Raw genomic sequence first — 54,787 nt, 5'->3', positions numbered from 1 at the left:
CTCGCTGTGCCGTTGACCGCGTTCGACATTCAACCGCCTACGCATGCACTGGACAACGCCGCTTTTAACCGTTGCTGTCTAAAGTACTATTTTCTTAAAAAATCCGCGCACAAGCACCCGCCTCCTAAAAAGTTAAAGCCCTCCATCTACACCGGAGGGCTTTAACCTTATGGATTCGTCGACCACAGACCTGCTTCCTTAAGAAAGACGCGCGGATTCAATTTTAACTGAGAGACCATAAGTTCGGCGAGGTCTTCCGGCTGCATCACTTTTTCAGGGTTGCCGTCTGTCAGGTTTTGGGCGAATGCCAAATCAGTGGCAACCGTGCTTGGTGTCAAGGCGGACACGCGAATGTTATATTTTCTTGCCTCTTGCATGATGGATTCCGTCAATCCCAGGACGGCAAATTTCGAAGTGCTGTAGGCACTCATGACCGGCCCGCCTTTCTGGCCGGCGGTTGAAGAGATATTGATAATATCCCCGGATTTCCTTTCCATCATCTCCGGTAAAACCGCCCTTGTCACATAATACATGCCCATTACGTTGACATCGATGATCCGCTTGAATTCTTCGGGAGTGAGCTCGAGGAACTTTCCGAATTTGGCAATTCCCGCATTGTTGATCAGAATATCGATCGAACCAAGATCGGATTTGACATGATCGACTGCCGCTGTCACAGAAGCTTGATCCGATACATCTGCAACCGCAACTGCCACGTTTACGTCGAATTCCTCAAGTTCTTTGGCCACCTTCTCCAGATGATCAAACGTTTTTCCCACAAGCCCCACATTGATTCCCTCACGGGCAAAAGCAATCGCGGTTGCCCGGCCGATTCCTCTTCCCGCTCCGGTAATCAGGGCATTTTTCCCTTTTAAATTTTGCATATGCTATATAGTCTCCTTTTTTACTTCTGTTAAAAAATCTGCTTGGGCCAGCCAGTCATCTTTCTCCTGCCGGCCACCGCCAGAATACTATTGAAAAGTTTTCTGGTCAAGTAATTCACATACAAAAAAATCCCTCCCATAGGAAGGAGGAATTCTCGTTTTTTCCTCAGGCAGCATGAAGTCTCCTGAAAAGGCAAGGAAAACTGTCCCCTGCTTCAAATTAATCCAATAATGAGAGCGATTATGACTAAGATGATGCTTAGTCCCCACATCCAGAATAGGGAATAGCGCAGGTGTTTGCCCATTTCCAATCCTGCCAATCCGAGTGCCAGCCAAACTGCCGGCGCCAATGGGCTGACAAAGGTACCAACGATGTTTCCAATAATCATTGCATACGCTGTAGATAAAGAGGATACGCCAAAACTTGCAGCAATTTGGTCAACAACAGGAAACAATGCGAAGTAATAGGCATCTGTACTTAATAATAAATCAAACGGGACACCTAAAATCCCAATAATTATATGCAAATAAGGGGTAACGGTTTCAGGCAGTACCTTTACAACATCTTTTGCAATTGCATCTAACATCCCTGTTCCATTCAATATTCCCAAGAACAATCCTGCAGCCAAAATGATGGAGGCCATAGTAAGTGCATTGGGTGCATGGGCACGCAATCTCTCCATCTGATCATTGACCTTTCTAAAGTTAAGGGGCAATGCGATGCTTACACCAATCATGAAAGCCAAACCTGCCGGGATAATCCCTGCAACAAGGACACCAATAACGGCTAATGCTAAAAGTGCGTTTACCCAAATTAATTTAGGGCGATTTAAAGACTGGTCTCTTGCAGATTGGGAAGCCTCGTGATCATCTTCTGCCGAAGCATCCAGTGCTGCTGCCATTTCCAATGCTCCATAGTTCGCAATAATTCTTCTCTTTTCTCTTATTCCTAGAAAAACCGCTAAGACAATCATCAATATTAATCCAATCATTTGTATTGGAATCAGGGGTCTCCATAATTCTGTTACATCCATCTTCAATACAGAAGCCGTTCTTCCTAATGGACCTGCCCAAGGAAGCATATTCATAATGCTTGCGCTCCCTCCAACTAGCAGAAGAAGCAAATATGGATTCATTTTCAATCGTTTATACAATGGCAAAAGTGCCGGAATTGTTATTAAAAAGGTAGAAGCACCCGATCCATCCAACTGTGCAATCGCTGCAATTAAAACGGTTCCCACACTCACTGTAACTACATTTCCGCGTGAAAAAACGACCATTTTATTAATGAGCGGGTCAAAGAGACCTACATCTTGCAAAATTCCAAAGAAAATAATCGCAAAGATAAACATTATGGCAACATTAATAACAGACCCGACACCACTTTCAAAAAAGCCGCCAATTTTCCCCATACTATACCCCGCAGCCAACGCACCGAGAATAGGTGGTATAACCATAGCAACAATTGGGGTGACTCTTCCACTGATTAGTAAAGTGACAATGACTAAAATCGTCATAAGACCAATTAAACTAAGACTCAATTGATATTCCCCTTTCCGTAACTCACTAATTTTCTTTATCTGGATACGTTTTCATTTGGTGCTATTTTTTTGTTAGTAAAAAATTATCACGGAATAAGGAAAGGGTAAATGTTCTACTCATAAAACAAATAATTATCATTTTTAGTAATTTTGTTCATAAGTTTCATAACAAATATATTGACGTTCTGGCCTCCCGACAGTTCCGTAGTTGAGCTTTGTTTTTACCTTTTTTATCGAAACTAAATATTCCAAGTAACGGCGTGCTGTCGAACGGCTTATTCCTAATAATTTGCTCAATTGTACAGCTGTTACTCCAGCAGCCATCTTATCGTTTAATAATTGATTAATTTTGTCTAAAGTAATCGAATCAATGCCTTTTGGAAGCTCCTGATCTGGACTATGTGAATCCAATAAACGGCGAAAACCCGTCAGATAGTCAATATCCGCCTGTTCCAGCTCTTTTTTAGATTGCATATAATTTCTATATTTTTTGTACCTGGATAAAGTTTGTGCGAATCGTTCATCGTCCACAGGCTTCACGATAAAATCAAAAATTCCGCCGCGCAATGTTTCTTGTATGGCGGATGTATCTTTTTCAGCACTTACGATTACGATATCAACCTCATGATATTTATGGCGGATTTGCCAAAAAAGCTCCAGACCCTCGACATCCGGAATATATAGATCCAGCAATAGCAGATCGGGCATCTTTTGGCAGTTTTCAAGATATTGCAGTGCCTCGTTCCCGCTTTTTACAACCTTTTGAACATCAAACCCTGCTACTTTTTCAACATATTGACGGTTAATTTCCGCCACTCTAAAATCATCCTCGATAATGAGTACCGAATATGTTTTCTTCATCCTTCTCTCCTCTAATCTTTTGGTATAATGATGACGAAACAGGCCCCTCCAAGTTCGCCTTCTTCCAAAACAATGTCACCGCCGGCTTCATTCAGCACGAATTTAGTGAGAGCCAAGCCTGTTCCCCGATTGAAACCCCTCTTGGTTGAAAATCCTTGCTGAAAAATCCGGGACATATTTTCTTGCGGCACACCAATGCCGGCGTCGTCAATTTCAAAAATGCAATCGTCCCCTAGATCAGTAAAAAAGATGGAAACCTTACGCTCACTTTCAACTTTAGTTTTTACCGCATCAAATGCATTTTCAATTACATTCCCCAGTGCGGTTAATATGGCATCCTGCTTTTTCTCGGAAAATTCGTATTCCAACTGACTATCTGGATGAATCGTCATCGTAATACCCAATTCATTTGCCTGATTAAATTTCCCTTGCAATAATGCATGAATTAACGGATCAGAAACCTTTTCTGTCAAAAAGTCCAATCTATCCTGTTGAATATTGCTTTCTTTATAAAATCAATTGCGTCTTTCTTTCTATTGTTCTGTATCAATCCCAGAATAATATGAAGTTTATTAAAGTATTCATGCGTCAGGGCGCGCTGCGTATTGGCATATTGCCTGATTCGCACTAACTCCGCTGTCATTTTTTCCAATTCCGTTTTTTTACGGAAAGTATAAACAACGCCGGTAAAAACATCTTCACTGTATATCGGAGTTTGATTGACAAGGGCGATATTTTTCCCAAGAACCATTTCCCTGTCATAGTAATGATCCTTTTGTTTAAATAAAGCACTTTTATATAATGAGGGGGCAATCTCTTTGATGGATGTCCCCAGATAATTGATTTCTTTCTGCTTCTTTTTGGAAAAAAGAATGTCTTTTGCCGCCACATTCATGGCTGTAATCATCCCTTGGCTGTCCACAGCGATGATTCCTTCATGTGTCGACTGTAAAATTGCTTCGTTTTGTAAATATAAATGGGAGATTTCCTCCGGCTCCATATGATGCAGCAAGCTTTTAATATAATGGGAGATCAAACTTGCTCCTAAAATACCTAAAAGCATAATAATACCAAGGGTAGTCCACAATGTCCGGCTTTGATTTTTGATCATTTCTTGGACACTGTCGTTAAGAAAGCCAACCGATACGATTCCAATAATTTTTCCATCTGAATAGATGGGCACCTTCCCGCGAATAGACAGGCCAAGTGATCCGTTTTTTTTCGATACATACGATTCCCCGTGAAGCAATGCTCTATCATTATCCCCGCCCACCATTTTTTTCCCAAGTTTTCCGGCATCGGGATGCGAGTATCTAATTCCTTCTGTATCCCCGACAACGATGAACTCAGCACCCGATTCCTTTTGTATTGGTGAAACGATTTCTTGAATCGCTGATGAAGGCTCTTCCGATTGCAGTGCTTCTTGAATTTTGGGGATATTGGCTACACTATGTGCTAAACCAATGGCTCGTTCCCCTATTTGGTCCTCTATCATATTGACAATAAATTTATGAAGAAATATCAAAAAAATAATGCAAATTCCAATGATCAACAAACTAATTAATAGGATCATTTTTATTTTCAAGCTATACTTCACCTTTGGAATTCTGCGTTCCCGATACATATGACAAATCCCCTAAAAATATTTTAAAAGTTTATTATAACACTTCCTTTAAAGCAGGATGAAGCCGGGGAAATCGGTGGTGGAAGCCGGGAATAGAATTGTGAATATTTGATCAATCCTATTTTCAGTTATCTTTGATCATTTTTTCACTGGCATCTTTGTCAATGTTTTTAAAAAGCTTTAATAAAAAAGGCAACAGCAAGAACAAGGTAATGACCCTGATAATATGTAAAGTTGCTACAATTGTAGGATTAATTTCAAGTGCTACGGCTGTAACCGTCATTTCAGCTGCACCGGCTGGTGTAGTACTGATTAAGCTGGTTGTATAGGGAAGTTTCGTAGTTAATTTAAAAATGAACGCTGTCATTAAGGTCAAACAAAATAGCAGCAAAATGATCAATAACGTGGCCGGGCCAAGTTTCCAGACCCTTCTGAGTACCTCTCTATCAAAGCGGATACCGACAAAAGCACCTATCAATGCCTGGCCAATCCCTGAAACATTCCTTGGAACCGGATCAATTTCGACAACAAATACAGTCAGCAGGAAGCCCGTTAATATGGAGAATAGCAATGTTCCCCCGGGCACTTTAAATCTGGCATCAAGATAAACTGTGATCAGGATAACCGTAATAAAAAACAATATTTGTGATGGTTGGAGAAGGATTGTCGATTGGACAGTTGCAGGATCAACCGAAACAGGCTGAATATAACCTATAATTAAGGGGATGGATATAGTAAAAAAAGTGATCCTGATTGTATGGAACGCAGCAACCAATCGATCATCTGCCCGGTATTGGCCACTAATCCCAATAATTTCAGAAGCTCCGCCCGGAATACAGCAAAAAAATGCGGTAAACCTATCGATGCTTGTTATTTTATACAACAGGATACCGAGTAAATATCCTGCAGCAATCAAAATAATAATGGTGGCAAACAAAGGTATAAACAAATAGTGCATCTGCTTTAAGGTATCCAAATTTAATAACAGGCTAATATTTGCGCCGGCAAAAGCCAGGACCAGTTTAAAAAGGTTCCTGTCAAATTGAAAGCGTGTAAGAAATATCCCAAAAACAATCCCTGTGGTTAATGACCCGATAAGCCATCCAGCAGGGATATTGAGCGTATCAAAAATGAAGCCTGCAAATATTGCCAATAATAGATAAATCCCTTTTTGTACGACCATAAAAAATCCTTTCTGTTCATCATAGAGGTACAGTTATAGACTGATGGACTGCTTTCAATCTCATTCATCCCCTGTCGGGCTTGCGCTTTGATTGTCGCAACCACAACTGCATTATTTTCCTTCTCCGTCACAGGCCCCGATATAAGTAGGTCAGAAAAGCCCGCATGAATCTATATTAAGCTTACAATATAATCTGTAATTGATTAAATAGAAAATTTGAATAGCCTGCCATTAAGAAAAATAATGGCGATAAGTGAGAGCGCTATCTTTTAGGTATTTAAGTTAAATCCTTCAAATGTTTAGTTGCTGTAATAAGAAAATCGGGTGCGCCGAAAAGCGGCCTGATTTTAACGCAAAACAGACTGACTAATCCGCTCTGAGATCGCTTCTGCAAAATCGGATGTTGATGCGTTGCCTCCAAGGTCTTTTGTTTTGACGCCGTCTTCAAACGACTGATACAGGCCCTGCTCTACGAGCCGGCCGGTTTCCTTCAGCTTTGGATCGTTATGGCGTTCTGCCAGCCAGTCCATCAGCATCACAGTGGAAAGGATCATACCAGTCGGATTGCCAATATTTAAACCGGCAATATCCGGTGCGGAACCGTGCGCTGCCTGCGCCATCGCAAGGTGATCATTTGAGTTGATGGATGGGGCCAGCCCCAGGCTCCCTGCAAGTTCACCTGCAAGGTCAGAAAGAATATCCCCATACATATTTTCCGTCACAATCACATCAAAGTCTTTGGCACGGCGTACCAGGTGGGCTGCCATTGCGTCAATATGGTAATCGTCTACTGTAACTTCAGGGTACTGCTCCGCTACTTCCCGGCAAACTTTTAAAAATAAGCCCGTACTCAAGCGGAGAACATTGGCTTTATGGACAATGGTTACTTTTTTACTGCGCTGCATGGCCATTTTAAACGCGGCATGGGCAATACGTTCCACTGCTTTTCGGGTAAAAACGCCGGATGTCAAGACTACATCTTCGGTAATCTGCCATTCTCCATGTCCGTTGTACATATTGCGGTCTGCGTAAAAACCTTCTGTATTTTCCCGGTAGATCACTAGATCTGCTTCTTCTACGACACTCTTAATTCCAGGCATAGTTTTAGCCGGACGGATATTGGCGTACAAATCAAGTTTGCGGCGAAGGGCACCGCTAGGGTTCAGCTTATTCTTATGCTCAGGAGGATAGGCGGCGGAGTCATGAGGGCCGAGAATCCATCCATGCGTATTTTTTAACGTTTCTGTGGTAATCTCCGGAAGGGGGTCATTGTGATGTTTGATTCCTTCCCACCCCATTGGAAGGTTAACCCAGTCAATGTCAACGCCCGTTTTGCGGGCAGCTGTTTTGAAAACCTCTACTGCAGCTCTTACAATTTCCGGTCCAATGCCATCTCCAGCAAGTACTCCCAGACGATAAATAGTCATTTCAATAACTTCCTCTCTTGAATAAAGTAGATGCTAAGTTCCGTAAAGCAACAGTAAACTTCTATATCTAATGTAAAGGAATTAAAGAAATAAATATAGAAAAAGGATACTGAAAGATACCAGCGGTTCACCTATCATTTGGAAAAACCACCTTTTCAAATTGGCAATGGTAAGAGTATTTGTTTATTTTGCAAAAGGGTACGGCTTTTGCAGTTAAAACAAATAAAAAACAGCCTTGAACCCGCATGGCTGCTGATTCTTTGGCTGTTTTTTCCTGTCGGAAAGTTGTAGTGTAAATTACCCGAAAAAGGGAAAGATCGTTGCAAGGAGGGATCATGAGGCTTGCCGCACAAAAAAGCTCTCTCTTGGAAAGAGAGCTCGATTGGTAAGTATAGAAGTGTTCGATTGAAGAAATTATTTGAAAGCGCTTTACATAGAAGTGAAACTAAGAAAGGAATGATAAATCTAAAGCTAAATTCAGGAAAAAGACAGTATGCACAACCGTGAATATAAGTCCAGCTTTTGTTGTTTTGTTCATAAATTTGTCACTCCTTTTTTTTAGTGTTTTTAGTATATACCCGGAAAGCAGAGTTGTAAATATTTTTTTAAAAATTTTTTCTTGGACTCTAAATAAAGAAGGGTCTCTTGCCCCAAGATGTACTTTTTCACCGGTTTTCCGGGCTTTATCGCCTTTTCTCTTATAAAACATATGTTGCAAAATGGATATCATGCAAAGCAGATCTACCTCAGCACCTCAATGCCCGCGCACGCTTTTTTTCGGCGGATGCGGGCAACGGCTCAGCTTCCCAATGCCCGCGCGAGCTTTTTTTCGGTGGACGCGGGCAACGGCTCAGCAACCCAATGCCCGCACATGCTTTTTTTCGGCGGTCGCGGGCAACGGCTCTGCAACCCAATGCCCGCGCGAGCTTTTTTTCGGCGGTCGCGGGCAACGGCTCAGTGTGCCAACGCCCGCGCAGACGCTTTTGGGCCGGCATTTCTGCCGGCCCTTACAGTTCGAATTCCCATTCGTCTTTTAAATTCAGGTATAAAATCAGAAGTGCATCCTCAAGCTCGCGCGTATTTTTTCCGGTCGTTTCCCATCCAAGCTTTGGAAAGAGAATTTCCGCCACTTGCTTCGTTAAATCATGGCGCTCCTCGAGTGGCAGCTGCAGCAGGCGGTCGCTGTACGTTCGGACCAGATTCCAGTCCTGGGCAGTCAGTGCGCGAAGCGTAAATGATTCAATGAGAATGTCGTGCTTTGACAGTCCTCTTCTTTGAATTTCCTTTTCAACGGGCGTAAGTTTTCCCGGTCGCTTCGCTTTCCTTTCGTGAACGACAATCGTTCCGGCGACCAAGTCCCCGACCCTTTTATGCTGAGGATGGAAAAAGATCATCAGCAATCCCGTTAAATAACTTGCAGGGAGGGAGTCCACAATGCGCATAAAATTCCGGATGAAGCTCGATAACAGTGTCAGGCTGTGCCCGTTATCCTGGATTACCCGAATGCCCAATGCCCTTTTTCCGATCGTTTTTCCGCCAAAGTAAAATTCCATGAAAACAAAATATCCCCAATTAAGGATGAACAGCCCGATAATCGCTATCCCGAAAATAATGGAGGTAATTTCATCATTCAACCCCGAAATTGATGCCCCGCCGGTCAACAGAATCAAAAGGACGATAATGACAAGTATATTGGCTACTGTCAAAATGAACTGGTCAAGCAAATAGGCCGCTGCCCTGCTTCCCAAACCGGCCAGTTGAAACTGGATGGAAACGAATTCCGGCGTTTTGATCCCGACCTGTTCTTTTTCCATATTTTTTCCTCCTTTCCCAAGTTGATGTTTCTATTGCCCAAGAGTGTTACTATAATAGTAGAGTATAGATGCCGATCTTTTACTAGAGGTGACAAGTCACATGAATGTAAAGCAGTTTATAAAAAAACACCGGGATGACTGGAAACAGCTGGAGCAGCTTGTTGCTGCGATGCATAAACGCAAAAAAAATGTAACAGGCGCAAACATAGATCAGTTTTACCGGCTGTATCAGAAAGCCGCCCAAAACCTTTCGTATTCCCAAACTTATTTTCCAAAGGAAGAGGTCACCTTCTATTTAAACGGCCTTGTTTCCAAATCCCATAATGTATTATACAAGGATCAAATGTCGAGCATGAACCAGGTGCGCCACTTTTTCACTGCCACATTTATCCGTTTGCTTTGGGAACAGTGGAAGTTCGTCGTTGCAGCCCTTGTGCTTTTTACAATTGGAGCTGCCGGCAGTTACATATCCGTGCTTCAGGATCCCCAAAATATGTATGCCATTCTACCGCCTGAAATGGCTTATGGGGTTGACCCTGATTCGCTTGGAAGCTCGGACGGCGGGCATTGGGATTCTTCGGTGATGTCAGCCAGTATCATGACCAACAATATCCAAGTCGCCATCCTGGCTTTTGCCGGAGGGGTCACCTTCGGATTGTTGACCGTCTATGTCCTTATTTATAACGGCATCGTTATCGGGGCCCTTGCCGCCTTGTTCTGGACCCACGGGAAAAGCTATGAATTTTGGGCTTACATCTTACCTCACGGAATGATTGAGCTTACCGCCATCTTTATCGCAGGCGGCGCCGGGCTTCTGATGGGATACAAACTTTTCGTCCCGGGACATTTTTCCAGGGGATACCAATTGAAAGTGAACGCGAAAAGGTCCGTGCAGCTTTTGCTTGGTACGGTGCCGCTGTTCGTAATTGCGGGAATCATTGAAGGGTTCATCACCCCTGCTCCCATCCCGCTTGAGGCCAAATATATTGTCGCTTTCGCAACCGTCCTTGGCTTGATCTGCTATTTTATTATTGGAAAAAGACTTTTCCTGCGCGAACTTTGAGGATCATATAAGTTCTCATTCGGATCATATTCCATCCAAAGCGGATCATACCCGCCCGGAAATTGATCATATTTCCGGGCAACCAGATCATATCCTGCTCTATTTGGATCATATCCAATGAGCGCAGGATCATTTGCTATAAATGCAAGATCATATCCTATTAACGCAGGATTATATTGCATTAAAATCGGACCATATTTCACAAAAGTCCGATCAGATCATAGACATCCAAAGCTACAACAAATTCCGATTCATCATGTCAATATAGTAGGAGACGGCGGCAACCGCCAGCTTTTCCTCATCCGCTTCGATCATGAGCAGGCCCTGATTTTCCCATTTGGCTTTTTCCCTCTTTTTAAAAAGCATCTGCTGCTGGGCGATGCTTTTGATCATGGCATGCTCCACTTGGTCCGGGTTTTCATTTATCCGTTTCTTGATGACTTCATCTTCGACGCCGATCATTAAAAATAAATGCCGCTGCCTGATCCGCATCAAATAAGTGAGTGTGTTTTCCTCATACAAAAACGTGCGTATGTCACTAAACAACAATAGCAGACTACGCTTTTTCTGCATCGTCTCCAAAAAGGAAAAGACGGCCCCATAATTCGGCTCCACCGGATCGACCTGCAAATCATAGATGGATTTCAGGATGGTCTGCATGTGTTCCATCCCTTTGGCCGGTGGAACAAAGACTTTCACATCTTTGGAAAAAGCGAGGACGGATACGTAGTCCCCTTTCCGCAATGCGGCAGCAGTGACGGTCATGGCGGCTTCAAGCGCACGCTCCAAACGGTTGCCTTTTTTCAGCTCCGCTCCCATCATTCTTCCGCAATCTATTAAAATCGTAATATATTTTCCGTGCTCGGGCTCATATTCGTTCGTCATGACTTCCTGAAGCTTCGCCGTCTGCCTCCAGTTGATCATGCGCGGGTCATCTCCGGCGGCATATTTCCTGATCTGTGCAAACTCCCCTGACCCGCTCTGGTATTTACGGATTTTCATGCCTTCATGCAATAAATATCTTTGCGCATCCTGCAAGTACTGCTTCGTTTCGGTCATGTCCGGGATGACTTTCAAAGTTTGGGGAAGCTCCTCTGTTTTCTGTTTTTCCCACAGGCCCAGCGTGCTTTTATAGCGGAAATAAAGCCGCGTGACTTCATAGTCTCCCCTGACCGGCGCACTCGTTTCATATAACGCTGCCGCCACCGCCTCTTTACGTCCCGTTCCTGTTACAGGGAAAGGCCGGGCAAAAGTCTGCGGCAAATCGTCAACAATCGCATATGAAAATGGGCGGCCGGAACGGTTTTCCACTTCTATCCTCACTATATACGGAAGGCCCCGTTCCATTTCCTCCGGCATGATCCGTTTGAAATCCAGTTCTTTTTTTCCGGGTGAAAAAAACAGGTCCAGAAAGCTTGCCAAAAAAACGATCACATTCATCACGATGATGTATGTCCATGATACATCCGCCCATACGCCGAGCAGGACGAAAAGAGCAGAGATGCCAAGGAAAACGAACAGCAGCCGCTTTGTCGGCAATATCCCCCTATCTCGGAACAGGAACCGAGCCCACAAGTTCTTCAATGACTTGGTCAACGAATCCTCCCTCCAATTCCACGTGCGGGGCTAATTGAATTCTATGTCTGAGCGATGGTTTCGCGACCATTTTCACATCGTCCGGCGTTACATAATCGCGGCCATCCAAATACGCCCAAGCCTGGGCGGCTTTCCCGATGGAAATCGCGGCCCTTGTACTGGCCCCGAAACGGATCGCTTCCGTCTCCCTTGTCCTTCTAACGATCTGCATGATATATTCCAGCACACTGTCGTTCACCGTGACTTGCTCAATCTCTTGCCTGGCTTTTAAAAACTCCTCGATGTCCAGAACCGGTTCAACAGCTGTTGATTTAAAATTGTTTTCGATCACATTTTTCAATACATCTTTTTCTTCTTCAAATGTCGGAAAATCAATCATAAGCTTAAATAAAAAGCGGTCCTGCTGGGCTTCCGGCAACGGGTAAGTCCCTTCAAATTCAATCGGGTTCTGCGTCGCCACAACAAAGAACACATCGGCAAGCGGGTAGGTTGTCCCTTGGATTGTCACCTGTCTTTCTTCCATCGCTTCCAAAAGGGCCGCCTGCGTTTTAGCAGGAGTCCGGTTAATTTCGTCCGCCAACAGGATATTTGTAAAAATCGGCCCCTTCAGTGTTTCGAAAGAACCTTCTTTCACGTTGTAAATGACACTTCCTGTTATATCGCTTGGCAGCAGGTCAGGGGTAAACTGAATACGATTGAACTGTCCGCCCAAAAGATTTGCGAGCGTCCGGACCGTCGCCGTTTTACCTGTACCCGGCACCCCTTCCAGCAGTACATGCCCCCCTGCCAGAATCGCAGACAGCAAGAGTCGGAGATTCGTGCTTTGTCCAAGGATCCGCTCTTCGTATTTTTCCAACAACGCCAATACTTTTGTACTCATCTCTCTTCCACCACTTTCCTCAGCCGGTCAATTTTTTTCGACCATAATAAATATTCCTGTTTGCTCAATCTTTCTTTGTTTAAAACATCCGTTAAACCGGATAGAAAAGAATCAATCTCTTTTTTTCCCATCCGCCCTTGGCTTTTGCGCTCCAAAAGAGGGGCCAGGCTCCTCCACTCCTCACGGTAAGGAATGTGCCATTTCTCCTGCAGGACCAATTTTAAATAATCAGCCTGAATGGCGATTGAATCATGGTAGCGCCGGCTTCTCATATACCAGGCGGCCAATGCACGGATCCCTTCGTCGCTGAAACGGACAGTTGCCTCCCTCGGACTGAATATCGGGCCAAACCGTTTCCCCTGATACCACAGCCAAAGAATCGCGAGGATTCCCCCTTGGAACATGAAGAGTAAAAACCACATCGGATAAACATTTAATGCTTTTTCCCCGCCTTGTGGCTTGTGCACATACTCATCAAATAAAAATTGCCGGCCTTCTGTTTCATTCAGCAGTGAAGTAAGAAGGGAAACATGATCCTTTTTCAAAATCTGCCCGTTTGTCATCCATTCCGGAAAAATGGAAACGATCAGCCGCCCATCGCCATAAGGGCGTTCAAGCGCAATCGTTCCTGCATCATCGTACAAAAGGATGTCATCACCCTGCTCCGTTTGCATGCGGTTCAAGTAAGAAATTTCCGCTTTATTCCTGCTATCTTTTTGATCATAAAGTATTCCTTCTTCCGCTCCGGCCTCGACCGGGTCCGTCACCAGATCAAACATCCCCTGCGGGTTCCTTTGGAATAACAAAATGGTGTTGCCTGCTTCCATAAACTTTTCATAAGCCTTCATTTCTTCACTTTTTGGCATATTCAGCGGTTCTACCATGACGAGCACCTGCCCGCCGTCTTCAGCATCCAACGTTTGCGGCGGTTTTTTCCACCTTTGAACAGATTCCGATTCTTCTTTTAAATATGTATAAATGGCCTTTGTACCGGTAGGGGAAGGAGAGTCGGAAACATAGGCGGGATAGGCGGCGGGCTGCTTTGACTGCAAAAAATATCCGCCGGCCAAAAAACATAAAAGTAGAATGCTGAGCAAAATCCATGTTCTTTTTCCAGATCTCTGCAAACTTGTGCCCTCCTATCCTTCCATCGTTTTCTCCGGCTCCTCCAGCCGCTCCATCGCTTCTTTTCGAAACTTATCGTACTCTTCTTTTTCCAGTTTCCTTTCGCCGTAAGTCACTTCGTCAAATACACGCGCCAAATGATAAAATTGATCGGCCCAATTTTGGTTGATCTTTTTTAACTCATCATAATACTCCCAGTTCGTTTTCCATATCCTTGCTTCCAGCCATTTTTTTTCATGAAAATAAAGAAGGAGCGCCAAAAATAAATGGCGCGCAGCCTTAGAATAATCGTGCTGCTGCTCCTGCTTCAGCGCCTCCGACAAATGCATATCGGATGTCCAGTCCAGTTCTCTCATGGATTGAAGAGGCGACTTGTCGCGGTATTGTCTGGACCGCCGCGTATTGCGGACGACAAAATAGGCGGCTGCGCCCAGCACGATGACGATCAAAACAATGATCACCGCCAGAACCGGACCTGCAGCCGCGCTTGTCGCTTCATAGGAAGGAAACAGTTTTTCAAGCTGCCTTGCCATCCATTCCTTGGCGTCATCCCACCAACTCTGCAGGAAACCTTTCGGCTGGTCCTCATACACTTTATATTCAGCTCTGTTTAATATTTCCCGAAGCCTTTCCCTGGCCTGATCGGCATCCAGCATGAACCATCACCTGACCTAGATTTGTGGTGTGTTATATTCCCCAATCATTTCTTTCAAATCGTCCGCATCATTCCTGACCTTCAGGTCAAAATACATGACGGCATATCCTACGGTAAAAATCATCGTTGTGAAGAGGCTTGCTACGTTGACAATAAGTGAAAGCAGCACACTGTCTCCCAGAACCATCATAAAGGAAAGTTCCAATGTTACGCTGATCATTGTAATAATCATAGAGAAAATGATAAAAAGCCCAAACAGCACCCAAGTGCGGCCTTTCGTCAATTTCCAGCTGCGTGAAAATCCCGGTGTCTCCTCCTTAAACACGACCGAACCAAAATAAAAACTCCAGCGGGTCAGCAAGAGGCCGATTCCTATGGCAAATCCCACAAAAAGCAAAATAGCCAGGATGATGCCGACAATTGGCAGGACAATCGCTCCGACAACGCCCGCAATCGTTATGATGATAATCGGGACAATAAATAAACCGAACGCAATCAATCCAAACAAAATAGTGCTTCCGAGCATTGGCCAGTAGCGTGAAAATGCCTGCTTAATAACAGAGCCGACTGTATACTCCTCACCTTTTCTCAAATGGTCAATCGCAAACATGACCGCGGCAGTAGCAACAGGAGCCAGAAAAATCGCAATGAGGCCCACTAGTGCAATGCCTAAGTCGGCTCCCAGGTTCACGGTCTCCGTGTCATCGAAACTCATGATCACCTGTTCAAACCAAGTCTCGCCCGGACCGACTTCCCTGAAAAAGCTGACGCCGGACGCCAATTCGATCAGGGCCTGCAATAAATAAACGGGACCCATAAAAATAAGAAATATTAAAAAAAAGTCCTTAAAGTGTCTTTTGCTTAAACTGAACGTATGATCCAGAATCTGGCCAAACCCTTTCGGTCTAGTAAACTTCTCATCCATTCAAAAATTACCCTCCCCCAAAAATTCTCATATCGACTATTTTAACATTGATCCTATGGAATGTATGAACTATATAATAATTTCTGGGATTTTTTCATCACAATGTATGTAATCAACAGGCGGAAAATGAAAAGAAACATGCAAAAACGCCGGCTGTTTTTTCAACAGCCAGCGTTTTTTCGGCTATGCTTTTTTCGGAAAAATAAAATACGATAACGTGATGACTGCGTCAATGAGCAGGACGAGCATCCAAATGCCGGTGATCTTTCCAATTATCGGATCCGCAAACCAGCCTTTTTCAATGATGTTTCCGAGAGTATCCCCGAAATCGTTCATTCCCAAAACCTCAACCGGGCTTTGAAAATCACTGAAAAAGCTGAAGATCACCAACGCAACTGCATACATCAGCGCATGAAGTGCGAATTCCTTCCCTTGTTTGGCCGCATATGCCAAACCGTACAATTTTTCCTCTTTTTCCTCTTCAATAGGCGGCTCGCCTTTCCACTTCCGGATATTTCTTTTCATCCAGCGGTCGAGTTTCCGCATATCATTTCTTCCAAACGTTAAAGCATACAGCAGGAATATGACAATGATGACTTGGAATGTATCAAAAGTTCCTGTATTCCTATAGTCCATGATGCCAAGCACCAGAAGCCAGGCATCGCTGAAAAGCCAGATAAAAATGAAGTACTTGCTGAGTTTTTCCAGGCCGAACGCATATCTGACGATAAAAAATCCCAAGAGACTGACCCAAAATATGATTTCTCCAAGGATGAGAAATAACCACTTATATTGGAGGATAAAATCAATCATGCCCATCTCTCCCTTTTTCATAAATCGCAAATGCCCTGTCTAAAAACTCCAGCAGGTTTTCATCCAAAGGGTACCAGCCAAGCTTCAAGGACTTTTCAGGTGACCTTCGTACTTCCCATAATTGGTGTTGAAGCTGTTCATCTTCCCCGTAAAGCGATTCGGATTTCATCCAAATCTTCTTAACGATTGTTTGAACCTCTTCGGAATCCGGAGACTGGTCCATCACGCTTTGAATTTCTTTTAACAAACCAATCCATTCCTTTGTCTCTTTGTTGTCATCATTTATATTGGGAAGTTTCTTCGCAACTTCTTCCGCTTTTTCTCCAAGCCAGCGCTTTGAACATTTTCTCATCTCCATTTGGCCGCTCTGCTGATGCTTGAGCATTTGTAAAATGAGATCCCAATTGATCCGGCCCTCTATTGAATAGCTATGGAGAAGCCCCACTAGATCCCTTTCCATTTTTTCGAGGATCTTCTGCTCCGACCGGATGAGGTTCAGTTGATTTTTTATATGGTCAACAGGATCTAAGTCATCATTTTCAATCAGCTGCTTGATTTCCTTTAAAGAAAATCCCACTTTCTTCAGGAATTGGATCTGCTGGAGCTTAAAAATATCTTCTTTTTCATATGTGCGGTGTCCGCCTTCCGTCGCACCGGAAGGCTTTAAAAGACCGATTGAATCATAGTATCGTAAAGTCCTTGGGGTTACATTAGCTTTTTTCGATAATTCGCTGATGGTAATCATAGTGCACCTCATTTCGTTTCTGACACCAGTATACAAGTTGACGCTGCGTCAACTTCAAGTTATGTTAAAACAAAGTTGTTTTACTCGGATTTTTTCATAAATATTATAAAAATATTATAAATGAAACTGGCAGAAAGCGGTGAGATTCCTATGTACTACCAATCCCCATACAGAACGGCCAAAAGCAAGCCGAAAATCATTAAAGTAGCCGGCGAGGGGAAAATTTCTATTGAACCGGATATCGCGGAGATCCGATTGGGGGTCTCCACGGAAAATTCAGCCTTGGCCAAGGCGCAGGAGGAAAACGCAAGAGCTATTTCCGATATTAAAAAGGCTTTAACCACTGCAGGCATTCCTGAAAACGAAATCAAAACTGCCGATTACTCCATCCATCCCCAATATGATTATGTGGAAGGCAGGCAGGTTTTTAAAAACTACAGGGTTGAGCATATGCTTTTAATTAAGGTCGCAGAAATCAACCGGGCGGGAGCCATTGTCGATACCGCCGTGAGAAATGGGGCCAACGTTGTTTCAGGTGTCACCTTTGAAACATCCCGTTATGAGGAATTTTACAGGCAGGCACTCTCCCTTGCGGTTCTGGATGCCCGCCGGAAAGCCGAAACCATTGCTGAAACGCTGAATGTGCTGCTGTCAAAAGTGCCTCTGTCGATTGTCGAAATCACCGATGGTAAAATGATTCCTTATCAGACAAAGACATTTGCGGTCAGCGAAGCGTCGACATCCTTTCATCCCGGGACGCTTGCGATTATAAGCCGCGTTCATGCAGAATTCACCTATGCTTCTATGTAAACGCTTTCCCTAAATATTTCGAAAACTCCTGTATTATTTTCAGCATGTTCATGCTATAATATAGAAATGTTTATACGAAAGCGGAGGTAGGATGACGCCATGAATACAACCGAGGAAAAGACAAAAACCTTGAATTTGGAAGATGTTCTCATTGCGTATCAATTTTTAAAAGACGTAGTGGCACATACACCTTTGCAGAAAAATGACCGGTTATCTGAGCAATATGATTGCCAGGTGTATGTAAAAAGAGAGGATTTGCAGCACGTCCGCTCCTTTAAGCTGCGTGGTGCTTATTATAAGATAAAAACAATTGAACATGAAGCCAGGGAAAAAGGCGTTGTATGCGCCAGTGCCGGAAACCATGCTCAAGGTGTTGCCTACGCATGTGCCCACCTTGGAATTCAAGGGACGATCTTCATGCCGCAAACAACACCTAAACAAAAAATCAACCAAGTGAAAATGTTTGGCCGCGACTATATAGAAGTCGTTATGACCGGCGATACTTTCGATGAAAGTTCCGCCCAGGCAAATGCATACGCAGAAGAGGAAGGCCGCATCTTCATCCATCCATTTGACGACCTTGACATCATTGCCGGACAAGGAACAGTAGCGGTCGAAATGATGAATGATATTCACGAGCCAGTCGATTTTGTCTTCGGCAGCATCGGCGGCGGCGGATTGATGGCCGGCTTAAGCACTTATATAAAAAATGTGTCCCCCCACACAAAAATGATCGGCGTTGAACCAAGCGGAGCGCTGAGCATGAAAGCGGCTTTGGAAAACAACTCCGTGACCACGCTCCCTTACATCGATAAATTTGTAGACGGAGCTGCTGTCCAATGCGTCGGCCAGAAGACATTTGAACTGTGCAAGAAATATATCGATGATATTGTGTCTGTTCCGGAAGGAAAAGTATGTACAACCATCCTGGACCTCTATAACCAGCATGCCATCATCGCGGAACCTGCGGGCGCCCTTCCGATTGCGGCATTGGACTTTTATAAAGACCAAATCAAAGGAAAAACGGTTGTGTGCGTCATCAGCGGCGGCAACAATGATATAAGCAGAATGCAGGAAATCAAAGAAAAATCATTGATCTACGAAGGGCTACTCTATTATTTCATCGTGAACTTCCCGCAGCGCGCAGGTGCACTCCGGGAATTCCTGGATGAAGTGCTTGGCCCTGACGACGATATCATCACATTCGAATATACGAAGAAAAACAACAAAGAAAGAGGCCCGGGCCTTGTCGGCATCGAATTGAAACGCCGTGAGGACTACGCAGGCCTGATCGAGCGGATGAAACAAAGAAACATCTCCTATACGGAAGTGAACAAAGACAGTACGCTGTTTCATTTGTTGATTTGATGAGGACGCCCCCGGGGGCGTTTTTTTCCTGCTAAAAAAAGCTAAAATTTGAACCGTATCTTCTAATAGAATGTGATGGGGTCCAGCTACAGGCGTCATCGGCGCAAGGATTAAGCCAATCGCCTTTGAAGGCAAACTACGCCTTCTTCAGCACACGTCTAGCTTTGCGTCGATAGGCGGGCGCCTTGCGCTTTTCTTTAAAGCAAATTTAATTAGATTGGCTTATCTCCGTCGGCCCGGACATCTATAACCAAAAAATGCTCATGACCCACCACTCTGACTCCCCCTTTATTTCCGCCATATATTTCAACTTCTATAATTTTGGGCCATTGGAATACACCTTTCGATGCTGCTTCTATTGTATCAACATTATAAGTTTAAAGGATTACAAACTTTTCTGTTGAATATACCTTATAGAATATAAAAATGGTTGATTGTCGACAATCTTTCCACCGTTTTTCATAGTCTTCATATTCAATAAAACCATTTTTCAGATGATATTCACCTGTCGAATTGGGGGGATTAGTATGAGCATATTGATTATCCAACCAGAAGACCTTGCTCCTGCAGGAGAAATAACTACTGCCCTTAAAATGGCTGGGGAGCACTATACAGTTTTTCGAATGGAAGAAAACACAATACTGCCAAAGGAAATAAATAAGTATGAAGCATTAATCATAATGGGCGGAAGCATGGGGGCTTACGATGATTCTGACTTTCCTTTCTTAACAGAAATTAAATCGGCCATCTTGAATTTTTATCGGTCTAACAAGCCCATTTTAGGCATTTGTTTAGGAGCACAACTAATTTGCAGCGCCTATAAAAAAGCCGTTCGCAAAATGGAAAAACCTGAATTTGGTATGATGAAGTTAAGAAAAACAGAGGAAGGGAAAAGTGATCCACTATTTCGTAACTTGCCAGACACATTTTCTTTTATGGAATGGCATGAGGACTACTTTGAATTGCCTGAAAAAGCAGTTCGCCTCGCTACAGGTAGCAACTGTAAAAATCAGGCATTTAGAATTGGAGATTATATTTATGGTTTCCAATTCCATCCTGAGGTTAATAAGACCATCTTGGAAAGTTGGGTAAAAGAGAAGAAAAATTGGATTCTGCAGCAGGACTCAAATTTTATGGAAAAGATGGATGGTTTGGTAAAGGTAGAACTTTCCTCTTCCAAAAGGTACTGCCATCAAATAATATATGAATGGTTAAAGTTAGTGCAGGAACGAAGGGCATACGGCAGTAGCAAACCCCTTTAGACCTGATTCAGTGGTTCAATTTTGGACAATCTTTATATGAGTAAACAGACAAGGACGGCAACACCGCCCTCAAATTTTTTGCAGGAGAATTAATGCGTATTTCTCATTTATTTAAAAGATTTCGCGAATTCAATTAAAATTTCTTTATATGTTTCAACAGATTTCAAATCCACATATTCGTTATCACCATGCCAGAAGTTTCCTGCCGGGCCAAATTCAATGGCAGGTATGCCGAACTTGGAAAAATACCTGGTATCGGCGAATCCATGCTGCCCAAAAATTTCAACCTTGTCTTTATCTGTGTTAGCTCTTATTTGTGATACCAAGCTCTGTATATGTATATTATCAGCTGAATTCATGACCGGGTCTCCATATAAGACAACCTCAACCTCACATTTATCAATACTTCGGATTTGATCGATAATCATCTGTCTGTTTTGAAAAGGGAGAAATCTAATATCAAGCGACATAACACACGCGTCGGGCACCTTGTTATACACTTCCCCTCCCGTAATTTTCGCCAAATTGATCGACGGATATCTAAAAAATTCCGAGGATTCTTTTGCAAAAGGAAGGCTAAGAATATTTTTGTACAATTCATAGGAACGTAAAATAGCATTCTCTCCCTCCCACGGCCGGCTGCCGTGAGCCGATTTTCCCCTGACAAGTATGTCCAATTGGAGAACCCCTTTTGCCTGAAGGCCAATTCCCAGATTAGTAGGTTCAGCACATATTACAAACTCCCCAACATAGCCGGATTCCGTTAAATATTTCGTACAATTATACCCTCCTATTTCCTCATCTGTCACAAGCTGTAATTGTATTTTGCTGTTTAATTCCTCATCCTTTAAATCAGCCATCGCAAACATCATAGCCGCCACACCGGCCTTCATATCTGCCGATCCTCTGCCATATAATTTCCCCTCTGCCTCATATGGTTGGAATTGAATTTCCTTTCCGCTTACGACATCTACGTGTCCATTTAAAATTAAGGTCTTTTCTCCGCTGCCCACTTCACATATCAATATATCAAACCCGTTATTTTTAAGTTTATTTACAGTAAGCCCCCGTGCGAGAAGCCAGTTTTCACAATATGCAATTGCCTCATTGGCTCCTTGTTTTGTGGAACTGTCGATTCGAATCAAATCCTTTATTAGACTTATCAAATTGCCCATGTATGTATGCCCCTCTCTTATTTTATCGCTAGTGAAATATTCTAAATTATACATTAATAATTGACAAGCTTTTTTTATTCTAGTAGAATTATTACAAAAGTTCATAAAACAAGCAAAGGCGCTTATAGACACTTTCCAAAAATGTTGAAAGGAGTTCTTAGGGCGCCTTTTATTATTATCGCTTCTCCTCTTTATTGGAAGCATTGCTAACTTTCTATGAGGTGGTTCATAGTGAAAAACGGAATATTACTAGTTGAAGATGAAACGATTATACGCTTGGATGTAAAGCAAATGTTGGAGTCTGCAGGGTATGAAGTATATGACACCTCGAATGGGGAATCTGCTATCGAATTGGCATATAAAGTTAAACCGGACCTTATCGTAATGGATATTATGATGCCAAAACTCAATGGCCTCAAAGCAAGCCGGATTATCGGAAAGGCTACCGGCACGCCGGTTATTTTTCTAACAGCGTATAGCCAGCCTGATTTGATTGAGGATGCAAAACAGCCTCATGTACTGGGTTATATTGTAAAACCTATTACAGAGGCAAGTTTGATTCCTGCAGTGGAAATAGCCTTGTCACAAGTAAATATTAGAAAGCAAATTACAAATGAACTAAAGGATATACAGGAGAAGCTTAAGACCCGAAAATTGATTGAAAGGGCGAAAGGCTGTTTAATGAGAGTTAAGAGTTTATCGGAAGACGAAGCATACGTTTTACTTAGAAAGATGAGCATGAATAATCAAAAGCCGCTGGAAGTCATCGCAGCTGCTGTATTAAAGAAATATCAGTTAAAAACAAGTAAATAAATGGGCAAAGGCGCTTACCAAACAGTTTATCGCTGTTATTGGAGCGCCTTTTATTTTTTGCCCAAAGACGATGTGGAAGGAGAGAGAATGTCCATGTTTGATTACAACTGGATTAGCGGAAACAAGGTATATACTCATGAAATGATTAATGTGATTAACCCCGCAAACGGGAAAGTAATCGGAAATGTACCAATCTCAGGAAAAAAAGAAGTAGCCGCTGCCATAGAGGCAGCTTCCAGGGCTTATGTAAGCTGGTCAAAGTTGACCCCATCCGAACGTGGAATTTACTTAATTCATTGGGCTGAAAATTTACTAAATAAACGGGATGAACTTGCCTTATTGATGAGTGAAGAACAGGGAAAGCCGATTAATGAGGCACGTGGTGAAATAGAGGGCAGTGCTCAATTTATTCAGTGGTATGCGGAGGAAGGAAAAAGGATATACGGAGAAGTCATCCCCCCTTCCAGTCGAAATCAGCGGATTACCGTAATAAAACAGCCAGTGGGTGTTTGCGGGTTGATTACTCCATGGAACTTTCCAGGTGCGATGATCGCCAGAAAGGTGGCCCCCGCTTTAGCTGCCGGTTGCACCATTATCGTGAAGCCTGCTAGTGAAACACCGAGAATCGCTATCGCTATGTTTGATGAGCTAATGGCAACGAAAATACCGGCCGGCGTCGCCAACCTTGTTACAGGCAAGGCTTCTGTAATATCCGATGCTCTATTTGAAGATAAGCGTGTACGCAAAATTTCATTTACGGGTTCTACGAACGTAGGGAAGACATTAATGAAAAATGCGGCTGATCAAGTGAAAAGAATCTCACTCGAACTCGGCGGAAATGCGCCTGTTATTGTTTTTCCTGATTCCAATCTGGACGTGGCAGCTGAAAAAATAGTGGAGAATAAATTTGAAAACTGCGGCCAAATGTGCAATGGAATCAACGTAATCATGGCTCATAAAGATATAAAAGAGGAACTGATCAATAAAATTAAATATCTGGTTCAGCGGATAAAAGTGGGTGAAGGAACAAAGGCAGGTGTTCAAATGGGACCACTAATAAATGAAGCTGCCCTTCAAAGAATGGAGGACTTGGTAAAAGATGCCAAGGAGAAAGGGGCTACTGTACTGACTGGAGGTGAACGAATACAGACTGAGTTGGGCGGATATTTTTATTCACCTACAATTTTGACAGATATCACAGAAGACATGGACCTTATACAGGAAGAAATATTTGGACCTGTTGCCCCCATCATGACTTTTGAAGATGAGGAAGAAGTCATTGATTTCTCCAACAAGTCACCTTATGGTCTAGCCGCCTATTTCTTTACAAATGATATTAACCGGGTGTATCGCATCAGTGAACGCCTGGAATACGGGATGGTTGGCGTTAACGGAACACAATTAAGCGTACCCCAAGCCCCGTTTGGCGGAATGAAAGAGAGCGGTATGGGAAGAGAAGGCGGCCATTTTGGATTGGATGAATTTGTAGAACTAAAATATATCTCATTAACTTTGCAGTAAGGCAATCTATTATGGAGGAGATTCATACTATGGCAAAATTACTTTCCAATTCCAGTGAGGTTAAAGCGACCGACACTAAGAGTAAATTAATCCAAATGATTAAAGAAGGACAAATAGACACTGTCATTCTTGGCTTTTGCGATATGCAAGGAAGGTTCATGGGAAAAAGGGTCACCGGCGCATACTGTCTGGACAACGACTTAGATGAGGGAACTCATTTTTGTAATTATTTGTTGGGAACAGATTTTGAGATGAATGTCCCTGAGGGCTATGAATCAATGAATTGGAATGACGGTTATGGAGATTGGATCGCCAAGCCGGATTGGAACACTTTTAAGATTATCCCCTGGCTGGAAAAAACAGCATCCATTTTCTGCGATGTTTATGAAATGGATGGCACCTCCCCTGTGGCTGTAGCTCCAAGAAATATACTGAAAAGCCAACTGGAAAAAGCGGAGCAAATGGGCTTCCGGCCATATATGGCAAGTGAGCTGGAATTTTATTTATTTAGCGAAACGTATGAAACTGTCCATGAGAAGGAGTATAGGGGTCTTCAGACGGCAGGGCATGTGAATGAGGATTATAACCTTTTGCAAGGCACTAGAAATGAGCCTCTCTACCAGAAGGTCCGCCAATACATGGACATGGCCGGTATACCGATCGAATCTTCAAAAGGAGAAGCCTATTACGGGCAGCATGAAATTAATTTAAAGTACAGTGACGCCTTAAATGCGGCGGACCAACATTTATTTTTCAAACATGGCATGAAGGAGATTTGCATCCAAAACGAACGGTCTGTCTCCTTCATGGCCAAGCCCCATCACGAGTGGACCGGTTCAAGCGGTCATATTCATTTGAGTCTCACAGACGCCCATACTGGCAAAAATGCTTTTTTTGCCGGTGAAAATACGGGTAACCCCATGTCAAAAACAATGCAGCAATTCATGGCCGGGGTTCTGTCTTACACCAGAGATTTCTCCTTGTTTTTTGCTCCAAATGTGAATTCATATAAGCGGTTTGCCCCGAACAGCTGGGCACCTGTAAATATCGTATGGAGTAAAGATAATCGATCAGCGGGTTATCGGGTGGTCGGCAATAATGATCACTTACGATTTGAATCAAGAATACCCGGGGCCGATATGAATCCTTATTTGGCATATTCCGCACTCATCGGGGCAGGCCTTCTGGGAATCGAGCAGGAACTTGAGCTCCCTGCGGAATTTAAAGGAAATGCATATGCCGATCCAAATGTAAAAAGAATTCCCTCCTCTCTACATGAAGCCATTATATGCTGGAAAAATAGCGGAGTTGTAAGCGATGTACTGGGAGATAGAGTTGCCAAGCATTATCTGCATGCAGCTACGGTAGAGCAGCAGGCGCTTGATGGATTTGTTTCGGATTGGGAACGTGCCAGATATTTTGAACAATGTTAAAAATTGATTCACGAGGTGAAAATATGAGACTTAAAGATAAAGTATGCATTATTACAGGCGCAGGTGGAGGCATGGGTAAAGTTGCTGCCCAAATGTTCGCCAAAGAAGGTGGTAAAATTGCTGTATTTGAACTCAATGAAAAGTCCGGCATTGAAACAGTAAACGAAATAAGAGAAAACGGTGGAGAGGCAGAGTTTTTTCAGTGCAACATTGCCAATGAAAAAAATGTTGCCTCCGCTGTCTTGGAAGTGGTCAATAAATACGGAAAGATAGATGTTCTATATAATAATGCCGGTGTAATGCCGGCCGAGGACCACTCAGTAGTAGATACATCGGAAGAAGTTTGGGACCTGGTAATGAATGTAAACGTAAAAGGCATCTTTTTCATGACAAAGTATGTTATCCCCGAAATGGAGAAAAATCAATCGGGTTCCATCATCAATATCGCTTCATTTGTTGCTTTTATGGGCTGTTCGGTACCTCAGGATGCCTATACTGCTTCCAAAGGAGCTGTATGTTCACTCACAAAATCTCTTGCCATCCAATTCAGACCAAAAGGAATACGTACAAACGCCATTTGTCCGGGGCCGATTGAAACGCCGCTATTAATGGAATGGCTTGTTACAGATGTAGAAGCAAAACGCGTTCGCTTGGACCGTCAGCCATCGGGACGGTTTGGAAAGCCGCAAGATATTGTTAATTGTGCTTTGTATCTCGCTTCAGATGAATCTGACTGGACGAACGGCGCATTAATAAATGTTGATGGCGGAATTACATCAAATTATTTTTAAAAATACAGCAGTGCAAAGATTTAATATTAACCATCGAGTTGTTCACTGTATTGGAGACTTTCATAAAGACTACAAAGCCCTGGAAAACTTCCAATGAAGTTTCCCAGGGCTTTATATGATTATGGAACTGGCAATATCTGCTTCCGGCCCCCTTGGTTTATGCCTCCCCGTTTCGCATAAACACAATTAAAACCCGGAAGATATAAATCCTTCCGGGCAAACACCTTAGAAAAAGATTATGCTGTTGTCGATGTTTGATGCTTTTCATCATAGATGTACTCTTGTTTTCCAATGATACCTGCTTCCCTATCCATCTTCTCCAATTCAAGAGCCTTAGGAACACAAATCCAATAAGCAAAAACAACTCCTAAAGCCCCCGCACAAATTTTTCCTATTAATACCGCAGGAATAAGACTAGGTTGAAAGTTGGCAGTATAGGAAAGATGATCTCCCAGTAAAAATGCTGCCGATACCCCAAAAGATATATTTATAACCTTGTCTTTTGGAGGCATATCACGAACAAGCTTGAACATAGCCAATATATTGGCTACAGTGGCTAGCATTCCCGCGCTGCCGGCTTCACTAAGGCCAATCTTTCTTCCCATTGCTGTAAGGGGTTTTGATAAATACTTACGAATCAGGTATACCATTGGGAATGCACCTGCGAGCATAATCGCAATATTTCCCGCATTTTCCAATGCCCTAAAATTATCCTTGCCATCAGCCATAATAGGATCGAATCCCCATGAACCAAAAAGCGTAGAGAATAAGCCGGTAAAGATTTCAACAATAGAGAACACCAAAACGATCTTAATGCTTATGTCCAGTAGTTTTCCAAATATCATGAAACCTTTGATCATTAAATCAGAGAAGAAATATAATCCCAATGCAATAATGACTACGAATATAAAAAGAGGCAGCAAATTAACAAGGATTGATAGGTAGCTCAGAGTAAACTCATAAGTTGAATCTGCACTCGTATCAATGATTGTGCGGATCTTTGCATTTGATAAAACAATAATGACGCTGGAGATAAAAGCTCCGATTGGAATGGTCAACAGGCCTGACATAATGCCAAGCGCCATATATTTGTGGTCTCTTTTATCAAGCATAGGCAAACCCAGTGGAATCGAAAACACAATGGTAGCACCAGCCATATAGCCAACAATCATAGCCATAATCCACCCTTCATAGGAGGATTTTAGAACATTGGCCAACTGATATCCTCCCATATCCGTTGCAAGGATAGAAGTAGCAGCAATGGCTGCATCTGCTCCCAGTTTGTCAAAAAAGGGGCCAAAAACGTTGGTTATAAACTTGGACAAGTATGGAATGGATGCCATGATCCCTGCTGAGTTTGCAAAAATAGGGCCAACCGTATATATGCCTTCCATAAACTCCTTGCCAAGTCCTTTATGGGCATCTTTCATTGCTGCAAACGCACCCAAAACTGCACAAATCATTATAATATAGACAACTATATTTCCGACGAGCTCCAATGGTATCCCTCCGTTTAAATTTTATATCTATATCAACCGAAATGATTAGATTTCCACTAAAGTTGTAGAACCATAAAATTCAAACAAAAAGGTGCCTATCCGTTTTATACAATTTTATAAATACGGATAAGCACCTTTGCTTAAACTTATTAACTTTTCATAGGAACAATAGACTTTCGATTAGAAGATTAGAAATCTATTTTCGGTTTCTGTACTGAGATGAAAATAATATATTTTTCACTGCTGGTATCAAATTGTTTTCAGATATGGGTTTCACCAAATATCCTGAAATAGACTCGATCTTTCTGCTTTTTATTACTTCATCCTGTGTATATGCCGTTAATAACAAAATAGGAACATCTAATTTTTTTGAAATGATTTCACTTGCTTTGATCCCGTCCAGTTTAGGCATTTTTATATCCATTATAATGAGATCGGGCTCCAAAGCTTCCGCAAGTTCTATAGCCTTTTCCCCGTTATTTATCGCAGCTACAACATCCCATCCTTCGTCTTCGAGCATTTCAACGATATCCAGTCGAACAATGGATTCATCCTCCACTACCATAATGCGCTTGTTCAACATGATGGTTCTCCTTCGATTGAAATATGACCGTTGCTACTGTTCCCGGCTGCTTACGCTGAATGGAAAACTCACCCTCCAAATCGTATTCGACCATCATCTTTACAATGTCCAGGCCAAAAGATGTACTAGTATCTTCTGGATAGCCGATTCCATTGTCAATAACTTTCATTTCTATTTTGTTATCACTCTTTTCAAAATCGACCTGGATTCGTCCTTGAATATTGTCTTTGAAGGCATGTTTAACACAATTTTGAATTAATTCATTAATGATCAAAGCAATTGAAACAGCTTTATGGGAAGGAAGTTGTAAATTGGATTTTTCATAATTAATTTGTAAGGTTATGTCCGTCTGGTGATCGTTGTGAACAATCATACGGGCAATCTTTTCCACCAAATTCAACACATTAACATCGTCAGCGCTTGAGCCGGAAAGAATCAACTCATATACGGCCGCTATGCTTAATATCCGATTTAAACTTTTCTGGAAGTGTGGCTTGCTTTCTTCCGGGACCCCATTTCTCATTTGTAACCGCAAAAGACTGGCGACTGTTTGTAAGTTATTTTTTACCCTGTGATGAATCTCACGGATAGCCACTGACTTTACAACAAGCTGCCGTTCTTTTTCTTTAAGCTCTGTAAGATCATGCAGAATAATAAATGTTCCGGATGCATTATTATTATGGTTCAGGGATATCTTCTTTAATTGAAAAAAACGGCTTTTTATCTGAATCTCCCTCATTAATAACGCCTCTGGCAGAGACAGAAGATCTTCAACAAAAGGTAGATATTCAGTAATCGGCGTGCCCACTTTACATTTACTGCCATATATTTCATAAATAAGGTTCATTGCTGATGGATTCACATAAACGATATCATCATTTTCATCAATATAAAACAGCGCTTCTTCTATGATTTCAGGAACAATCGGATCATTTTGAGTCATTCTGATCATGATATCACCGAGGGTAGCTGTAGCCTTGGATAACGCTTTCATTTTATCTTCTTCTTCAACCTGTTCAGTGATATCTTTTTCCATAATTAATGATCCAATTATTTTTCCGCCTTTCCCATTAATCGGAACTACGCTCTGTTTCACCATTTTACCTTCTTGTGTAAGTGCCCTGTTAAGGATCATCTGCTTCCCTGTTCGCAGCGTGAAAAAGACAGCAGGCTCAAAGGCTTCATAGGCAAATTCTCCTGTAACAGGCCGGTCGTACAACGAATTCCCATTAGACGGAACCGCTTCTGCAACAACGATTGCATGTTTTAGTTCCCGGGTCGGACAGTCTATAAAAATATTGGCTTGATTCAAATCCGCAATTAGCTGTAGGTTGCTTTCTATCTTTTCTATTTCATCAATATCTTCATCATTGAGTTGCGTGTACGTACGACAGATTTCTCTTGCTGATTTTGTATGTACCAATTCAGCCCCCTACCTTAAGCACTAATATGTTTTAATGTTATAGCTTTCTTTTATTTTTGTCAAGATTCTGTTTATTGAGTTATTTAGTCATTAACTTATCCCCTTTGGGATGCAAAAGAAGCCATGTCCATTGTCAAGTTACATCTGACAATGGACAGCCCGGTCAAATCGTAGCGTGAATCCACTTATCTATCACTTCTCGAAGGTCATTTTCCTTGGCCCTCACATCATTCATATTAGTGAATTTCACTATGGCTCTGTCGTCAGTTACCCACTCCAATATCTCGCTATTATCTACAAACAAAGGTTTATTGGTCGCGTTATCTTTAACCTTTGCCCCACAATGAAAAATAAGTCGAAAAAATCCTTTTCCATTAAGGTTAAACGTTATCCGATCATGGCCATCTACACAGAAACTGGGTGCATTCCATTTAATTTTTTCTGTAATTTTGCTGTTTGTTCCTAAAATGATTTTTCTAACTTCTGTGATTTCCTCTTTAAGTGGATGTTCGAGGTTGTTCATAAATTCTGCAACCTGTTGAGGACCAGATAACCTTTTGTTTTTGTTTGGCAGCTTTCTCACCCTTTCATCTTCCATCGAGATTTATAATAATATTTTGACAATAATGCGCAAATCCCTTCATAAATTCGAAATTTCAAATGGTTTGAATCCAATTAATGGAGAGGAGAGCATCAGCCTGCTACAATTAGAGATACTTTGAAATCCAAGCCCTAAACAACCATAAAATACTATACCGGAATAAAAGGTTATCATTTTTGTACGGCATCTTCTTTTTTGGAATTGGTTTGGTTAACCTTTACATTCCACAAAAAAGAGGTGCCATTCCTATTTTTTAAGCAAAGACAAACAAGCTAATCCTCGATATATTTTTTGGCAAGACTTAAGACCTTAACAGAAAGCAGGGGACACATGATGAAAAAGATCTACACCGATATTATTCAATTCCGCGGTTCCCATTTCGATTTCGGCTTTATGCAGGGACAACTGTTAAAAGATTCACTAACAATAAAAAATCGGAAGAATCAGTGGAAAGTACGCAGGCCACGGTTCGCCATTGACCCCAAGGAAGTGAAAACGGCCATCACACCGATTGCTCCGGGGATTTGGGAAGAGATTCTCGGGCTGCAGGAGGCGCTGGAATGGCCACTCGAACGTGCTCTGACTGAATTTGGCGGATACCGGCTGGAGATTCCGCGGTCTGGATGCTCAATTTTAACGGGTGAAGGCTATTTGGTCCGCAATTACGATTATCATCCGAAGACGTATGAAGGGCGGTATGTATTTTTTCAGCCGGCGGGAGATGGTCATGCGACTGTGGGGCCAAGCCAAAGAATTACCGGGCGCTCCGATGGACTGAATGAAAAGGGGCTTGCTATGGGCTACAATTTCATGAACCGGAAGAATCCCAAGGACGGTTTTATTTGCGGAATGATCGGAAGGCTTGTTTTGGAGACTTGCACAAATGTGCAGGAAGCCGTTTCCTTATTAAAAGAAATTCCGCACAGGCATTCGTTCAGCTATATCGTGTACGACCGAAGCGGCGAGACCCAAATTGTGGAGGCGGCGCCAAGGGAAATCACCGTAAGGCAGTCAAACGCCTGCACGAACCACTTTGAAAAGTTGAAGCACGAAAACCGGCATCATCTTGCGGATTCCGAGCGCAGGCTTGAAGCGATTCGAAAAAATCCCGCTTCTGACGCATACGAAGCTTTCCGCCTGTTTAACGATAAGGACAAAGGAGTTTTTTCAGGCCTATACAGCAGCTGGGCAGGCACAATCCATACGTCTGCATACTTTCCAAAAGAAATGAAAACATGGATGGCGTTGGGCGGGAATCAGGAACCGGCGGAGTTTGATTTCGGAAAATGGCTGGCAGGCGAGGATATTGGGGCGAAACGAATTACAGGTGCAGTAGATACGGATATCCCGTTCGTACATATGGATGAAAACGCAGACTGGTTTAAAAGGTAAAGCACCCGAACACGGGTGCTTTGCTTCAACTATTAACCGATTCTCTCGTTTATATGAAGACCGCTCGTCTCTATTCATACCTCAGTGCATCAATCGGGCTCAGCTTGGACGCTTTATTTGCGGGAAGAATTCCAAAGATAATACCGATAAATGCCGAGAAGCCGACGCCAATCAGCACAACCACTGGACTGATGACTGCTGTGATCGGCGATAACACCGTAACGAGTAAAGCCCCTATCGCTGCCAGGCCGATCCCAATCAACCCGCCCAATGAAGTCAGCGTGATCGATTCAATGAGGAACTGAAGGAGGATTTTTCCTCTTGTAGCCCCAAGAGCTTTGCGGAGGCCGATTTCCCTCGTCCGCTCTGTGACAGATACGAGCATGATATTCATGACCCCGATCCCGCCGACCAAGAGGGAAATAGCCGCGATGCTTCCGATAAACAGCGTCATTGTCGTGATCACTGTATTGATCTCTTCTTCAATTTCCGAAAAGTCATTAATGGTATACATTCCGTCTTCAAGTTTCTTGTGTTCTGTCAAAGCGTCTGCCGCTTGCATCCCGATTTCAGAGATCCGCTCCGGGTCATCTGCAATTATGGCCAGGTTTTCAACTTCGCTGTTGCCGAACATCATGGAAACGACGGATCTTGGCATGACCATCTCGCCGTTTTCAGACCAGCGGAACTGCTCAGGAATCGGAGATTCATAGACTCCCACAATTTTATAAGGATTTCCATCCAACTCGATAATTTCCCCAACTGGATCACTCGACCCTTTGAAAAATTTATCCCTTGCAACCGTATCAATCATAACAACACGGTTTAAACCGTCTATATCGCTGTCATTCAACGGACGGCCTTCCACCGTTTGAATGTTTTGAGCAGTAAAATATTCCCCGCCTACACCGGTGATGTCCATCTCACCTTGCTTATCATTAATCATGACGGTTCCAAACCCCTGATTAGTCGCAAGGACGGCTTTCACCCCTTCAACCTCTGATAGGAATTCCACGTCCGTTGAAGAAAGTTCGGGCAATTCCCAGAACATGTCTCCTTCATCTTCTGACTGTGGCGGTTCGTAATAAATTTCGACCACATTTTTATCCGTGCTGAACAATCCATCCATCATTTCTTTTTTCGCACCTTGTCCTATCGCCACAATGACAATGACCGCCGCCACTCCGATAATGATTCCAAGCATAGTCAAAACCGACCGGATTTTATGGTTCCAAATGGAGGACAGTGCAATTTTAAAGCTTTCCCACATATTCATAGACTTGTCCTCCGGTCGTCAATGATCTTTCCATCTTTTAAGGTGATGATTCTATCAGTATATGCGGCGATTTCCTCTTCGTGGGTAACGATGATGACGGTTTTCCCTTCTTTGTTCAGCTGGACGAGCAGGTCCATGATCTGGGCACTCGTTTTGGAATCGAGGGCCCCTGTCGGCTCGTCCGCCAAAATGAGTGTCGGATTGTTCACAAGGGCGCGCGCAATCGCAACCCTTTGCTTCTGGCCTCCCGAGAGCTGGTTGGGCAAATGCTTCACGCGGTCTCCCAAACCCACTTTTTCCAGCATCTGCTTGGCCCTTTCCATCCTCTCCCGTTTTGGAACACCCGCATATATCAACGGGGCTTCCACATTTTTCTGCGCATTCAGCCTCGGCAGCAAAAAGAATTGCTGGAACACAAATCCGATATGTTCATTACGCAGCTTTGCCAGCTGCTTCTCTTTCGCCGAACTGATATTTTCTCCATTCAGTTCAAACGTCCCAGTTGTCGGATAATCCAAAAAGCCGATAATATTCATCAGCGTTGATTTTCCGGATCCCGACGGTCCCATGATCGCGATAAACTCACCGTCTTCAACGGCCAAATCAATGCCGTGCAGCACCGGAACCTGAAGCGACCCGTTTCCATAAACTTTTGTTATCTCACTCAATTTCATCAAAGGTGGTCACTTCCATTCCATCATGCATGCCTTCATGAGGAGCGATGACAACAAGCTCATCCTTTTCCAGGCCATTTTTGACTTCGATGAATTCGTCATTCGATGCACCCGTTTCAATTTCACGGCTTTCCAATATTCCGTCCTTCAATACAAAAACGGTATTGGTGTCGCCCTCTTCCAGAATAGCAGCATGTGGGATGGCCAATTTTTTTCCGTCCCCGTCAATCTTGATTTCCAATGAAACATGGAAGCCCTGGCGAAGTTCAGACGTATCATCTGTGATAGCGACTTTGAATGGATACATGGTGACGCCACCGCCTCCTCCACCGCCGGCGAATTCCTCTTCACCGCCTTCTTCATTCGGAAATTGGGAAACCGATTCGATGGCACCTTTCCATTCCTTGTCTTTATACACCTTTGGACGAATGGTCACCGCTTGCTTCTCCTTTATTTTTACCGCGTCAAACTCGCTCATTGTACCAATTACCTTAAATGGCTGGCTTGAGATAATATGTACTGCAGGGCTTGACGCTCCCCCTTCCGTGCTTACCGCATTTCGGTCCACCTTTACAACGATTCCATCAATCTTGCTCTTTACAGTCATCTCTTTGATCTGTTCATTCAAATCATTGATCTGCTCCTGGGCGGATTCAATTTCTGATTTGGTGCTTTCATGTTGGATTTCCATTTCAAGCTTTTCACTCTTCAGAGCGTCTGCATCCCCCGCCGGCGCTTCGCCTTCTTCTCCATCTCCAGATGGAGCCGGAGCTTTTTTCGCGTCTGCAATCCGCTTGTTCAATTCAGCGATCTGGTTAATTTCTGTTTGCGAGCGTTTTTTCACCAAATCCCTTTCTCTTACAGCTTTATTATATTCTGACTGCAATTTGGAAGAATCATAGACAAACAAAGGGTCTCCGGCCTTCACTTTCTGATTTTCCTTTACCTTAAATTCCGTTACCTCTCCTTTGTCCGGCTCCAAAAATACTTTTTGCTCATCTTCCGGAACAATCTTTCCGGTCACCAAAATGGTTTCGCTCAGTTCCTGTTCCGACACTTTTTGAACAGTCACCGGCTCTTCAACATCGGCTCCTGCCATTTTTCCTGCCTGCGCCCTGATCACCAACGTGACCACAAGCGCCAATACTAACACCCCGACAATTGATCCTGTCCATATCCAGGCTTTCTTCTTCACACTATATCCCCCTAGTAAATAGTGGCGTCATTCCCTCTATTTATATATCCTCAGGGAATTTCGCAAATAACGACAATAATAATAACGTTTTAACACATCAAAAAGATTCAAAAGCTTTTAATCTATCGATAAAAATCCCCTCCATCCTATTAGACGATGCAAAATAAGAAAGACACTACACAAAATGAAATATTAAAACCATATAACAATAATATTACAAAATGTTTAAAAACTGAAATATGGGTTAAAAAAAGAATATATGTTTAAGAGGAAATGATGAGGGAACCTGGGGATATGTATCTCGTGCCATGACTTTTTTCACAAACTCAGTTCAATCAGGGGGCCCCCTTATGTCCATTAAAGAGGAAAATCTGCTATTCATTAGAGAGATGCGCCGTCTGCTCGACGACTATGAACGCTCTCCAAACAATAAAAGGGCGGATATCATGGAAGATGTCATCGTACTCGCCCAAGCGCTCAATATAAGGAATCGTCAAAAGCTTTGTTAATTCCCATTTGATCCTTTCTTTTATAATAATCGAATGACCACGCCTCCCGCCTTAAATGCAACCGGTTGATTCCCCTTTTCCTGAAGCCTATAATTTACAGTAGGGACAATTTGCGAAATAGTTATACGCCTTTTTCACCAAGAGACACTCAATCAGGGCGACTTTTATATACCATATTTCATATAATTCAGCACAGGGTAAAAAAGTGCGCTTTTTTTGTAACGGTGATTACTTACTGTTTCTCAAAACCAATACTTTTTTCGGGAAAGGATATCATCAGGCATGCAGGACGAACATTTTAAGCAACAAGTTTACGATACGTTTGATCATCTTCACGCTCATCCGGAGCTCAGCTGGGAGGAGGTAAACACAAACGAGTTTATTAAGGAGCAGCTTGAAAAAGCAGGCTGCAAAGTGCGGACATTCAGTGATTGCACGGGAGTAATCGCTGACTTTGGCGGAATTAAAGGCAATCCGGTTGTAGCGATCCGCGCCGACATGGATGCGCTGTGGCAGGAAGTGGACGGAAAATTTCAGGCCAATCATTCATGCGGCCACGATGCCCACATGACGATGGTGCTCGGCGCATTGTGGAAGCTGGCGAAAGACCCTTCCATCAAGGATCGGGTGACCGTCCGTTTTATTTTCCAACCGGCGGAAGAGGTCGGTGACGGAGCACTTAGAATGGTTGAAAAAGGCGCTGTCGATGACGTCGATTATTTATTCGGCATCCATTTGCGCCCCGTTCAGGAGGCTCCGGACGGATATGCGACCCCGGCGATTATCCACGGGGCTGCCACGTCAATCGAATGCGACATCATCGGGGATGACGCCCACGGTGCCAGACCGCACTTGACAAGCAATGCGATTGATGTCGGAACCCATATTGTGAATGCAATCAACGCCATCCACTTGGATCCGACCGTTCCGTATTCTGTAAAAGTCACAAAGTTCCACGCTGGAGGAAAAAGCACCAATATTATCCCGGGCCAGGCATCATTGGCTTTTGATCTAAGGGCGCAGACAAACCAGCATATGAAGATGCTGAAAGAAAAAGTATATGAGACTTTAGAGGCAACCGAACAACTTTTTCAATCCAAAATAAAAATTACAGATGATTACGGAATTCCCGCAGCGGAAGTGGCCCCGGAGGCAGAAGTAATCTCCAGACAGGCCATTTCCAACGTTTTAGGCCCTGATCATACAATGGATCCGCTTATGACACCGGGCGGAGATGATTTCCATTTTTACACGATTAAAAAGCCAGAACTGAAAGCGACGATGATCGGACTCGGATGCGACTTGAAACCGGGACTTCACCATCCGCATATGACTTTCAACCGTGAAGCCCTATTCAATGGGATTGATATTATTACAGAGATTGTACAAGTGTTGGCAAAAAAGGAGAGAACAAGCATTGAAACCAGTTCAAATTAAAGAAGTGGTCCTTCACACGGTAAAGATGAAGCTGATTGCACCATTTACAACGAGTTTCGGCACATTTCAGGAGAAACATGTATGCCTTGTGGAGGCGATCGACGAATCAGGCATCTCAGGATGGGGAGAGACGACAACAAGCGACGAACCTTATTATAACGAGGAAACCACACACACAGCGGTCTATATGTTAAAGGATTTTCTCATTTCAAGAATCATTCATAAAACAATTGAACATCCGCTGGATGTCCATGACATGCTTACGTTTGTAAGGCGAAACCAGATTGCCAAATCCGCGATTGAAACAGCGGTTTGGGATGTGTTTGCAAAGAAAAACAATGTACCGCTGTCCGAATTGATCGACGGTACGAAAACGGAAATAGAAGTAGGAAAAAGCATCGGGATTCAAGCAACTCCTGAGAAGCTTGTCGAGAAGGTCGGCGAATATGTGGAGGAAGGTTTTCGGAAATTAAAGGTTAAAATTGCTCCCGGGGCAGATTTGGATTATATTGATGCAGTAAGGAAGGCATTTCCGGATATTCCATTGATGGCTGACGCAAATTCCGCCTATACATTGAACGATGTGGACCAGCTGAAACAGCTTGATCAGTATAACCTGATGATGATCGAGCAGCCGCTTGCCCATGACGATATTATCGACCATGCCACTTTGCAAAAAGAAATCCAGACACCGGTTTGTCTTGATGAAAGCATCCATTCTCTCGAAGATGCCAGAAAAGCATTACAGCTGGGTAGCTGCCGGATTATCAATATAAAAATCGGCCGCGTCGGAGGTTTGGGAGAATCCATCCGAATCCACGACCTGTGCAGGGATAACGGTGTGCCTGTCTGGTGCGGCGGAATGCTGGAAACGGGAATCGGGCGAGCTCACAATATTGCCTTGACTTCCCTTTCCAACTTTACAATACCAGGGGATACGGCACCGTCTTCCCACTATTGGGATGAGGATATCATCGAGCCCGAAGTGACAATGGATCATGGAATCATTCAGGTACAGACAGGTCCGGGGATCGGATTTGACGTCAATCGTGAAAAGCTTGAACAGCTGACGGTTGAAAAAGAGAGCATTACTACGGCGGTGACGCCGCATCCGATGCCATAGCTTATAAGAAAAGCGCAAGCGCCCGTTTAGCAACGTACAAACGGAAATGCGGAAGACGGCTGTTTAGGGGCGACAAGCGCTGGCCGCCGACAAACGCCACATCCTGTGGCGTCGGTGGCACTAGGACATCCTGTCCGACGGAGGGCAATCCAGTGAAGTCGTTCTTTGACTTCATTGGATTGACCGAAGCGACCTCGAGCCCCTGCCGTCTGAAGCTAGACACTGGAGCACTCCGCAATGAGATAAAGGATAAGGAAAGGCGGAGAGTGCCTGGTTATCGGCGACAAGCATAAGACGAGCGCTGAAGAAGGCGTAGTTTGCCTTCAGCAGCGATTGGCTTAATCCTTGCGCCGATGGCACTCGGAGCCGGACAACACGGCGAGGTACGAGCCGATGTTGGCTTATCGTAGTGCTCTGAGCCTACTTCCTCGAATAAACATCCACGCAGAAAAAGCGAAGCTTTTTCGAGGAAAGGAGTGCGAAGTTTACTAGTCGCTGGGCGCTGGAGCTGGACAAAGAAAGGCTTTTTTTGAAAAAATCTTCATATCAGCTTATACTTTCTTTTACTTCAAGGAAAAACCGATATTCACGCCTGAATATCGGTTTTCTTTATCACATTGGGGAGGTATTCCTGGTATTCGTTACCGCTTTTTCATTTTCGACGCCACTTCGGGAAGGTATCACGGATATTCGTTACCAATTTTCCATTTTCGACACCCCTTCGGGAAGGTATCCTCAGTATTCGTTACCGTTTTTCTATTTTCGACGCCACTTCGGGAAGGTATCCTCTGTATTCGTTACCGCTTTTCTATTTTCGACGCCACTTCGGGAAGGTATCCTCTGTATTCGTTACCAATTTTCCATTTTCAACGCCACTTCGGGAAGGTATCCTCTGTATTCGTTACCGTTTTCCCATTTTCAACGCCCCTTCGGGAAGGTATCACCGGTATTCGTGACCGTTTTTTGGTTTTTACCGTCGCTATGGGTAAGAATCCTATTTTAAATTTGAAGAGATTCTCTTTTCACCAATAAATAATGATGCACAGGCTCCTCGGCGCTTCTTTCCAAAGAAACAGCGGCATACCCCTTTTGGAACAGCTCTTGAAAAACAGAGCGGGTTTTCAATCTCCAATCCAATGCGAGGCTCATATCCTCCTGCTTGATCGTTTGAAATGCCGCAGGAACCGGGACCATTATTTGGGCTGCCTCAGGAATTTCTACATCATCAGCAAGGACCGGGCCGCTTGCAGCCTGTTTCCACGGGATATAGAAGGCATCATCCTTGACAGGCACCGGAATGCGTTCATCGACATGCCGGCTTTTTATCCACCATTCCACTTTAAAGCGGTCTGTCGGCAAACCCGCATTGAGCCCGTCATCGAATTCCCCGTAGCAATTTTCAATATATGTACTGCAAACCGCACGGAGTTTCGATAGGTTCAAATAACCGTTGCGTGTTTCCAGCGGATCATATGTCCATGTCAGCATATCGTACCCTATTCGGGCCGCTTCCGTTTTTTGCCTGTTTTTTAATGAAGCGCCGATGCCTTTGTCACGGTAATCGGGATGAATTCCCATATTGTGTGAACATAGATACGCCTTACCATCCTTGAATCCGGGAAAACTATAGCTGAATCCGACAAGCTGATCATCACAATATGCACCAATCGCAAGGCCTCCGTTCCGAATGGCCGTGATTGTTTGATGAACAGGAATTCCGCCTTCCCCTTGCCAGATGAATTCTTCAAGCTGATACATTTGTCTCATTTCTTCGTTGCTGTTTAAAACACGTATATCAATAGTTGCAGTCATAAGGCAGCCCTCTTTCTGTCAAAATTTCTGTTTGGCTGCCATCATTATATCAATTTTTTGCTGCAGGCGATACAAACTCCCGCAGCTTCACTTTCATGATCTTGCCGCTCGCCGTTTTGGGAAGCTCCTCCATGAAAGTGACGATGGTCGGGCATTTGAAATGCGCCAGTCTTTCTCTTGTAAAATCAATGATTTCCTGCCCGGCCACTTCATGTCCGTCCCGCGCAACAACAATGGCATGCGGAGTCTCTCCCCATTTTTCATGGGGCGTAGCTATGACCGCCACTTCTTTCACCGCCGGATGGTCGTATATGACATTTTCGATTTCTATTGTAGAGATGTTTTCTCCGCCACTGATAATAATGTCTTTTTTCCGGTCAACAATTTGGATGCGGTGGTTTTCATCCATCGTTCCCATATCCCCTGTATGAAGCCAGCCATTGATAATGGTCGATTTCGTCGCCGCTTCATCTTTCCAATATCCTTTCATGACGCCAGGTCCTCTCACAATTACTTCTCCGATTTCTTTGCCATTTTTTTCAACATCATTTCCAAATTCGTCCACCACCCTAACGTCGGTTCCGATCATTTCGAGCCCTGTTTTGACTTTTAGCTTATAATATTCATCATTGGAAGCGCCTTCATCTTCGGATGATATATAAGACGCCAGGCTCAATGGCGACGTTTCCGTCATTCCATATACTTGGTAAAATTCCCAGCCGATTTCTTCTTCCAGCTGTCTGATGAACGCTTTAGGCGGAGCGGAACCTGCAACAACAATCCTGACATTTTGGTCGATTTTCGGATTTACATTTTTATATTGATCCATAATGGATTGAAGTACTGTTGGAGCCATATGCATCACTGTGACCCCATATTTTTCAACCTTTTCCAAGATCACCTTAGGATCGATCGCTTTTTGCATAATCTGGGTTGCGCCATTCGCCGTATAATAAAAAGGAGATCCCCAGCCGTTAACATGAAACATCGGTAAAATATGCATAAGGACATCACGGTCATTTACCCGCAAGTGATGCATGGTGGATAAAGCGTGCAAATAATTATTCCGATGCGTCAGCATGACGCCTTTTGGATTCCCGGTTGTACCGCTCGTATAAAGCAACGTGCTGACATCATCCTCATGCAATTCCACACGCGGGAAATCAGTTGATGGAAAGGAAGAAAGCCAGGAGTCATACGCAATAAGCCCATCCTTATCCTCTGGCAGACCATGAACAATGATCGTCTCAACCGTTTCAAGCTGATTTCGGACCGGTTCAATCAGATTTAACAGTACATGATCCACAAAGAGAACCTTGCTCTCACTGTGATTTAAAATATAGACGTAATCCTTCGGTTTCAATCTCGTATTCAATGAAACCATTATGCCCCCTACCTGAAAAATCCCATAAAAACCTTCGTACATTTCGAGTGTGTTTGGAGCCAAATAAGCCACCCGGTCCCCTTTTTCAACCCCGAGGGAAGCCAGTCCGAATGAAAGGCTGTTCACCCGCCCGTTCACTTCTTCATAGGTGTAACGCTTGCCATGTTCATCAATAATAGCCGGTTTTCTTCCGTACAAATGAACTGCCCGATCCAAAAATTGCGTCAACAAAAGAGACATCTGCAAATCCCCTTTCCACCAATTTATGAATAATCAAAATTATACCACAAGTTACCCGATTTGCGAGAGGGGCATTTCCGCGTCTCCTCTTTTTAACTAATGCTTTATAATGAAGAAAAAACTGTAGTCAAAAAGGAGCTGGCGACTTGAAAATACTTGTTGTCGATGACGACCCGCATATTTTGGAGCTTGTAAATATTCATTTAACCCAAGCAGGATATATCGTCCGAAAAGCGGCCAACGGTTCCGAAGCCCTTAAACTATTAGAGGATGAGATTCCGGATCTCGCGGTTGTGGATGTCATGATGCCGGGAATGGACGGTTATACATTGACGAAAACATTAAGGGCCGAAGCGGATATTCCGGTTCTCCTGCTGACGGCCAAGGGAGAACTGGAGGATAAGGAAAAAGGCTTTCTGGCAGGATCAGATGATTATCTTGTCAAACCTTTCGAGCCGAAAGAGCTGCTTTTTAGGATCAACGCCATTTTGAGAAGATATGACAAAGCGGTCGATATCTTGATCAAAGTGGGTCCCCTTACGATAAACAGGCAAAGCTATGAAGTGTCTGCCGGTAAAAAGGTGATCCTGCTGCCGCTGAAAGAATTTGAATTGCTGTCTGTACTTGCATCCCGTCCCAATCAGGTCTTTACACGCGAAATATTGCTCGAACGTGTTTGGGGCTATGACTATGAAGGTGATGAGCAGACTTTGAATGTACATATCAAAAGGCTTCGTGACAAGTTGAAAAAACTGGCCGAAAATGTCATTATCTCCACTGTTCGGGGAGTCGGCTATAAACTAGAGGTAATGAAAAATTGAAATCCCTTTACAGCAAGTTCGTTGTCTTTACGCTCGGAACGATGATCATGAGCGGGCTCATCGCTTTCTTGGCTGTCAACACCTACTATCATCAGCAGCTCAAAGGAAAAAATGATGAAAAAAACATGAAAATTGCTTTATCATTGGCTTCCTTCATTGAATCGGAGAAAAACCTGGATTTGGAAGACTTTCTTCAAACCCAATCAGCTACGGGCTATAAAATTTATGTTGTCAATGAGAAGGACGAAACACAGCAATATGGTGCTCCCTTTCGCCTCAAAAATCTCTCGCAGAATGCCGTCAATCAGGTGCTGGATGGGCGTGCCTACCACGGAATGAGGGATTTCCCGACCGAAACGTTTGTAACGGGTTTCTTCTCGGACGAGCTGGCCAATACGGTTGGAGTCCCTTTCCGCCATAACGGAACGGGCTATGCCCTTTTCCTCCGTCCTGACATTAAGTTCCTTTTTACAGAGGTCCATTATTTGCTGGGTGGTATGGTTATTATCATGGCAATCATCAGTGTACTGGTCATGTTAACCGTCGCCAAAATGCTCATTGATCCGATTACAAAGTTAACTGAAGCTGCAATAAAAGTGGGCGAGGAGCAATTTTCCCCTGAACTGAATATTGACCGGCGGGATGAAATCGGGCAACTCGCCCAAAGCTTTCGAAACATGACGGAGCGGTTGAGTGAGAATGATCGCATCCGCAAGGAGTTTATCAGCGATGTGTCACATGATTTCCAGTCACCGCTTTTAAATATAAAAGGGTATGCGGAGCTGTTGACGAAAAGCGATCTTCCAGAATCGGAAAGACAAAACTATGCAGAAGTGATCCAATCCGAAACCGAACGTCTCTCTTCATTGACTAAGCAGCTCATGCTTTTGACATCGCTGGACCAGCTTGTTTCACCACTCCGCAAAAAAACCTTCCGGCTTGATGAGCAAATAAAAGAAGTGACTTTGAGATACAGATGGCTCCTTGAGGAAAAAGAGATGTCTTTATCCATGGATCTTGATGAAACGGAAATCCTTGGAGACCCGGCCTTTTTGGAAAAGGTTTGGGAAAATCTTTTATCCAATGCTTTAAAATATACAGAGGCCGGCGGTTCGATTGATATTACTTTGACAAAAAAAGATGATGGAGTGACAGTCGCCTATTGTGACAGCGGCATAGGGATAGAAGAGGATCATATGGGGCGTATATTTGATAGATTTTACAGAGCAGACGAATCGAGAACGAAGCAAATATCGGGGACGGGCCTTGGGCTATCAATTGTCCATCAGGTTGTTAATCTGCACGGGGGTTCTATCGATGTACAAAGGAATAAAGGTGAAGGTATGACATTTATTGTGAAATTGCCGATCTCCAACAATAGAAACTAAAAAGCCTGTAGAGAAAAACTTACGCTTTCTTTATCAAACAAGCCTTAACATGATTGAACAAGTGTTTAACAGACTCGGCCGTAAGCAGTAGCCATAGCCTGCTTTCTATTTGTGATGACAAAATCATAGCAAAAACTGATTTTTAACCTTCCGTTAATGTTCTGTTCATGTTCACTGCTTAGGATGAACATATAAATGAACAAAACAGGAGGAATGAATGATGTCACAAAAGAAATGGAGTATCCGATTCATTCGTATTGCAGCAATTTTTGGCTTAATAGGAACGGTAATGGGGTCACATATGGCAGGGTCCGGATCTTATGCATTCCGTCCGATCCACGCACATATTCTTTTGGTAGGCTGGTTATCGATGTTTGCATGGGGAGCCTTTTACCGGATGTTTGAGGTCAGGGCAGAAAAATTGGTCACATTCCATGGTTGGACAGCTATCATCGGTTCAATCGGTCTGACAGCGGGCATGTGGTTCCAATTCATCCAGCCGTTTGGTGTGAATAAAATATTCTCGTTGATCTTTTATATCGCTGGAGGTAGTATCCTTCTCCTTAGCTTTGCCTTGTTTATCATCGTGACATTTCTTACCGAGAAGGAAGTGAAACAATAATGGCTGATAGATTATTAAAAGGCAACCGCCTTTGGTGGTTTATGCTGGTGATTTGGGCGGCCCTTGCAGGCATCTTATCAAGTGCTGCACCCGGTGCCAAGGAGTTTGTGGCTGCGAATAAAGATGCAGGCCTCCCTCCGGATACCGAATCCATCATCGCCGACCGCCAATTGGAAAAGTATTTCCCAGAAGAAGGCGGACTGCCGCTGTTTGCTGTTTTTTCCAAGGAAAGCGGCCTGACGGATGATGAAATATTGACCTTTGCCCAAGTGGCCGAGGATCTGAAGGTGGATAAAAAATACGGAGACATCGAGACCATTCCATTATCCAAAATGCCTCCGGAAGTAAGAAATTCGTTTCTCTCAGAAAATAAAAGGACATTCTTCCTTCCTATCACGCTGCCTGAAAACCTTGAGGGTCGCGATTTGCATGCAGCAGTAGAGCAAATCAAGAAACAATTTACCGTGGATCATGACTTAAAGCTATCTTGGACGGGACCGGCAGGAATCGCAGCAGACGCAGTCGAACTGTTCAGCCGGGCAGACATCGTCCTGTTGCTGTCAACCGTTGGGCTGATTTTGGTATTGCTTCTCATTATTTACCGTTCACCGCTGTTGACTTTCATCCCATTGATCGGCGCCGCCATCGTTTACACGGTTGTCGATAAAGTGATAGGTCTGTCGATGAAAGCCGGATTGTTTGCCATTGACAGCCAGGCGGTTTCCATCATGACCATCCTTTTATTTGCAGTGGTAACCGACTATTCACTGCTCATATTCTCCCGTTATCGCGAGGAACTCCGTACCCATGAGAAGAAAGATGCGGCTATGCGCGAGACGATGCGCCATGTAAAAGAGCCGATTTTTTTCAGCGGAAGTACGATTGTTCTTGGTGTAGCCACTTTGTTCTTCGCTTTATATGAGCCATATCGGAACTTTGCTCCAGCGTTTGCAATCGCAGCAGCCTTCATGCTCGTTGCAGGCCTGACGCTGCTCCCGGCCTTATTCGCATTGACGGGCAGAAAGGCATTTTGGCCGGCCATTCCGAAATTCGGGGATGAAAAATCGGAGAAGAAAACAATCTGGGGAAAAATGGCCGACAAAGTGACAAAACGTCCGGCAGCTTTTTTAATCCCAATTGTTCTTCTTCTGGCACTTGCCGCATTAAATATGACAAAAATGGAAGAATCGTACGATTTAATTGCGTCCTTCCCGGAAGACTTGTCTTCCCGGATCGGCTATGAGCAGCTCGGGAAAGATTTTTCTGAAGGAAGTTTGGCACCGGGAACACTGCTTTTCGTATCTAATCAGAACCTTGATATGCAGGGTTTGCAGTCTGTAATAAAGAAACTTGAGGAGATCAAAGGCGTTGATCAGGTGACTGCGCAGGGACATCCCCTCTCTGCAGATGGAAAAAGCGCCAAGCTTTCATTGATATTTACTGGAAATCCATATGAACATGAAGCGCTGGATGCCGTGAAAAAAATCCGGGAAAAAAGCGGTGAAATTTTAAATGATGCCGGTTTAACGGATACTGAGCTTTTCGTTGCCGGAGAAAGTGCAAAAAATGCGGATCTTCGGGATATCAATAAGCGTGACACGATTGTGGTACTGGTGTTGATGATCATCCTTATTTCCATCATGCTGGGATTGCAGACCCGTTCCATTGTCGCACCATTATACATGATGGGGACCATCCTGCTCTCTTACGCAGCAACGATCGGCCTTTCATTATTCTTGTTTAAAATCTTCCTTGGCCTGGATGCCATCAGCTATCGTATTCCGTTATACGCTTTAGTGTTTCTTATAGCACTTGGCGTGGATTATTCGATCATGCTGATTGCAAGGATCCGAGAAGAGGTCAAGACAATGCCGTTTGCTGATGCGGTCAGAAGAGGCGTTGACCGAACAGGCGGCGTCATCAGTTCCGCAGGATTGATTTTGGCCGCAACCTTCCTTGTTCTTGCAACTATGCCGATCTATGAACTAAAATTATTTGGCTTCATCATGGCATTAGGGATTTTGATCGATACATTCATTGTTCGACCGCTCCTCATTCCCGCTATATTGATGCTCCTTGGCAAATGGAGCTTTTGGCCAAAACGTGTGGTTGAAAATAAAAAAGCTGTTTAAAAACATGAAAAACCGTCATTCCATCCTGTGGAGTGACGGTTTTAATTTTAAGTGTTCCCGGCTTATTCTCTGGCTTCCAAGTCGTATTGCCGCCAGCAGACTGAACTTATGAAGCACAAGCATCAAAAGGCCGCCAAAGATTTGATCGGCTTTTGCATTGATTTGAAAAGGTAGCAAAGCTCCTGCCTGGTCGGCAGGGATGCATAGTTTTAACATCAGCTGACTGAACAATGGACTCGCATTCTGCCCATCCATCAATCCATTCAATATGAGCAATAGGCAGGCCGGCATTAATAAAATACTGCTCCACCATGAAAATCGATTCGAACCGGGGCCAGGTGTAATGACAGGGAGCCACATTAGAAAAGAAAGGCCAAACAGGAGAAGTATGAAGCCTGTGTGGATAACCGGACTTTTATAAACAAATGGAACAACTTGGGGTAAATGATAAAGAAAGAACAATATTGAGAAGAGAATGAGGGCTGAAAAAGAAGATATGTTTCTTTTTTTCCATTTGTGTCCATTCCATGCGGGAATCCCGAGCAGAAGAAGAGGCGGTACAAAAAAATAAAGAATGCTCATTTGCAGCATATGGGTACTGAATGAGAGGTGGCTGAGCATATATAGCGGGCTGCCCATTAATAAGTAGAACAATCCAATGCCCGCATGAAACAAATAAAATTGACTGGACCCTACGTCTGGATGTTTTTTTGCCCAAAAGAAGTACATCGCTGATATGCATGCAAGGATCAACACGAGCGGCATATTCCAAGCAGCAAGGCCGCCCAGTATCATGATGATGTCCTCCCCCTTTCTCATAACCCCTGTATCTATTCATTTTATTATGAAGCTTTCACACTTATGACTTCGCCCATTTTCAAATAATTTTCTACTTTGCATTGACTTTTCATCGCAAACGTTATATGGTTAGTTACATGAGTAACTAACCAATATGGTGGTGAAGCAGTGAGTAGTTTAATTGATGATGGGCGCCCTATTTTCATTCAAATTGCCGAGAGAATCGAAGATGATATTATTTCGGGCGGATTGGCAGAAGAGTCCCAAGTACCCTCTACAAATCAGTTTGCAGCATTTTATAAAATCAATCCTGCTACAGCCGCGAAAGGAGTCAATTTGCTGGTGGACGAAGGAATTCTTTATAAAAAGCGAGGGATTGGCATGTTTGTGGCAGAAGGTGCACGTGCAAAAGTGATTGAAAAAAGAAAAGAGCATTTTTTTGAGCAATATGTGGTCACGATGATCCATGAAGCGAAAAAGCTTGGAATCACGACCGATCAATTGACTGAAATGATTCAGAGAGGAGAGGGGCAGGATTGAAACATATTATTGAGGCCAGCCGTCTGGAGAAAGCATATGGCGATTTCACAGCTGTCCGAAACGCCAGCTTCACTGTTCTAGAGAATAAAATTTATGGGCTTCTTGGCCGAAACGGGGCTGGAAAAACTACCTTGATGAAGATGATCACAGCTCAAATCATTCCAACAAGCGGAGACATAAAAGTTTTTAATGAAAACCCTTATGAAAACAACAAAGTGCTTAAACAAATATGTTTCATTAAAGAAAGCCAAAAATATCCGGATAATTTTCTTGTCAAAGATGTACTTGACGTATCAAGGTCACTTTTTCCGAATTGGGATGCTGACTTTGCATACTCACTAATAGAAAGCTTTAACCTTCCCGTCAATAGAAGAATAAAGAAGCTTTCGCGCGGAATGCTGTCGGCCGTAGGCATTGTTGTCGGCCTTGCAAGCCGGGCACCGCTGACGGTCTTCGATGAGCCGTATTTGGGGCTTGATGCCGTATCGCGCGGAATTTTTTACAACCGGCTAATGGAGGATTATGTTGAACATCCGCGCACAGTAATCCTTTCCACTCACTTGATCGATGAAGTCAGTAATTTACTGGAGCACGTATTAGTCATTGCAGACGGTGAGCTTACCATTGATGAAGATGCGGAGAAACTCCGGGGAATGGCTTACACGGTTACTGGTAAAGCGGCCATAGTTGAAAAATTCCTTGCAGGAAAAGAAGTCGTTCATCAGGAACCGTTTGGAGGATTGCTTTCCGCTACAGTCATTCGGAATGATCACTATTCCGGGCAAAACCAGGCGGAATCACTTGATCTTGAAGTGTCATCGGTATCTCTTCAACAGTTAATCGTCTATTTGACAGGCGGAAAGCGTGACCAAAAAGGAGCGGTGGCCAAATGAGTATCCAAAGCGTGCTACACATTCATAGAAAAGACAAATGGGGTTGGCTTTATATCCCATCCATCATTCTCTCTTCAAGCTTTTTTGTTCACTTGATCGTCAGCCTGCTGATCAATAATGATGAAGCGTTTTACACAGGGGGCATCACTTCCATTTTTGTTTATGCCTTTGTAATGGGCATCTTGGTCGTCGTACAGTCTTTTCCGTTTGCGATCGGGATGTCTGTAACGAGAAAGGATTACTTCTTCGGCACTGTTTTAATGGGTCTGGCAGCATGCTTTATCCTCGGTGCATTAATACGTATCTTCACTTCGATCGAGAACAGGACCAGTGGCTGGGGAAATAGGTTCCATTTTTTTTACTTCCCGTATTTAAATGACGGAACCTCATTTTTCCAGCAGTTGATTATGTATGTGATCCTATTCAGCTTTTTATTTTTCCTTGGATTTCTGATTGCAAGCTTTGCCCGGCGTTTTGGCGTGAAAGGAATGATGATCTTATCGCTGGCCGTTTTACTGATTGGAAGTGTCATTGTGCTGCTGTTCCATCAGTTTCATGTTTGGCCCGATATCTTTAAATGGTTCTCAAACCAAACAGCAGTCGGGCTTTCCTATCGGCTCATCCCGGTTGTTCTTTTCAGTATGGCTGCCTCCTATTTGCTGCTCCGTAAAGTGTCGGTTTGAACAAAGGCGCAAGCGCCTGTTTATCGACGTACAGACTGGAGCGCTTCTGACGAGATAAAGGAAACACGCGCAGCGCAACGGAGCGATGTTGACTTATCGTAGGAAGAAGCGTGAAGTCTGCTAGTCGCTGGGCGCTGGAGCTGGACAAAGCAACAATACTTTTATATGAATACCAATGAAAAATTATACTTTCCTTTAAAAAAGCCTCGGCTGTGTTTATTCACTCAGCCAAGGCTTTTTGTTTGGTTAAAGCGGATGATTCTACGGTTTAGTGGACCTGGGGGGCCAAGCATCAATCCATCCTTTGAACGGTTTCTGCCGATGGCACACACTCCAGGTTCCCCATGCTCTTCTTCCTCGTTAAAGAAAGTCCATATGTGGAGAGGATGACGGCTCCGCTTGCAATGAAAATCGTAATTTTCGAAGTGAATACATCCGTCAGCACTCCTCCCACAAAGGGACCGATGATGGCAGCGACGGCAAAAAATATATTAAATAAGCTGTATAAAGCTCCGTAGGAGTTTTGCTCTCCCTCTTTTTGTGTGTTGCCAAGCATTGTTAACGTAGGAGATACGGCGAGTCCCATGCTTGCCCCTAAGAATAGTAAGGCAATAACCATCTGCAAGGTGGATTGGGCGATAACGACGAAAGGCAGGATAAGCCCTGCAAGCAGCAAACCGACCAGCACAACCCGGCTCGGTGTGTATTTATTGATCAGAAGTCCTGATACCGGAGCCATTATTCCATAAGCCAACGTGATTACTCCAAACATCAGGCCTATGAAAAATGAATTCCCAGTAAAAGTGCCCGATAAATATATCGGCAAAATCGGTTCCAGCATCGTCATAATTCCTTCGCCAACCACCATGATGGTCAAAATCCAAACGACTTCACGCTGTTTTAACAGATCCACAACCTTCTTGGACGCCTGAACAACTGCCTTATGCTCATCCTGCAGGTAGATGGCCGCCAATATCATGACAATGATCAGCATTACTGAAGCCGTATAAAACGGCGTTGCGTATCCTCCAAACTCAATTAGAAAGCCGCCAATCGGCGCTCCTAATAATGTTCCTGCAGACATGCTTGTCATGGCAACCCCCATGGCAAATGCCCGCTCCTTTTTGACGAACATATCAGCAAGGAGAGCAAGCGATGCGGTCCAGGTTGCCGCCGAAGCGACACCTTGCAGCCCCCTTGCAATAATCAGCATCTCAAAATTGATGGGATGGGCAAATACGATGGTCGCGACAGTCATCCCAATCAGCCCGATAACAATCGGCTTTTTCCTGCCGATCCGATCTGTCAATTTTCCAAAGTATGTGGTGAAGATCAATAAAGTAATGGAATAGCTGCTGAACAATATACCGATCATAGTCGGCGAAGCTTTGAAATTTTCTTCATAATAAGGCGTCAGCGGTATGATGACGCTATATAGCAGCATGTCTAAAAACAAAATCGTGATGGCAAACATTAACCCAAGTTTTTTTTTCACACTCATTTGTTTAATAAAATTCATTTTACACCTCTATAAAATTCGAAAACTATTTAGGTTTTTTTAGTTTTTTAAAGAAAATTAAACCGCCGAGACAACTACTAAGGCTCGGCATTTTCCTCAACCATTCCAAACAATAACACATTCACAATCCCATTCATTGCCTCTTGGACGGTGATCCTATTTTCCCAAATGAAACGCCGGTCCAACGTCAGATTCGTAGCATCAATAACCAACCGCATAAGCAATTCAACATTTTGATCTTTAATGAGGCCTTCTTCAATACCCTGTTCAAGCAGTTTTTTTAAAGCCTCCCACTCATATAGAGAATTATTCATTTTTTCCCACTGCTTAGGGTAATACCTTTTCATCTGTTCAAGTATTTGCAGATCATAAAATTCATCGTACTTCGGAACGACCATAATCGCCTCTTTAATTTTTTCCAAAAGCGTTAAGCTGCTGTCTTGAATAATAGCTTCCGTTTTTTCATCAAATTCTGTGATCGTTAAATCTATAATAGCGTCCAGAATCTCAACTTTGGAAGAAAAGTGCTCATATAAAGTGCGTTTACTGATGCCCAATCGTCCTGCTAAATCATCCATCGTAAACTTAATTCCCTTGTCTTTGACTTCATCAACAAAAGCCTGCATAATCCGATCTTTCATTGAAATACTCCTTTGAAAACCATTTAAACAAAAAAAGTTTTATTAGTTTAATTGATATTTCTTATTATACAGGCAAAAAGTTGGGGCCGCAAGGGGTATTATAATGACAAAAACATCCCCGGGAAAGAAATATCTTTCAATCGACTTTCCATCTTATGGTGAAATAAACAAAAAATCCCCTTCGATCAGAAGTAAGGGACTTATAGTGTGGTCCTATTTCATCAAAACTTCCTATGTATAATGATTCGATGGTGCTTAATATAGGAAATCAGGCCAATGACCACAATGATAATGACGGCGCCATTAGCAGCGGTATTTACGATGTTGACCTCTGGTACAAACTCGTCAGCATAATTGATCCAGCCTTCTATCCACGGATCCTTTGCCATTGACATAATGGCATTTTGAGCAATAAATCCCCCCGCAACCACGTTGATCCAAGGAATAGCGGCAGCCAGTTTTATAATGAGCCGTAAAAAATAGAGAGAGATTAAAAGACTGCAAAAAATTCCTATTGAAATGATGGGGATATGATCGGAAATGTTTGATACGATGAGAACCCCGTCCCAGCAGATCAAAAAGTCAGTTGCAGCCAAAGCGGCTAATATTTTTATTTTTTGAAGCAGGAATATGGAACGCGATGATCTTAATGTTTCTACACCATAAATCAGTTTTGTTACAAGCTTATAAGATATAAAAAGCAAAATGAGTCCAGTCAGAAAATGAAACATCGGGACATCCGACAGCCCCTCCACGACACAAACATATGCTGTCCGGGTAATCGTCAACATAACGGCCGCAAGAAAAGTAACTTCAAAATAAGAGTGCCTTCGCAAAACGGCTCCAAGAATCAGCATGTTATCAATATCGCTCACAAGGGTCATGAGAAACACTTGAAGGAAATCTTGGATCATATAGGGCTGGTCTCCTTATTTTCCATTCCTCTTTCACTAATTTGTATGTGGAAAAGCCCGAATCATTCCTAAAGGCCGGCGTTTGGAGCAATGAAGGAAGTGAAAAAATGCCCGCAGGGCTGGTGCCTGCGGGCATTTTGTTATTTTGCTATAGAATTCTCATATGCTGCAATTTTATCTTCCAGCTGCAGTGTCAATGCGATTTCATCCCACCCGTTTAAAAGCATTTGCCGGCGGTATGGATCAATGGAGAAAGTATACGTTTTTCCATTCTCTGCCTCAATCGTTTCCGTTTCCAGATTGACGGTAATCTTCAATGGTTTTTCTTTCCCTGCCTGAAGAAGTTCTTCAATCTCTGTTTCTTTCAATTGTATTGGCAGAATGCCATTTTTAAAGCAGTTGCTATGGAAAATATCAGCAAAACTCGCAGCAATGACAACGCGAAAGCCGAAGTCTCCCAAAGCCCATGGCGCATGCTCACGGGAAGAGCCGCAACCGAAATTTTCCCGGGCTACAAGAATCTCACTGTTCTTATATTCCGGCTTGTTTAAGACAAAGTCGGACTTTTCCGTACCATCGTCATTGAAACGCCAGTGATAAAATAAAAACTTCCCGAACCCTGTCCGTTCAATTCTTTTTAAAAATTGTTTCGGAATGATTTGGTCCGTATCGACGTTCACGCGATCCAATGGTGTAATGACGCTTGTTACTTCTTTTATCGGCCTCATGCGTGAACCTCTCCTTTCATCATATGCCTTACATCAACGAAGCGGCCTTCAACAGCTGCCGCTGCAGCCATTGCCGGGCTGACAAGATGCGTACGTGATCCGTTTCCTTGGCGTCCTTCAAAGTTCCGGTTGGATGTAGAGGCGCAGCGTTTGCCTGCAGGTACCTGGTCAGCATTCATCGCAAGACACATACTGCACCCTGTCTCCCGCCATTCAAAACCTGATTCTAGGAAAATTTTATCCAAGCCCTCTTCCTCAGCTTGCGCCTTTACAGTACGGGAACCGGGGACAACGATGGCTGTTACCCCCTCTTTGACTTTTCTCCCCTTCAGCACTTCAGCCGCCGCTCTTAAGTCTTCGATGCGGGAGTTTGTGCAGGAGCCGATGAACACATATTGAATATCCACATCGGACATTTTCATGCCGCCGTCCAAGCCCATATAGTGAAGAGCCTGCTCGATGGATTCTTTTTCTGATTCGCTTGCCGCATCTTCCGGTTTAGGAATGCTCTGGGAAATCCGGACACCCATGGAAGGATTTGTTCCCCATGTCACGAATGGTTCGATTTCCGAAGCCTCAATTTCGATCACTGAGTCATATTCAGCATCTGCATCAGACGCTAGCTGTTTCCACTCTTCTACTAATTTATCAAACTCTTCTCCTGACGGGACATGCTCACGGCCTTTCAAATATTCGAATGTTGTTTCGTCCGGGCTGATCAGGCCTGCTCTTGCCCCGGCTTCGATGGACATGTTGCAAACGGTCATGCGCTCTTCCATCGTCAAATTGCGGATGGCTTCACCTGTGTATTCAATGACATGCCCTGTTCCAACGTCAACACCATGCTTGGCAATGATCGCTAAAATCAAGTCTTTTGCAGTAACTCCGGCACCAAGTTTGCCGTTCACTTTGACTTGCATTGTTTTCGGCTTTTGCTGCCATAAAGTCTGCGTAGAAAGAACGTGTTCCACTTCACTCGTTCCGATTCCAAAAGCAAGAGCTCCGAAAGCGCCGTGTGTAGAAGTATGGCTGTCTCCACACACGATTGTTTTTCCCGGCTGTGTTAAACCAAGTTCAGGGCCGATGACATGGACGATTCCCTGGTCAGGATGGCCCACTCCTGCCAACGGCACCCCAAATTCCGCACAATTTTTCTCCAGCGTAGTCATCTGTGTTTTGGCAATCGGATCTGTTACCTCTTCATTCGTTCTTGTTGGAACGTTATGGTCCATAGTGGCAAACGTAAGATCAGGCCTTCTCACTTTACGGCCGTTTAAGCGAAGTCCCTCAAACGCCTGCGGAGATGTTACCTCGTGGACAAGGTGCAGATCGATATAAATGAGATCCGGTTTTGACTCTTCACTATGAACAACATGTTTTTCCCAAATTTTTTCAATAATTGTTTTGCCCATCTTCCACACCTCACTGATACGCTGCTAAAATATGGTCTGAAACTAGTTCACACTCAATTTCGTTAATGACTTTTTCCGTCATTTCTGTCGTAGTCAATACTTTTCCGCCTTGGGTTTTAAACTCACCTGTGCCAAATCCGGCTTCCAATACTTTTTTGACTGCTTCTTCAATGGCATCTGCTTCCTGGTTCATTCCAAATGCCGTTCTCAGCATCATGGCACCGGATAAAATGGCTCCC

General features: G+C 43.6%; 52 protein-coding genes (1 of these 52 running past the window's edge). 19 read left to right on the top strand and 33 right to left on the bottom strand.

Annotation, left to right across the window (positions count from 1 at the left end; all coding sequences use genetic code 11):
• Positions 1-167 precede the first annotated feature (167 nt).
• The 9 genes from D4N35_RS04970 to D4N35_RS04935 all read right to left on the bottom strand — a co-directional run bounded on the left by D4N35_RS04970 (position 168) and on the right by D4N35_RS04935 (position 9,334).
• Positions 168-884 (bottom strand): 3-ketoacyl-ACP reductase, encoded by a 717-nt coding sequence (locus tag D4N35_RS04970; RefSeq protein ID WP_120070918.1) that lies wholly within the window; start codon positions 882-884, stop codon positions 168-170.
• Between the two features lie 215 nt (positions 885-1,099).
• On the bottom strand, positions 1,100-2,425 hold the full coding sequence (locus D4N35_RS04965; RefSeq protein ID WP_120070915.1) for a CitMHS family transporter: 1,326 nt from the start codon (positions 2,423-2,425) through the stop codon (positions 1,100-1,102).
• 141 nt (positions 2,426-2,566) lie between these two features.
• Positions 2,567-3,286 carry a response regulator gene (locus tag D4N35_RS04960; RefSeq protein ID WP_120070912.1) on the bottom strand — a complete coding sequence of 240 codons (720 nt, stop codon included), beginning with the start codon at positions 3,284-3,286 and terminating at the stop codon, positions 2,567-2,569.
• A gap of 11 nt (positions 3,287-3,297) precedes the next feature.
• Positions 3,298-3,759, bottom strand: coding sequence for a sensor histidine kinase (locus D4N35_RS18360; protein ID WP_235870292.1), 462 nt, complete (start codon positions 3,757-3,759; stop codon positions 3,298-3,300).
• Entirely contained in the window at positions 3,756-4,910 is a 1,155-nt protein-coding gene (locus tag D4N35_RS04955) for a cache domain-containing protein (RefSeq protein ID WP_235870291.1), read from the bottom strand. The genes D4N35_RS18360 and D4N35_RS04955 overlap by 4 nt, the downstream gene beginning before the upstream one ends.
• Before the next feature lie 124 nt (positions 4,911-5,034).
• Entirely contained in the window at positions 5,035-6,093 is a 1,059-nt protein-coding gene (locus D4N35_RS04950; protein WP_120070909.1) for an AbrB family transcriptional regulator, read from the bottom strand.
• A gap of 347 nt (positions 6,094-6,440) precedes the next feature.
• A complete protein-coding gene (locus D4N35_RS04945; RefSeq protein ID WP_120070906.1) occupies positions 6,441-7,520 on the bottom strand; it encodes an isocitrate/isopropylmalate dehydrogenase family protein in 1,080 nt (359 codons plus the stop codon).
• Positions 7,521-7,965: 445 nt separating this feature from the next.
• Positions 7,966-8,250, bottom strand: coding sequence for a hypothetical protein (locus D4N35_RS04940; RefSeq protein WP_120070902.1), 285 nt, complete (start codon positions 8,248-8,250; stop codon positions 7,966-7,968).
• Between the two features lie 277 nt (positions 8,251-8,527).
• Positions 8,528-9,334, bottom strand: a complete 807-nt coding sequence (locus tag D4N35_RS04935; protein WP_120070896.1) for an RDD family protein — start codon at positions 9,332-9,334, stop codon at positions 8,528-8,530.
• A gap of 100 nt (positions 9,335-9,434) precedes the next feature.
• Between D4N35_RS04935 and D4N35_RS04930 the strand changes: the two genes are divergently transcribed.
• Entirely contained in the window at positions 9,435-10,397 is a 963-nt protein-coding gene (locus D4N35_RS04930; protein WP_120070893.1) for a stage II sporulation protein M, read from the top strand.
• Positions 10,398-10,631: 234 nt separating this feature from the next.
• Here D4N35_RS04930 and D4N35_RS04925 read toward each other — a convergent pair whose 3' ends face one another.
• The 7 genes from D4N35_RS04925 to D4N35_RS04895 all read right to left on the bottom strand — a co-directional run bounded on the left by D4N35_RS04925 (position 10,632) and on the right by D4N35_RS04895 (position 17,136).
• A complete protein-coding gene (locus D4N35_RS04925; protein WP_120070887.1) occupies positions 10,632-11,936 on the bottom strand; it encodes a DUF58 domain-containing protein in 1,305 nt (434 codons plus the stop codon).
• A 7-nt stretch (positions 11,937-11,943) separates the two neighbouring features.
• Positions 11,944-12,873, bottom strand: coding sequence for an AAA family ATPase (locus tag D4N35_RS04920; RefSeq protein WP_120070884.1), 930 nt, complete (start codon positions 12,871-12,873; stop codon positions 11,944-11,946).
• Positions 12,870-14,000, bottom strand: coding sequence for a DUF4350 domain-containing protein (locus D4N35_RS04915; protein ID WP_120070881.1), 1,131 nt, complete (start codon positions 13,998-14,000; stop codon positions 12,870-12,872). Before D4N35_RS04915 ends, D4N35_RS04920 begins: the two co-directional genes overlap by 4 nt.
• A gap of 12 nt (positions 14,001-14,012) precedes the next feature.
• On the bottom strand, positions 14,013-14,654 hold the full coding sequence (locus D4N35_RS04910; RefSeq protein WP_120070878.1) for a DUF4129 domain-containing protein: 642 nt from the start codon (positions 14,652-14,654) through the stop codon (positions 14,013-14,015).
• Between the two features lie 15 nt (positions 14,655-14,669).
• The gene (locus D4N35_RS04905; RefSeq protein ID WP_120070873.1) at positions 14,670-15,578 is read right to left on the bottom strand and encodes a DUF7847 domain-containing protein; all 909 of its coding nucleotides are present in this window, start codon (positions 15,576-15,578) and stop codon (positions 14,670-14,672) included.
• 183 nt (positions 15,579-15,761) lie between these two features.
• Positions 15,762-16,391, bottom strand: coding sequence for a hypothetical protein (locus D4N35_RS04900; RefSeq protein ID WP_120070869.1), 630 nt, complete (start codon positions 16,389-16,391; stop codon positions 15,762-15,764).
• Positions 16,384-17,136: a MerR family transcriptional regulator gene (locus tag D4N35_RS04895; protein WP_164876289.1), complete on the bottom strand. Its 753-nt coding sequence runs from the start codon at positions 17,134-17,136 to the stop codon at positions 16,384-16,386. Before D4N35_RS04895 ends, D4N35_RS04900 begins: the two co-directional genes overlap by 8 nt.
• A gap of 150 nt (positions 17,137-17,286) precedes the next feature.
• Between D4N35_RS04895 and D4N35_RS04890 the strand changes: the two genes are divergently transcribed.
• From D4N35_RS04890 to D4N35_RS04880, 3 genes are all read left to right on the top strand, one after another.
• On the top strand, positions 17,287-17,946 hold the full coding sequence (locus D4N35_RS04890) for an SIMPL domain-containing protein (protein ID WP_120070863.1): 660 nt from the start codon (positions 17,287-17,289) through the stop codon (positions 17,944-17,946).
• Between the two features lie 99 nt (positions 17,947-18,045).
• Positions 18,046-19,314 (top strand): threonine ammonia-lyase IlvA, encoded by a 1,269-nt coding sequence (gene ilvA, locus D4N35_RS04885; RefSeq protein ID WP_120070860.1) that lies wholly within the window; start codon positions 18,046-18,048, stop codon positions 19,312-19,314.
• Positions 19,315-19,841: 527 nt separating this feature from the next.
• Positions 19,842-20,576, top strand: coding sequence for a type 1 glutamine amidotransferase (locus D4N35_RS04880; protein ID WP_164876288.1), 735 nt, complete (start codon positions 19,842-19,844; stop codon positions 20,574-20,576).
• Between the two features lie 107 nt (positions 20,577-20,683).
• Here the strand turns inward: D4N35_RS04880 and D4N35_RS04875 are convergent, their stop codons facing one another.
• Positions 20,684-21,751, bottom strand: a complete 1,068-nt coding sequence (locus tag D4N35_RS04875) for a M20 family metallopeptidase (protein WP_120070854.1) — start codon at positions 21,749-21,751, stop codon at positions 20,684-20,686.
• Between the two features lie 231 nt (positions 21,752-21,982).
• Between D4N35_RS04875 and D4N35_RS04870 the strand changes: the two genes are divergently transcribed.
• From D4N35_RS04870 to D4N35_RS04855, 4 genes are all read left to right on the top strand, one after another.
• Positions 21,983-22,564: an ANTAR domain-containing response regulator gene (locus D4N35_RS04870; RefSeq protein WP_120070851.1), complete on the top strand. Its 582-nt coding sequence runs from the start codon at positions 21,983-21,985 to the stop codon at positions 22,562-22,564.
• Between the two features lie 87 nt (positions 22,565-22,651).
• The gene (locus D4N35_RS04865) at positions 22,652-24,085 is read left to right on the top strand and encodes an NAD-dependent succinate-semialdehyde dehydrogenase (protein ID WP_328591059.1); all 1,434 of its coding nucleotides are present in this window, start codon (positions 22,652-22,654) and stop codon (positions 24,083-24,085) included.
• A 29-nt stretch (positions 24,086-24,114) separates the two neighbouring features.
• Positions 24,115-25,518: a glutamine synthetase family protein gene (locus D4N35_RS04860; protein WP_120070843.1), complete on the top strand. Its 1,404-nt coding sequence runs from the start codon at positions 24,115-24,117 to the stop codon at positions 25,516-25,518.
• 23 nt (positions 25,519-25,541) lie between these two features.
• On the top strand, positions 25,542-26,309 hold the full coding sequence (locus D4N35_RS04855) for an SDR family NAD(P)-dependent oxidoreductase (protein ID WP_120070839.1): 768 nt from the start codon (positions 25,542-25,544) through the stop codon (positions 26,307-26,309).
• Positions 26,310-26,545: 236 nt separating this feature from the next.
• On the opposite strand, the gene eutH is transcribed toward D4N35_RS04855, so the two are convergent.
• From eutH to D4N35_RS04835, 4 genes are all read right to left on the bottom strand, one after another.
• The gene (eutH, locus tag D4N35_RS04850; RefSeq protein WP_120070835.1) at positions 26,546-27,808 is read right to left on the bottom strand and encodes an ethanolamine utilization protein EutH; all 1,263 of its coding nucleotides are present in this window, start codon (positions 27,806-27,808) and stop codon (positions 26,546-26,548) included.
• Between the two features lie 196 nt (positions 27,809-28,004).
• Entirely contained in the window at positions 28,005-28,391 is a 387-nt protein-coding gene (locus D4N35_RS04845) for a response regulator (protein ID WP_208646269.1), read from the bottom strand.
• Entirely contained in the window at positions 28,357-29,814 is a 1,458-nt protein-coding gene (locus D4N35_RS04840; protein ID WP_120070832.1) for a sensor histidine kinase, read from the bottom strand. The genes D4N35_RS04845 and D4N35_RS04840 overlap by 35 nt, the downstream gene beginning before the upstream one ends.
• Before the next feature lie 163 nt (positions 29,815-29,977).
• The gene (locus D4N35_RS04835) at positions 29,978-30,397 is read right to left on the bottom strand and encodes a DUF1801 domain-containing protein (protein WP_235870290.1); all 420 of its coding nucleotides are present in this window, start codon (positions 30,395-30,397) and stop codon (positions 29,978-29,980) included.
• Positions 30,398-30,748: 351 nt separating this feature from the next.
• Between D4N35_RS04835 and D4N35_RS04830 the strand changes: the two genes are divergently transcribed.
• A complete protein-coding gene (locus D4N35_RS04830) occupies positions 30,749-31,807 on the top strand; it encodes a C45 family autoproteolytic acyltransferase/hydrolase (RefSeq protein WP_120070826.1) in 1,059 nt (352 codons plus the stop codon).
• Between the two features lie 70 nt (positions 31,808-31,877).
• Here the strand turns inward: D4N35_RS04830 and D4N35_RS04825 are convergent, their stop codons facing one another.
• Genes D4N35_RS04825 through D4N35_RS04815 form a run of 3 tightly spaced genes read right to left on the bottom strand, consistent with a single transcriptional unit; the run spans position 31,878 to position 34,952 of the window.
• Positions 31,878-33,083, bottom strand: coding sequence for an ABC transporter permease (locus tag D4N35_RS04825; RefSeq protein ID WP_120070823.1), 1,206 nt, complete (start codon positions 33,081-33,083; stop codon positions 31,878-31,880).
• Positions 33,080-33,760: an ABC transporter ATP-binding protein gene (locus D4N35_RS04820; protein ID WP_208646268.1), complete on the bottom strand. Its 681-nt coding sequence runs from the start codon at positions 33,758-33,760 to the stop codon at positions 33,080-33,082. Before D4N35_RS04820 ends, D4N35_RS04825 begins: the two co-directional genes overlap by 4 nt.
• Complete coding sequence (locus tag D4N35_RS04815; RefSeq protein WP_120070821.1) at positions 33,744-34,952, bottom strand: efflux RND transporter periplasmic adaptor subunit; 1,209 nt, start codon at positions 34,950-34,952, stop codon at positions 33,744-33,746. The genes D4N35_RS04820 and D4N35_RS04815 overlap by 17 nt, the downstream gene beginning before the upstream one ends.
• A gap of 350 nt (positions 34,953-35,302) precedes the next feature.
• Here D4N35_RS04815 and D4N35_RS18055 point away from each other — a divergent pair, with 350 nt between their 5' ends.
• From D4N35_RS18055 to menC, 3 genes are all read left to right on the top strand, one after another.
• Complete coding sequence (locus D4N35_RS18055) at positions 35,303-35,461, top strand: hypothetical protein (protein WP_164876287.1); 159 nt, start codon at positions 35,303-35,305, stop codon at positions 35,459-35,461.
• A gap of 282 nt (positions 35,462-35,743) precedes the next feature.
• Positions 35,744-36,898 (top strand): M20 peptidase aminoacylase family protein, encoded by a 1,155-nt coding sequence (locus tag D4N35_RS04810; protein ID WP_120070818.1) that lies wholly within the window; start codon positions 35,744-35,746, stop codon positions 36,896-36,898.
• A complete protein-coding gene (gene menC / locus D4N35_RS04805) occupies positions 36,879-38,021 on the top strand; it encodes an o-succinylbenzoate synthase (protein WP_120070815.1) in 1,143 nt (380 codons plus the stop codon). Before D4N35_RS04810 ends, menC begins: the two co-directional genes overlap by 20 nt.
• 999 nt (positions 38,022-39,020) lie before the next feature.
• Here the strand turns inward: menC and D4N35_RS04800 are convergent.
• Positions 39,021-39,833, bottom strand: a complete 813-nt coding sequence (locus D4N35_RS04800; RefSeq protein WP_120070812.1) for a GNAT family N-acetyltransferase — start codon at positions 39,831-39,833, stop codon at positions 39,021-39,023.
• A gap of 49 nt (positions 39,834-39,882) precedes the next feature.
• Positions 39,883-41,457, bottom strand: coding sequence for a long-chain-fatty-acid--CoA ligase (locus tag D4N35_RS04795; RefSeq protein ID WP_235870289.1), 1,575 nt, complete (start codon positions 41,455-41,457; stop codon positions 39,883-39,885).
• 146 nt (positions 41,458-41,603) lie between these two features.
• On the opposite strand from D4N35_RS04795, the gene D4N35_RS04790 reads away from it, so the two are divergent.
• The 4 genes from D4N35_RS04790 to D4N35_RS04775 all read left to right on the top strand — a co-directional run bounded on the left by D4N35_RS04790 (position 41,604) and on the right by D4N35_RS04775 (position 46,420).
• Positions 41,604-42,278 carry a response regulator gene (locus D4N35_RS04790; RefSeq protein WP_120070805.1) on the top strand — a complete coding sequence of 225 codons (675 nt, stop codon included), beginning with the start codon at positions 41,604-41,606 and terminating at the stop codon, positions 42,276-42,278.
• Positions 42,275-43,666, top strand: a complete 1,392-nt coding sequence (locus D4N35_RS04785) for a sensor histidine kinase (RefSeq protein WP_120070802.1) — start codon at positions 42,275-42,277, stop codon at positions 43,664-43,666. The genes D4N35_RS04790 and D4N35_RS04785 overlap by 4 nt, the downstream gene beginning before the upstream one ends.
• A 220-nt stretch (positions 43,667-43,886) precedes the next feature.
• Complete coding sequence (locus tag D4N35_RS04780) at positions 43,887-44,288, top strand: hypothetical protein (protein WP_120070799.1); 402 nt, start codon at positions 43,887-43,889, stop codon at positions 44,286-44,288.
• Positions 44,288-46,420 (top strand): MMPL family transporter, encoded by a 2,133-nt coding sequence (locus D4N35_RS04775; protein ID WP_120070796.1) that lies wholly within the window; start codon positions 44,288-44,290, stop codon positions 46,418-46,420. Before D4N35_RS04780 ends, D4N35_RS04775 begins: the two co-directional genes overlap by 1 nt.
• 15 nt (positions 46,421-46,435) lie before the next feature.
• Here D4N35_RS04775 and D4N35_RS04770 read toward each other — a convergent pair whose 3' ends face one another.
• On the bottom strand, positions 46,436-47,215 hold the full coding sequence (locus D4N35_RS04770; RefSeq protein ID WP_164876286.1) for a cytochrome c oxidase assembly protein: 780 nt from the start codon (positions 47,213-47,215) through the stop codon (positions 46,436-46,438).
• 171 nt (positions 47,216-47,386) lie between these two features.
• On the opposite strand from D4N35_RS04770, the gene D4N35_RS04765 reads away from it, so the two are divergent.
• From D4N35_RS04765 to D4N35_RS04755, 3 genes are read left to right on the top strand one after another with little or no spacing between them, the layout of a single operon-like run.
• Positions 47,387-47,758 carry a GntR family transcriptional regulator gene (locus D4N35_RS04765; RefSeq protein WP_120070790.1) on the top strand — a complete coding sequence of 124 codons (372 nt, stop codon included), beginning with the start codon at positions 47,387-47,389 and terminating at the stop codon, positions 47,756-47,758.
• On the top strand, positions 47,755-48,651 hold the full coding sequence (locus D4N35_RS04760; protein WP_120070788.1) for an ABC transporter ATP-binding protein: 897 nt from the start codon (positions 47,755-47,757) through the stop codon (positions 48,649-48,651). The genes D4N35_RS04765 and D4N35_RS04760 overlap by 4 nt, the downstream gene beginning before the upstream one ends.
• Positions 48,648-49,334 carry a hypothetical protein gene (locus tag D4N35_RS04755; RefSeq protein WP_120070785.1) on the top strand — a complete coding sequence of 229 codons (687 nt, stop codon included), beginning with the start codon at positions 48,648-48,650 and terminating at the stop codon, positions 49,332-49,334. The genes D4N35_RS04760 and D4N35_RS04755 overlap by 4 nt, the downstream gene beginning before the upstream one ends.
• A 292-nt stretch (positions 49,335-49,626) precedes the next feature.
• Here D4N35_RS04755 and D4N35_RS04750 read toward each other — a convergent pair whose 3' ends face one another.
• The 6 genes from D4N35_RS04750 to leuB all read right to left on the bottom strand — a co-directional run.
• Entirely contained in the window at positions 49,627-50,853 is a 1,227-nt protein-coding gene (locus D4N35_RS04750; protein ID WP_120070782.1) for an MFS transporter, read from the bottom strand.
• 77 nt (positions 50,854-50,930) lie between these two features.
• Positions 50,931-51,494: a TetR/AcrR family transcriptional regulator gene (locus D4N35_RS04745; protein ID WP_120070779.1), complete on the bottom strand. Its 564-nt coding sequence runs from the start codon at positions 51,492-51,494 to the stop codon at positions 50,931-50,933.
• 221 nt (positions 51,495-51,715) lie between these two features.
• Positions 51,716-52,408, bottom strand: coding sequence for a TerC family protein (locus tag D4N35_RS04740; RefSeq protein WP_120070777.1), 693 nt, complete (start codon positions 52,406-52,408; stop codon positions 51,716-51,718).
• A gap of 140 nt (positions 52,409-52,548) precedes the next feature.
• Entirely contained in the window at positions 52,549-53,136 is a 588-nt protein-coding gene (gene leuD / locus D4N35_RS04735; protein ID WP_120070774.1) for a 3-isopropylmalate dehydratase small subunit, read from the bottom strand.
• Positions 53,133-54,548, bottom strand: a complete 1,416-nt coding sequence (leuC, locus tag D4N35_RS04730) for a 3-isopropylmalate dehydratase large subunit (protein WP_120070771.1) — start codon at positions 54,546-54,548, stop codon at positions 53,133-53,135. Before leuC ends, leuD begins: the two co-directional genes overlap by 4 nt.
• Positions 54,549-54,558: 10 nt before the next feature.
• Positions 54,559-54,787, bottom strand: partial view of a 3-isopropylmalate dehydrogenase gene (leuB, locus tag D4N35_RS04725; RefSeq protein ID WP_120070769.1) — the 3' portion only. It continues 872 nt past the right edge of the window; 229 of the gene's 1,101 nt are visible here — the last part of the coding sequence; the start codon falls outside the window, past its right edge — the gene reads right to left on this strand; its stop codon occupies positions 54,559-54,561.

This window comes from Siminovitchia fortis, assembly GCF_003605365.2.
Classification (GTDB): domain Bacteria; phylum Bacillota; class Bacilli; order Bacillales; family Bacillaceae_C; genus Siminovitchia; species Siminovitchia fortis.
The sequence above is the reverse complement of the archived record's forward strand: the minus strand, read 5'-3'. Positions and strand labels throughout refer to the sequence as shown.

What these genes read in the sequence shown, in the direction of transcription:
- D4N35_RS04855 (WP_120070839.1), top strand. Translation starts at nt 25,542, where the DNA reads ATGAGACTTAAAGATAAAGTATGCATTATTACAGGCGCAGGTGGAGGC.
- D4N35_RS04825 (WP_120070823.1), bottom strand. Translation starts at nt 33,083, where the DNA reads ATGAATATGTGGGAAAGCTTTAAAATTGCACTGTCCTCCATTTGGAAC.
- D4N35_RS04810 (WP_120070818.1), top strand. Translation starts at nt 35,744, where the DNA reads ATGCAGGACGAACATTTTAAGCAACAAGTTTACGATACGTTTGATCAT.
- D4N35_RS04755 (WP_120070785.1), top strand. Translation starts at nt 48,648, where the DNA reads ATGAGTATCCAAAGCGTGCTACACATTCATAGAAAAGACAAATGGGGT.
- D4N35_RS04940 (WP_120070902.1), bottom strand. Translation starts at nt 8,250, where the DNA reads ATGATATCCATTTTGCAACATATGTTTTATAAGAGAAAAGGCGATAAA.
- D4N35_RS04795 (WP_235870289.1), bottom strand. Translation starts at nt 41,457, where the DNA reads ATGTCTCTTTTGTTGACGCAATTTTTGGATCGGGCAGTTCATTTGTAC.
- D4N35_RS04875 (WP_120070854.1), bottom strand. Translation starts at nt 21,751, where the DNA reads ATGGGCAATTTGATAAGTCTAATAAAGGATTTGATTCGAATCGACAGT.
- D4N35_RS04750 (WP_120070782.1), bottom strand. Translation starts at nt 50,853, where the DNA reads ATGAATTTTATTAAACAAATGAGTGTGAAAAAAAAACTTGGGTTAATG.
- D4N35_RS04930 (WP_120070893.1), top strand. Translation starts at nt 9,435, where the DNA reads ATGAATGTAAAGCAGTTTATAAAAAAACACCGGGATGACTGGAAACAG.
- ilvA (WP_120070860.1), top strand. Translation starts at nt 18,046, where the DNA reads ATGAATACAACCGAGGAAAAGACAAAAACCTTGAATTTGGAAGATGTT.
- D4N35_RS04905 (WP_120070873.1), bottom strand. Translation starts at nt 15,578, where the DNA reads ATGGATGAGAAGTTTACTAGACCGAAAGGGTTTGGCCAGATTCTGGAT.
- D4N35_RS04740 (WP_120070777.1), bottom strand. Translation starts at nt 52,408, where the DNA reads ATGATCCAAGATTTCCTTCAAGTGTTTCTCATGACCCTTGTGAGCGAT.
- D4N35_RS04890 (WP_120070863.1), top strand. Translation starts at nt 17,287, where the DNA reads ATGTACTACCAATCCCCATACAGAACGGCCAAAAGCAAGCCGAAAATC.
- D4N35_RS04910 (WP_120070878.1), bottom strand. Translation starts at nt 14,654, where the DNA reads ATGCTGGATGCCGATCAGGCCAGGGAAAGGCTTCGGGAAATATTAAAC.
- D4N35_RS04800 (WP_120070812.1), bottom strand. Translation starts at nt 39,833, where the DNA reads ATGACTGCAACTATTGATATACGTGTTTTAAACAGCAACGAAGAAATG.
- D4N35_RS04880 (WP_164876288.1), top strand. Translation starts at nt 19,842, where the DNA reads ATGAGCATATTGATTATCCAACCAGAAGACCTTGCTCCTGCAGGAGAA.
- D4N35_RS04950 (WP_120070909.1), bottom strand. Translation starts at nt 6,093, where the DNA reads ATGGTCGTACAAAAAGGGATTTATCTATTATTGGCAATATTTGCAGGC.
- D4N35_RS04895 (WP_164876289.1), bottom strand. Translation starts at nt 17,136, where the DNA reads ATGATTACCATCAGCGAATTATCGAAAAAAGCTAATGTAACCCCAAGG.
- D4N35_RS04960 (WP_120070912.1), bottom strand. Translation starts at nt 3,286, where the DNA reads ATGAAGAAAACATATTCGGTACTCATTATCGAGGATGATTTTAGAGTG.
- D4N35_RS04865 (WP_328591059.1), top strand. Translation starts at nt 22,652, where the DNA reads ATGTCCATGTTTGATTACAACTGGATTAGCGGAAACAAGGTATATACT.
- leuD (WP_120070774.1), bottom strand. Translation starts at nt 53,136, where the DNA reads ATGAGGCCGATAAAAGAAGTAACAAGCGTCATTACACCATTGGATCGC.
- leuC (WP_120070771.1), bottom strand. Translation starts at nt 54,548, where the DNA reads ATGGGCAAAACAATTATTGAAAAAATTTGGGAAAAACATGTTGTTCAT.
- D4N35_RS04830 (WP_120070826.1), top strand. Translation starts at nt 30,749, where the DNA reads ATGAAAAAGATCTACACCGATATTATTCAATTCCGCGGTTCCCATTTC.
- D4N35_RS04770 (WP_164876286.1), bottom strand. Translation starts at nt 47,215, where the DNA reads ATGATACTGGGCGGCCTTGCTGCTTGGAATATGCCGCTCGTGTTGATC.
- D4N35_RS04900 (WP_120070869.1), bottom strand. Translation starts at nt 16,391, where the DNA reads ATGATTGATTTTATCCTCCAATATAAGTGGTTATTTCTCATCCTTGGA.
- D4N35_RS04970 (WP_120070918.1), bottom strand. Translation starts at nt 884, where the DNA reads ATGCAAAATTTAAAAGGGAAAAATGCCCTGATTACCGGAGCGGGAAGA.
- D4N35_RS04845 (WP_208646269.1), bottom strand. Translation starts at nt 28,391, where the DNA reads ATGTTGAACAAGCGCATTATGGTAGTGGAGGATGAATCCATTGTTCGA.
- D4N35_RS04945 (WP_120070906.1), bottom strand. Translation starts at nt 7,520, where the DNA reads ATGACTATTTATCGTCTGGGAGTACTTGCTGGAGATGGCATTGGACCG.
- D4N35_RS04780 (WP_120070799.1), top strand. Translation starts at nt 43,887, where the DNA reads ATGTCACAAAAGAAATGGAGTATCCGATTCATTCGTATTGCAGCAATT.
- D4N35_RS04935 (WP_120070896.1), bottom strand. Translation starts at nt 9,334, where the DNA reads ATGGAAAAAGAACAGGTCGGGATCAAAACGCCGGAATTCGTTTCCATC.
- D4N35_RS04775 (WP_120070796.1), top strand. Translation starts at nt 44,288, where the DNA reads ATGGCTGATAGATTATTAAAAGGCAACCGCCTTTGGTGGTTTATGCTG.
- D4N35_RS04745 (WP_120070779.1), bottom strand. Translation starts at nt 51,494, where the DNA reads ATGAAAGATCGGATTATGCAGGCTTTTGTTGATGAAGTCAAAGACAAG.
- D4N35_RS04920 (WP_120070884.1), bottom strand. Translation starts at nt 12,873, where the DNA reads ATGAGTACAAAAGTATTGGCGTTGTTGGAAAAATACGAAGAGCGGATC.
- D4N35_RS18055 (WP_164876287.1), top strand. Translation starts at nt 35,303, where the DNA reads ATGTCCATTAAAGAGGAAAATCTGCTATTCATTAGAGAGATGCGCCGT.
- D4N35_RS04860 (WP_120070843.1), top strand. Translation starts at nt 24,115, where the DNA reads ATGGCAAAATTACTTTCCAATTCCAGTGAGGTTAAAGCGACCGACACT.
- D4N35_RS04955 (WP_235870291.1), bottom strand. Translation starts at nt 4,910, where the DNA reads ATGTATCGGGAACGCAGAATTCCAAAGGTGAAGTATAGCTTGAAAATA.